Genomic DNA, 57,671 nt, shown 5'->3' with positions numbered 1-57,671 from the left:
CCGTAGCGCATCTGCGCGCGCACGGCCTGGTTGGCGCCGGACGGCAGCGTGTACGTGGCCGAGACGGTCTGCTGGCCCGGGCCCGGCGGCGTGACGGAGGTGATCAGCGTCCAGACGGGCGTCGTCGCGGTGGAGTTGGCCGTGTAGTACAGGTCCAGCCGGTCCGACGAGGGGGTGGCGTAGGCCCAGACAGTGGCCTCCACCTTCACCTGCTTGCCCGCGGCGAAATTGGAGCCGTCCACGGTGGACACCTTGAGGGCCTCCATGGACTCGTCGCTCTTGTAGGAGCCGCTGCTGGCGTCCTTGCACGTGCCGCGCAGCGTGTTGGGCGTGTTCAGCTCCGGGCCCAGGGAGCCGCGGCCGTTGAAGAGCGTGCCGCTGTCGCAGGTGACCGCCGCCGCGCTGCAACGCAGCGTCTTGTACGTGCTGTCGTAGGTGCCGGTCGTGGACACGTTGGCCACCGTCACCGTGCGCGCCGTCGTGGTGGCGGTGTTGCCCGAACCGTCATGTGCCTTCGCCGCCACCGTGTGGCTGCCGTTGGCCACCGTGCGGCTGTCCCACGCGTAGCTGTACGGAGAAGAGACGATGGTGCCCTTCACCACGCCGTCCACCAGGAACTCCACCTTGCTGACGCCCACGTTGTCGCTGGCCGTCGCGGTGATGTTGGTGGTGCCGTTCACCGTCGCGCCGCTGGCCGGCGCGGTGAGCGACACGGTGGGGGGCGTGGTGTCCGTGGGCAGGCCCGGGATGGTGCCCTTGCCCAGCTCCGCCAGGTATGCGGCGCCAATGCGCGCGAACTTCAGCGCGTTGTTGGCGTTGCCGTCCGTGCTGTTGGCCAGGGTGTCGTTGGCCGTGTGGATGTTGGGGTTGTCGTTGTTCATCTGCGCTTCGAACGGGAGGGACGCCGGGTAGCCCTGCGCGGTCCACGACGCGTGGTCCGAGCACCCGTAGCCGCACGTGATGTTGGTGCGCGTGTAGCCCGTGTACGTGTCGATGAGGTTGCCCAGGAACGCGTTCTGCGCCGCGTTGGTGTTGTCCGTGACGAGCGTCAGGTCCCACGAGGAGCCGCGGTAGTTGGTCATGTCCAGCTGGAGCACGCCCACCACGTTGGCGCCCGCGGACTTGTGCGCCTGCGCGATGGCCTGCGAGCCGTACAGGCCCACTTCCTCCGCTGCGTACGCCATGAACTTCACCGTGCGCGCCGGCTTGTAGCCCTTGGCCATCGCCACGCGGAAGACCTCCGACAGCGTGGCGACACCGGAGGCGTCGTCATCCGCGCCCGGCGCCGTCGCCGTGGGGCGGCTGGAGGAGCTCACGTTGATGTTGATGGAGTCCAGGTGGCCGCCAATCACCACCACCTCATCCGGGTAGACGGTGCCGGTGACGGTGGCGATGACGGACGGCTGCGTCCAGCCGGAGTGCGTGTACAGCTGCACGTTCACGTCGTCGCGTCCGGTGGCGTAGGACGTCCAGGTGTCGCGCAGCCAGCTGGCCGACTGCGTGCCGCCGGTGGAGTTGTTGTAGTAGCGGTTCGTGTAGCTGGCCAGCTGGATGATGGTGCTGCGCAGGCTGGCCTCCTGCAGGCCGGAGAACAGCGAGTTGACCACCGGCGCGTTGTCCAGCGTGTAGCTCACCAGCGACTGCACGGGCTGCGCGGGGCCGAGCGCCGCGAGTGCCGCCTCCTGCGTGTCGTGCGCCATGAAGCCCGCGCAGCGGTGATACTTGTCGTGCATGATGGCGGACACGTCGCCCAGCTGCGACTCGGTGAGCTTGAGCACGCTCACCCCGTTCGCCTCGCGCACCAGGGTGGGCGCGTTCCCGCCGCGGAACGACGAGCGCACCGTGCCCACCGTCTCCGAACCGATGCTGATGTAGACCTCCTTGTCACGCGGCTCTTCGGCGGAAGCGGTGGCGCAACACAGCGACACGACCACGGGGACCACTCTCTTCAAACGCATGTTCCGCTCCGATTCCAGGCGAGGGGCGCACTGACGGGAGGCACGACAAGGACCGCCCACGTTCAAGTCCGGGCCGTCTGGCCAGACCTCGGGGGTTGGGGGCGCATCCTGTGGAATTCAAGACACCGCCGTCAAGGCTGACAGCATCGTGAAACACGATGAGACAGCTTTCGCGGCCAACGGTAACGCACCCCGGCCACGCCGCGGACGCGCCGCGGAAGGGCTCACGCAGGCGTCACGGAAAAATGATTGGAAAATGGGAAACGCGCGGGGGAAGCCGCGGAGGACGGGCGGCTCTCAGGTCTGCAGGTTCATGCTCAGCGAGCGGCCGGCCGCGAAGCGGGGCTCTGCCTGGAGCTTCTCCAGGACGCGGTCCGAGGCGACGAGCGTCACCTGGGGCAGCAGGCCCGGCTCGCTCATCCACTTCACCGCGCCCAGGAGGTGCTGGGCCTTGATGAACTCCAGGACGGCGCCGTGGAAGGCCTTGCCCTCTTCACGCCACACCTGGGCCAGCTCCGCGCGGCCACGCTTCTCCAGCGGCTGGGGAGCCTTGGAGGCCTTTGCCGCGCGCCGGTTCGGGGACTGCTCTTCACGGGGCAGGACGATGATTTCGATGAACATCGCGGCACCCTCCTGAAGGCAAGAACTGCGAAGTGGCGCGGACTATCGCACGAAGCTGCGTCGTCCCGCCGCCGCGCGCCCGCGCTTTTGTGGAAGTCGCTGCCGCTTTCACGACTTCCCGGGCGGAGGCGCCTTGACATGCGTGAATTGCAGCTCTGATGGTCGCGCGAGCGCGCGGTGTTGAACGACACCCGACGCGCAAATCACGGGAGGCAGACCATGGAACTGCACCACGGCCGCATGTTCGACCACGTCCACCTTCAGGTCAGGGACCTGGAGGCGAGCAAGCGCTTCTACCGCGCGGTGCTGGAGGTGATGGGCATCCCGGTCTTCAACGAGAGCGAGCGGCACATCGCAGCGGACGAGCTCTTCATCAGCAACGACCGCGAGCCCACCGCGCGCGTGCACCTGGCCTTCCAGGCGAAGGACCGGGAGATGGTCCACCGCTTCCACCAGGCGGCGCTGGCCGCGGGCGGCCGTGACAACGGGGCTCCCGGGGAGCGCTCCTACCATCCGGGTTACTACGCGGCCTTCGTGTTGGATCCGGACGGCAACAACATCGAGATGGTCCACCACGGGCCCGCGAAGCGGTCCGCGCCGTCCGTCGTCTACACCTGGTAGGGCGTGAAAAGGCACGGGGGCCCCCGGTGTGGACCGGGAGCCCCCATGTCACTGAAGGACGGCTTCGCGCGTCTTGACTATCGCGCCGTCACGGCCCGGCCGCGCACCTGCTTCGCGGACGGGGCGGTGGGGTTGGCGGCCACCGCGGACGCGACGTTGAACACCAGGTCGTCGTGGTCGTTGTAGCTGCCCGTGACGCACGCGCTGGAGGCGGTGCCGCCGAAGCGGAACTGCGCGCGCACGGCGTGGTTGCCGGTGGTGCTGCCCACGGTGACGGGGATGGAGAACGTCCTCAGCCCCACCGCGGTGCAGGCCTGGGCGGTGGTGACGGCCGTCCACGCGGGCGTGGTGGTGTTCGTCGTGTAGTACAGGTCCAGCTGGTCCGTGGTGCCGTAGCACCACACCGTCACGTCCACGGTGAGCTGCTTGCCCGGGGTGATGGTGCCCTGGTCCACCGTCTTGAGCACGATGCGGTCGATGCTCTCATCCGAGTGGTAGACGCCGGAGGCTCCGTCCGTGCAGGTGGCGCCCAGGGTGTTGGGCTGATTGGGCTCGATGCCACCGGACATCGTTCCGCGCCCGTTGACGAGCGTGGTGCCGGTGTCGCAACCGCACACGGAGCCGCAGGCCGGGGTGCGCAGGGTGGAGTTGTACGTGGCCACGGTGGGCGTGCACACGTTGGTGGTGGTGAAGCTGAAGGCGGTGCTGTACGGGCTCGCGCCGCAGCTGTCGGAGGCCCGCGCGCGCCAGTAGTACGCCGTGAGGTTGGACAGGCCCGGCGTCACGTTCCACGCGCTGGTGGACAGTCCGGTAGCGCTGCGCACCACGTTGGTGAACGCGCTGTCGGTGGCCACCTGCACGTCATACGCGGACGCGTTCGTCACGTCGGACCAGTCCAGCGCCGGCGCCAGGGCGACGCCCGTGGCCGCGTTGGCGGGGGCCGTCAGGGTGGGGGCCGCCAGGGTGACGCAGCCGCGCGTGGTGAAGCTTTGCGCCGCGCTCCAGGAGCTGGTGCCACCGCACGAGTTGAGCGCCCGCACGCGCCAGTAGTAGGCGGTGGTCGCCGACAGGCCCGGGGACACCGTCCAGGTGCTGGCCACCAGCGAGTTGGCGCTGCGCACCACGTTGGTGAACGCGCTGTCGGTGGCCACCTGGACCTCGTAGCCGGACACGCCCGTCACGTCCGCCCAGTCCAGCACCGCGAGCAGCTCGACACCGGTGGCGCCGGAGGAGGGGGTGGACAGCGTGGGCGCGCCGGGCGCCGCGCAGGTGGGCGTGGTGCAGGTGCAGGCGGACGCCTGGCCGAAGCACGCGTTGCTGCTCGCGGGCACGACGGAGTAGCAGTACTGGCGGCCGTTGGCGACCTCCGGGTCCGTGTAGCTGGTGCCGGTGACGGTGGCCACGCGCGCCTTGCCGAAGTCACAGCCCGCGAAGCCCTCCGTCTTCATCACCCAGTACTGGCTGGCGCCCGCGGAAGCGGTCCACGACAGGCTCACCTGGCTGTCGCCCGGGGTGGCCGTGGTGGTGGGGGCCGCCGTGGGGCCCGCCGCGCAGCCGCCGTTGGTGGGCGCGGGCGTGGAGCAGGCGATGTTGTGGCGGTTGTACGCGGCGTAGATGGCCGTCATGTGCGGCGTGCCGTCCGCCAGGTTGCCGTTGTCGTCGTCCGCGGCCAGCCACTGCATGTAGCCGTTCGTCGCGCCGCAGCCGTCGGACGTGCCCGCGGTGCAGTTGCAGGCGTGCCACGTGCCGATGTTGCCGGAGCCCTGGTAGAAGAGCTTGTTGCCCAGGAGGAACGCGTCGTTGGAGTTGTAGTTGAAGGGCGCGGCCGTGAGGTCGCGCGTCACCAGATCCCACGCCGCCTGACGCACGGGGGACGCGGCGCAGTGCACCTGCTTGCTGCACGGGCCGGAGCCGGACGAGCACATCTTGCAGGTGAAGTTCTGCGGGGTGGCCGGGATGTTCGGCGCGCTCGCCGCCCAGTCCGCGTCACGCACGCCCGAGCAGCGCAGGTTGCACCAGGACTGGCCCGTCACCTGCGACTCCTGCTGGTTGTAGCCCGTGCCGTCCGGCGTGAGGCCGCAGCCCGTGTTCGTCGTCTGGAAGAAGCCGTAGCCCACGCAGGACGTCTGCAGGCGCAGGATGCCCGCGATGTCCGCGTAGCCCTCGCTGGAGTTGGACAGCGAGCCGTTGGCATCGAAGTTGTCCATGCCGTGGCCCCACTCGTGGTCGAACACCGCGCCAATCTCGCCGGTGTTCCGGCAGCCGCCACCGGACTTGTAGAAGTTCACGGTGCTGCCGTTCCAGAACGCGTTGCACGTGCTGGACAGGTTCACGTTGGACGTCAGCTGGCCCTGCAGCCAGGTGTTGCTGGGCAGCCAGCCGCGGGCCACCTCCTTGATCTTGTTCAGCTCGTAGAAGCTGGAGCGCGCCGCCGGCGTGTTGCCCGCGGACGTGCCCGCGGGCACCGTGCAGTCGTGGTCGTTGTTCACGCCGCCCAGGTCCAGGCTGCCCGTGGCGGAGCTCACGTTGACGGCCCCGCAGCTGTCGGCGATCCGCACGTACTTGCCGGCGAGCGTCGTGTTGAGGGTGCCGGTGCTGTAGTTGTAGATGCCCGCGCCGTCCGTGAAGTTGTTGGGAGACGCGAAGCCCGTGTTCGCCCAGGGCATGGGCGTGTTGGGCTGCATGGTGCCGCACGTCTCCTTCGACGTGCAGGTGCCGATGTTGGTGGACGGGTACACGCCGCCCTTCACCTGCGCGTCGAAGTAGTGGTTGTCATCCTCCACGGCGAGCACCTCGCCGGAGTTGGCGTCCACCGTCACCTTCCAGCGCTCGTGCTCACCGGGGTTGGAGAAGCCGTAGCTCCACACCAGCGCGTGGCCGTAGCCCTGGCCAAATGCCGCGCCCGTGCGCGCGAACGGAGTCACCTCCAGCGTGGGCTGCTGCCACAGGCTGGTGGGCGACAGCGTCTGGCCCAGGAACGTACTGCCCGCGGCAATGGCCTGGTTCGCGGTGAAGCGGGGCTTCGTGTCGATGCCCACGTTGGCCCACGCCTCCGTGCCCAGGAGGACGAGGTTGCCGTGGCTGATGGTGGCCGCCAGCCGGCCGTGCCGCACCGTGATGCCGTTCACCACCTGCGGGATGTGCACCTGCCACAGCGTTTCCGTCACCTGAGTCACGCGCGGCGAGCCCAACTGCAGGAGGTCCACGCCAATCGCGTCCTGATGGTCCGCGACGAACTTGAAGACGAGCTCTCCCACCACGGACTCGTCCACGCTGCCCACCGAGCGGCCCAGACCCTGGCGCACGGACTCGAGCGAGACGTTGTTGCGGAAGCCGTCACCCGGGATGAGCGGGAAGCTGCCCTGGATGCCCGTGGGCATGCCGGACAGCGGATCCAGGTACACCTGCACGTTGCCGCCAAAGCGGGTGACGAACCCCGCCCATTTGTCCGCGCCCGCGCGCGGCATCAGCGACCGCGCCTTCTCCAGCGGCACGTTCTGGATGGGCAGGTACAGGTCTGGCTTGAAGAAGGCCTTCTTCGCCGCCGCGCTCTGCTGCTCGGGCTGGGAGGGTTGGAATGCGTACGTCGTGGATGACACCAGGAGGGCAAGACAACACAACGCTGACCGCAGGGGGCGCATGACGTCTCCTCGGGTGATGCCGCCGGACGGGACCGGCGGGCTCCGGGGCGGAGCGCCTCCTGCTTAGGTCATGTGCTTTTTAAAAGTGTATTGCGGCTATTCCTGAGTAAGTTCGTATTGCTGAAAGTGGAATGGATTCAAAGGCTTGAAGTGTTCACTCGCCATTCTTTGCCCGCGAAGCGTTTTGTCCTGCCCGCAGTATTCCAACCAGACGCCTGCTCAGGGTTGGGGCCACAGCCGGACGCGGTCGTCCTGGATGAGCTTGCCATTGACCGCGTCGGTGGTGCCGCTGGCCATGAAGCGGCGGGGCGGCGCTCGCGTGGCGACGAACGCGGCCTCCACCCACAGGAGCAACAGCAGCGCCCCGGCGAGCGCGGGCAGCCTCCGGGCCACGGTCGCGTGGCGCTCTCCCAGGACCTTCAGCGGCAGCACCAGGAGCGGCAGGAGCGCGGGGAAGACGACGAGCAGGCCGCGCGCATAGCCGAAGAAGGCGAGCGTGATGAGCACCCGGTGCAGCACCACCAGCGACAGCAGCCGGAAGGGCGCGTGCGCGGGCTTGAGCGACAGCAGCATTCCGGCGAGGAGCAGCGCCGCCAGCGGCCACTTGAGCCACGCGGAGTCGGGGACGAACACATCCACCGGGGCGCGCTCGCCGGTGAGGCCTCCGGGCACGTCCGACACGCCGACGCCCAGGCGCAGGCCGTCCAGCCACAGGTCCAGCTTCGTCCAGAGCAGCCCGGCCGCGTCGCCGGGCGAGGCCACCATCCAGCGCAGCCCTTCCGCGTAGCCGTGCAAGAGCAGGCGCCGGTGCTCCGGGCGGGCGGGGTCCAACTGTCCGTTGTTGCCGCCCTGATTGATGAGGGCCGGCGTGAAGCCCCCGGTGGCGCCCGCGTGGTTGGCCATGGCGAAGTTGAGCGGCCCATACACCGTGACGGGCACCCACTCCGGCAGTGGCTCCAGGTGCGGCGCCCGCGCGTTCAATTCGCGCATCGTGTCCACGTTGCGCAGCGCGGAGGGCACGAGCAGGAGCAGGGACACGCCCATCGCCGCGCCCCAGCGCAGGGCCCACGGCTTCCAGGGCCCCCGCTCGCGCGCCGTCCACGCATACATCAGGAGGAAGGGCCACAGCCCCAGGTGCTCCGCGCGGGTGAGGGTGCCCCAGCCCATCACCGCGCCCAATCCCAACACCGCGGGCCAGGACGGCACCGCGCCGCCCATGCGCAATGCAATCGCACAGGTGAAACACAGCCACAGCGCGGACAGCGTTTCATTGCTGTACGTGGTGGACAGCACCAGCCACCCGAAGCTCGTGGCGTACAGGCCCGCCGCCACCAGACTCCACGGCGTTCCCAACAGGCGCCGCCAGAAGCCCTGGCAGAAGGCCACCGTGGCCGCCCCCAGACAGGCGAGCGCCAGCTTGTACGGCAGCGCGCTGCCCGCGGGCTCGCCCAGCACCCGGTACAGCAGTCCCAACAGCGCGGGGAACAGGGGCGGGTGGTAGGGCAGGGCGACCGGGCCTTCGCGGCCCCGCGCCAGGTCCACCGCGGCGGTGTGGAAGAAGCGCGCGTCGCCCGCGAAGAAGACGGAGAAGGGCCAGTCCCGGTCCGGAGAACCCGCCAGGTACAGCCCTCTCAGAAGCAGGCTGGCGGCGAACGTGGCCGCCATGCCCCAGGCCGCCGGGTGCCGCCGGACGGCGTCTGGCAGGGAAAGCGAGGCCACGGGCTCCTCCGGGGCAGAAAGGCGCCGCACTCTACATTGGTCCGCGCGCACGGGCCCGGGGCTGGGATATGGACGGGGTGCGTCAAAACGGGAGGACGTACATGAGCCGGGTGCTGGACGAGCTGTTGGGGCTCCTGAAGCTGGAGCCCATCGAGGAGAACCTGTTCCGTGGCGCCAGCCAGGACCTGGGCTTCCGGCAGCTCTTCGGAGGGCAGGTGCTGGGGCAGTCCGTGTCCGCCGCCAGCCAGACGGTGGCGGAGAAGCGCGCGGTGCACTCGCTGCACGGCTACTTCCTGCGCCCCGGCGACGCGAGCCTGCCCGTCGTCTACACCGTGGACCGCGTGCGTGACGGCGGCAGCTTCACCACCCGCCGCGTGGTGGCCATCCAGAAGGGGCAGCCCATCTTCACGCTGATGGCGTCCTTCCAGGGGGAAGAGCCGGGCTTCACGCATCAGGCCACCATGCCGGACGTGCCTCCGCCGGAGTCGCTGCCCACGGACCTGGAGCTCCTGGGGCGCCACGCGGGCCGGATGTCGGAGCGGGCCCGGGAGAAGTTCCTCTCCGCCAAGCCCATTGAGATGCGCCCGGTGACGTACGTGGACCCCTTCGAGCCCACCGCCGAGCCGCCCGTGAAGCACGTCTGGTTCCGCGCCGACGGCGCCATGCCCGACGAGCCCCAGGTGCACCGCTACGTGCTCGCGTACGCCAGCGACTTCAACCTGCTGGGCACCGCGCTCCAGCCGCACGCCCAGACGTTCCTCCAGCCGGGCTTCCAGATGGCCAGCCTGGACCACGCGCTGTGGTTCCACGGCGACCTGAAGGTCAACGACTGGCTGCTCTACACCATGGAAAGCCCCTGGGCCGGCAACGCCCGCGGCCTGGCGCGCGGGCACGTCTTCACCCGCGACGGGCGGCTCGTGGCCTCCGTGGCCCAGGAAGGGCTGCTGCGCCAGCGCACGGACGCGCGCTAGCGGGACGTCAGAACGTCAGCCGGGGCGTCGGGCCCAGGTCGATGACGCCTCCAGGGTGGTCGCCTTCCGAACCGGTGGTGGGCTTGAAGAGCTTGCTCACCATGACCAGCGACCCCATCAACGCAACGCCGATGGTGCCCGTCAGGAGCAGCGTCTTGCCCAGGCTGAACTCGCGCAGCCGGGCGTGGTCCACCTCCGACAGGGAAACGACGACCGGGGGCGCGGCGGCACTGGAGGTGGAGCCCTCCAGGGGCACGCCCCGGAAGTGGTCGCCGTCCACGCCCACCTCGATGAAGCGCTGGAACTCCGTGTCCGCCTGGGCGGAGACCAGCGCCAGCGGCGTGTCGGAGGTGAACTGGTGCGCCTGGCCCTCCACGTCCCGCACCGTGCGCTTGCGGTCCGTGACGCGGTTGAGCATCACGTCACCCAGTTCCCGCATCAGCGCCGCGTTCTCGTCCCGGAAGCCATCCAGCCGCGTGAGCTCCGGCTTGGGAATGGCGTAGGTCGTGGTGCAGGACGCCAGCAGGGACAGGGCGGTCAGCGCGGCGCACAGACGCATGAGACGACTCCTCGGGATGGACTCGTGAAAGCCTATCCCGGAGCGTGCCCCGGCGCCTACCCGGGGCACGCGGCCGGTGTCTCACTTCAACTTGTAGTTGGCATCCAGCACGTCCGCCTGCGTCCGGCCCATCACCCAACCGTCGTGGTAGACGACGCCCACCGGCGCGATGGTGTCGTTCCGGTACAGGCCGATCTTCAGGTAGTTGAGCTGCCCGGAGTACTGCGTCGCGATGTTGCGCTTGGGCAGCACCAGCTGGCCGTCGTAGTACAGCTCCACGAAGCCCACGCTCGCGTTGGGGGACCACTTCACGTGGAAGACGAAGTCGTGCCACGCGTTGCGCACCAGCGGCGTGCGCCAGACGATGGTGCCCGGGGACCCGCCGATGTTCAGCCGCATCTCCTCGCCGTAGACGTAGAACTCCACCGGCGGTGAGCCGCAGCACCCGTCATGGTGCCACTGGGTGAAGAGCTGCCAGGTGTTCACACTGGGGAAGTCCGCCGCGAAGCGCGTGCTCCAGCGGTACCAGTACTCGGAGCCCACCGCCTCCTTCGTCTGCTTGAAGATTTCGTTGCGGTTGCCGCTGGAGTTGATGGGGTCATCGCCCTGCTTCACCGTGGCCTTGAGGGCGTAGCCGCCCTCGCGCACCGGCGACGAGACGACCTGGAGCCGGTCCGCGGACATCATCTGCGTGCCGTCCCACTGGCTGCGGCTGCCGGACTCGAAGTCGCCCCGCCACACGATGCCACCCGGGGTGGCGGGAGGCGGCGTCGTCACGGTGCCGGAGCACGGGCGCGCCTCCGCGATGCTGGCCCAGTCGTTGAGGGAGTTGCCCTGCACCGTGACGCGCACCCGGCGCGCGCTCACCGACGTGAAGGCGTACGTCTCCGCCGCGGTGGTCGTGCCCAGGCTCTTGCCGCTGTACACCTGCGTATAGGTGTAGCCGTCCGGCGACACGGAGACGGTGAACGTGTTCGCGCGCTTGTTGCCCTCGTGCCAGGCCACCGACACCGCGCTCACGGCCTTGGTGGCGCCCAGGTCGAAGTCGAGCCACTGGCCCTTGCCCAGGCTGCTCCAGCGCGTGGTGAGCTGATCATCCATCGCGTTCGCCGCGACGCTGCCGGCGCCGTCGTCGCCGCTGGCCTTCACGCTGGCGGGGGTGAGCTGCGTGCAGCCGGTGGTGGTGAGGTCCTCGGCGGACGTCTCGAGCGCGGGCTGGCGGTCTTCCGCCGGAAGGGAACCATCCGGAGCGCCACAGCCAACGGCGCCCAGGACGAACAACGTTTCAACCAGGAGGAGGGTTTTCTTCAAGGAATGGGCCCAGGGGGAAAGGACAGGCAGTGAAAAGCCATGCTCCAACGACAGGAGACAGGGGCACGGCTGGGGGATGTCTGGCTTTACGGTGGGGCAATCCCCTCTCGTGCTCCCGGACCTGTTCGACAGGGCCGCGGCGACGGGAGGAGAAAGAAAGCGTGATGGGTGTTCGGTGCTCCATCCGGCAGCGGGGGAAAAGCCTGCCGTGTTCCAAGGTGATAAACCGAATACCGAAGTTCTATTTCGAACACAAGCGACACTGAGCCCGCTTGCATGCTGGGCAGGTTCAAACCCGAAAGACAGACATCAATTTCAGACGGCCCGGTTGAAATCCTTCAACACACCGGAAGGAGCGAGACAGCCCGTCGCGTGGGATGCGCACCGCCGGAGCACGGACGTTTCGCGCCGTGGGTTGTGGTGCGGTGTGGGGGGGGTTCGCCGTGTTCCGGGCAGGGCGCTTTGGACCCGTGTCCACTTGCGGCGTGCTGAGAGGACACCCCCTTTGCCGCCGACTTGCGATGCCGGGAGAATCAGGCAGAAACCCCCTCCGCAATGCCCGTATTTTTCCAGCAAGCCCGCCGTGCGGCGGCCATGAGGCCGGTCGAGTGACGCACCCCATGTCGCGCCCCGACTCCGAGCAGGTGCCCCGGAGCGAGCGCAAGCCGCTGTACGTGAAGGTGGTGACCCAGCCGGCGTTGCATGGCTGCTGGTCCGTGAACATCAGCGAGACGGGCATCGGGCTCATCGCCACGCCGCGCAGCCCCTCCGAGGGCCCGCGCGAGAACGAGCCGGTGGAGATGGCCTTCTCGCTGCCGGACACGGGCGCCCACGTGCGGGTGCACGGCACGGTGCGTTGGCGCCACGACACGGCGGGCGGCGGGGGCACCGTCGCGGCGCTGGGCATCAGCTTCGGCGCCTTCGACGCGGCGGACGGCGTGAAGCTGGCGCGCTACCTGGCCACGTCCCACCTGCAGGTGGTGGCGGCCTTCGCCTCGGACGACGAGTCGCGCGCGGTGCGCCAGGCCCTGGACGGCGTGGCCACGCCGCACTTCGCCGCCACCGCGGAGGACGTGCACGCGCTGCTCACGCGCGGGGACATGGCGGTGCTGTTGGTGTGCGGCCAGGACGAGTCGCGGGCGCTCGCGCTGGTGGAGTCCCTGGCGGAGCTGCGCGCGGAGGTGGACCCCACGGGGGCGGGGCCGCCCAGCGACCTGGCCTCGCGCATCGTCTACTGCGCCCCGGCGGCCCCCGAGCGGCTGGTGGCGCTCTTCAACTCCGGCCGCATCTACCGGGCGCCGGGGGCCTGGCCGGACCCGGAAGCCATGCGCGAGGCGGTGCTCCAGGCGGGGCGCGAGCACGGCTTCCGCACGGAGCAGTGGCGCATGGCGCTGGAGCTGGAGCGCAACCTCATGCGCGAGCGCGCGCTGGCCCAGACGCCGGTGGTGGGCGTGGGCCGCCACGGGGAGGACCTGGGCTTTCGCAGCCCGCCCATGCAGCGGGTGATGGAGATGGTGCGCCTGGTGGCCCCCCACCGGGTGGCGGTGCTGCTGCAGGGCGAGACGGGCACCGGCAAGGAGGTGCTGGCGCGCATCCTCCACCGGCTCTCCGGCCGGGGGGACCTGCCGCTCGTCGTCCAGGACTGCGGCGCGCTCACGGAGACGCTGCTGGAGAGCGAGCTGTTCGGCCACGTGAAGGGGGCCTTCACCGGCGCGGTGTCGGACCACCCGGGCCTCTTCGTGCTGGCCAACGGCGGCACCATCTTCCTGGATGAGATTGAGAACACCACGCCCAACCTCCAGGCGAAGCTGTTGCGCGTGCTGGAGACGGGCGACATCCGCCCGGTGGGCGGCACCCAGGTGCGCCACGTGGACGTGCGCGTGGTGGCCGCGAGCAACCGGGACCTGGGCGAGGAGGTGCGCGCCGGCCGCTTCCGCGCGGACCTCTTCTACCGGCTCAACAGCTTCACCATCGACATCCCGCCCCTGCGCGAGCGCCCGGAGGACATCCCGGAGCTGGCCCGCGCCTTCGTGGAGCAGTTCAACCGCACCCTCAAGCGCTCCGCCACGGGCGTGGCCCCGGACGCGGACGAGGTGCTGCACGGCTACGGCTGGCCGGGCAACGTGCGCGAGCTGCGCAACGTGGTGGAGCGAGCGGTGCTCCTGTCCCGGCCCGGGGAGATGCTCACCCGGCGCCTGTTGCCGCCCGCGCTCCTCAACAACACGCTGCCCCGGGCGGACCCCACCGGGGATGGTTCGCTGAGGGCCCGGCTCCAGCAGGTGGAGCGCGACCTCATCCGCGAGGCCCTGGAGCGCCATGGCGGCGTCCTGCGCCGCGCCGCCGTGGCCCTGGGCATGGACCCCGTGACGTTGGGCCGCCGGGCCCGGCGTCACGGGTTGTGGAAGGCGGAGTAGCCCTCCGCGCTCAGTGTGCCTCCATCCACTGGAGCATGGGCTTCCACACGCGCACGCGCGCGTCCCGGGCGAGGAACAGGTCCGCGTGGCCCACGTCCAGCGCGCGCTGCCCCTCCGGCCGGCTGCGCACGATGAGGCGGGTGACGTCCGTGCTGCCCAACAGGCGCGTGGAGTACTCCCCGTAGGTGCCCACGCCACCCGCCGCGCCCACGTACAGCACCGGCACCTTCACGTCCTTCAGGTGGTCGTCGTAGGGCACGTCCAGGCCGCACAGCTGCTTCTCCGTCTCCACCACCTCGTTGAGGCTCTGGTAGGGCGCCGCCTGCTGGAAGTAGTCGAACAGGGTGGGCTCCGGCGTGAAGGCCGTCTTCTCCGGCATGCCCACGGCGTCCGGGATGCTGCCCGCCAGGTGGTAGCCCGGCGTCAACGGCTTGAGCGGCTCCAGGAGGGACGCGGTGTTCCCGGCGGCGATGACGGCGAGCTTCCGGTTGGTGAGCGCCGGCACCAACGAGAGCCCCGGCGGCAGGAGGTAGGGGGAGCCATTGGGGTTCTGGGCGGCCTGCTGGCCCATCAGCCGCACAGGAAGCCCCGCCCCGGGCCCCAGCAGGCCTCCTTCCGTGCGGCCCTCGTCGCGGGCCGTCTGGAGGATCTCGTACCGCTTGCACGCCCACTCGCGCTGCGGGGCCGCGTCCGGCGCGAAGCGCAGCACCATGTCCATGGGCACGAAGCCGTCCACCCGGCGCTGGGCGCGCGGACGCTGCGACTCCCCATTCAGGTACGCGTAGCCGATGGTCGCCCCCCGGCTCCAGCCCAGGAGGAACATCCGGTCGTTGTTGCCGCCGTTGCCGCCCAGCCGCCGCACCACGTCCGCCAGCGCCAGGCCGGTGCCCACGTCCTTCACGTGCGTCCCCAGGGTCCAGTCCGCCATGAACGCGAAGTCCGTCTCCGCCTCCGGCACGCCCACCCAGCGCAGGTCCAGGCCCCAGACGTCCACGTCCTCGCTCGCCAGGAACGACGCCAGCGAGCGGTTCTCCGGCATCGTCTTCACGCAGGTGTTGGTGAGGAACGCGGGCACGAAGCCCCACAAGTCCCCGTGCACCATGAACGCCGCCCGGCGGGTCCGCGCCGGAACCCACGGGTAGGCCTCACGCACCACGCGGTGCACGGTGATGGCGTCGTACTTCCCCGTGCCCACCCGCACCTTCCAGCTGTAGTGCGCCAGGCCACCGCCCACCACCTCTCGCTTCGTGCTGGAGGCCACCAGGCCCGCCGCCACCAGTGGCCGCGTCCACGGATCCGCCTGAAGAGTCACTTCGTGCGCGTCCCCCGGATTCGCGCGCAGCGCCACGAACAACACCAGCATCGCCCACAGGCTCAACGTCCCACGCATACCGACCTCGGATCGCATTGAGGGTCCCCCACGCAGACAAGCGCCAGGCTCTGACACCCGGTGCCTCCCGATGCAGGCCTTCCCAGAGCACCTTCCGCGCCAGGGCCCAAGTAGTTGATTTCATTGATGCTGCCCCGCAGGGCAAGCTTCACCGGTGAAGGCCGCTGGACGCCGCTGCCAGCACCCTCCGAGTGAATAAACGCAAGACTCCGCGTACTTCAATGCTGAGACATGCGGACCACGAATGGAGCGGGCTCCCTGGGATTGAACGGACACCCCCTCCGGCCCCCCAGGGTGTGTTTGTTCATTCAATCCAACACATACATCTGAAACAGGCAAGTCCTGGATGTTAGGGGACGACGCCGGGGCAATCGCTTGGGGGCGGTGGGACGGGAGACAACAGCGGGTCTCACCCTGACTCCCCTCGGAGGGGGAGGACCCATGCCCGAGACCGTCTTCGTCGACAACATCTGGAACGACTTCGCGCACAGCTACGATCAGATGATCCCCGAGCTGCCGTGCTACCAGCGGCAGCGGGAGAAGATCCTCCGCGACACCCGGGAGCGCTCCTACGTCATCGACGCGGGGTGTGGCACGGGGCTCGTGAGCGAGCCCCTGGTCAGGCGCGGGCAGCGCGTCGTCGGCTTCGACAACAACCAGGCCATGCTGGCCCTGGCGGTGCGCCGCCGCGCGAAGGAGCCGGAGGCGGTGCGCGCCCGCTGGACGCTGTTGCCCGGGGACGTGACGACCTTTCCCCTGGAGGTGGAGGGGGCCGCGGACGCGGTGGTGATGAACAACGTCCTCTTCTACGTGAAGGACCCGGAGTCCGTGCTGCGCGAGGCCTGGACGCACCTGAAGCCCGGCGGCGTCCTGTGCATGACGAGCAACAAGCGGCCCCGGCCCGACCTGGAGCTGGTGCTGAAGAACTCCATCCGGGAATGGGAGTCCCAGGGACGCTGGACGGAGAGCCTCCAGCGCGCGGTGAACCACCACCGCACCTGCGCCCAGCGGCTCACCACGGACCCCAACGAGATGGTCACCTTCCTGGACACGGACCAGGCGGTGAAGCTGCTGGAGAAGGTGGGCTTCAGCGAGGCGCTGGTGGCCGACGGCGACGACTACTACGGCGAGAACTTCTACGTCTGCATGCGCAAGTAGGGAGCCCCTCCATGAGCAACGTGAACCCCCGTTTCCAGCGCAACCTGGGCGTCCTCCACCCGCAGACCATGGAAAAGCTCGCCAGCACCCACGTGCTCGTCGCCGGCGTGGGCGGCGCCGGAGGCCAGTGCGCGGTGGACCTGACGCGCCTGGGCTTCGGCTGCCTGACGCTCGCGGACTTCGACGTCTACGAGCGCCACAACATCAACCGGCAGATTGGCTGCTTTGAAAGCACCCTGGGCCAGCACAAGGTGGACGTGGTGGAGCGCATGTGCCGGGACATCCACCCGGACCTGCGCGTGCACAAGGCGAAGGAGGGCATCACCGACGCCAACGTGGCGCACGTGCTCCAGGGCCTGGGTGGCCTGCCGCCGGTGGACTACGTGGTGGAGGTCATCGACATCGCGGGGGCCCGCGCCAAGGAGTCGCTCCACCAGACGTGCAGGGAGATGGGCATCCCCATCATGACCGGGCTGATGCTGGGCTTTGGCGCCGCGCTCCACGTCTTCCAGCCGGACGCGCCGCTCTACGAGGAGCTCTTCATCCTCCCGGACGGCCGCATCGACCTGCCGAAAATCATCCCGCACCTGGGCAGCTACATGCTCCAGGAGTACATGGATGCCTGCTACCAGGGAAAGGGCCACGCGCCCACGTGCGTGATTGGCGCCACCACCGCCGCGGGGCTGATGGTGAGTGAAATCATGCGAGGCGTGATGCTGGGGGCTCGCGCGATGGTGTCCTGGCCCGAGTACCTCTACGTGGACCTCTTCGACCACCGCTACGTGCGCGGCACCGTCAGCGCCACCCGTCCGGCCCGCCCGGTGGGGCAGGGCGCGAGGGGCTGAAAAGGTCGCCCGCGCGAAGCTTCTCTCTCCGGGGCCGGGGGCCCTTCTGAAGGGCCCCCGAATCCCCCCGGGGACTACATCACCACGCCGCGCGACCGCGCTTCGTTCACCAGCTGCGTTCCATCCACGCCCAGCCGCCGGGCGATGAAGCCCGCCGCCCCGTCCGCGTTCTTGTGCACGCGGATGAACTGGTCGTCATACGTGCGCGTGACGATGAGCATCCCCGACACGATGACGCGCTGGAGGTTGTGCTGCAGCTCGTTGCCTTCGATGATGACGTGGATTTCAGAGAACAGCGCCCGCGCGTCCGACAGCATGTTGGACAGGTGCCGCCGCTGTTCGCTGTTGGGGACCGCGGACTTCGCTCCCGCGATTGTCACCAGCACCAGCGGCTGCTGCTGATGATGTTGGTAGGCGGCCTGCATCTTCTGGAACACCGCCTGAATCTCTTCCGGCGTCGGTGGAGCGTCCCAGCGCAGGAAGAACACCTTATCGATGACGTCTGTCTTGTAGACCGGAAGTGCCATGGCGTTCGCGACTCCTTCGTGTCGGACCCAGCGGCCGTCCCGGTCGGTACGCGTCCGGGCTTTCTCCCTGGGCCTGAGGGACATCCTGCTCTTCAGCCGCGGTCAAGAAACTAGCCCTGGAGGCTGACATTGTTGAGACGACACATCGGCTCAGCCCTGACGACGTCACGGACTGTGTGTTCGCCTCGAAGGCCCCCTTGGATGTCAGCTGTTGAATGTTGAACCCAGACGCCGGGGCCGCCCGCCCTGTCTGCCTATTCCGTTCCATGTAACAAGTTTCAACGGCGATTCCCCATGAAAACAAGAAGGCCCTGGGAGCGCGGTGGCTCCCAGGGCCTTCAAGAGACTTCAGGTCTTCAAGCGGAAGCGGTTACCCGCCGGAGACGGTGGTCTCCACCAGGTTCGCGTCGCCGTTGATCTGCGCGTCCGTGAAGAGGATGGGGCGCCACTGCTTCTGGGAGTACAGCTGGGTCTGGTCCGCGTGGTGCGGGGACTTGGGGTCGCCGGACTGGCTGTAGGTCAGCACGGCGTTGGCGCTGGGGCCCGCGTCGGTGAACTGGAGCGCCATGATGAAGGAGCTGCCGTTGTTGATGGGGTAGCCCTCCTTCGCCAGCAGGGTGTTGGCGTTGAACGTGGCCGTGTGGGGCTGGGCGAAGTCGAACACCGTGGTGCGGGCGGCGCCGTAGGACATCACGTTGGTGATGCCCTCGCGGTGCATGCCGCCGTGCAGGGGGATGGGGGTGCCCGAGCGGGTGGTGAACTGCACCTGGCCCAGCGTCTTGTCCAGCGCGTTGCCGGAGCGGGCGATGGTGGCGACGGCCTGCGCCAGCTTCACCAGCACCGGGTCGTCACCCGTGGCCGGGGCGGCCGTCAGGGTGTTGGGCGTGGCGATGGGGTCGGCCGGGTTGAAGCCGACGGAGAACAGCGGGCCCGCGTTCTGGAGGTTGCCGGAGGTGTACGCGCCCAGGAACTCGCGGAAGATGAACGCGCCCTTCTGGTCCACGTCGTAGCGGCCGTTCCAGGCGGTGAGCAGCGCGCAGGCCTGGCTGATGTCCACGGCGGTGCCGTTGTAGGGCACCGTCGTCTTGCCCGCGCAACGCTCCACGACGGACGCGCGGACCAGCTCCTCGATGCTGCTGCGGTTGCTGAACACGGCCGTCTTCAGCTCCTCGTGGCTGAACTTGCCGTCCGCGCCGGAGGCGCCGGTGGCGCTGACCTCCGTGAGGACCTTGGCGTTCATGCGCGTGCGAGGCGACTGGGGGAAGTTCTCCAGGCCGTGCAGCGGGGAGAAGCCGGTGAGCGGCGCGGCGGGGTTGGCCAGCCAGTAGCTGTCGTTCGCGTTGAAGACGAAGTCCTTGCGGTCCAGCTGCGGCACCTTGGCGAAGGGCACGAGGCCGGGGCTGCGCGAGCCCGGCTCCACCTGCCACTCATTGGCCGGGTCGCTGCCGTTGAGCAGCACGAAGCCCAGGCCCTGGAAGATGCCGGCGGTGATGGGGTTGGAGCCCGTGGTCGCCTCGGTGAGCCACTTGGTGTACGCGTCCTTGGACAGGTTGGGCGTGGGCGTGGCGTCCGTGTACCAGGCGTTGCCGTCCTTGTCGGCGAACATGGTGTTCACCCAGGGCAGGCCCTGCTGGGTGGAGTAGACGTCCTTGAACTCGGCCAGGGACTTCGCCTTGTTCATGCCGTGGAACTGGTCCAGGAACTTGGTGTTTTCGATGTTGGCGTCACGCAGCGTGAGCGCCGTCTTGGTGTTCCAGCCCAGCGTGCCGGCGGGGAAGCCCGGCGCGGCCGAGTCCGGGAAGGCGATGATCGGGCCGTAGTGGCTGAACCAGACGGTCTGCGAGTAGTTCGTCAGAGAGCCTTCCGACAGCTTCACCAGGATGGTGAACGTCTTGGAGGTCATCTGGCGCTCTTCGTTGCCGTACTTGTAGACGGTCGGCTTCCCGTCCACGAGCTGCAGCTGGTACATCGTCGCGCGCTGGCCGGAGGAGAACGTGTGCGTCCAGCCCACGTTCTCGTTGAAGCCGATGAGCACCGCCGGCACGCCCATGAGGCCCACGCCGTAGACGTTCATCTGGCCCGGCACGGTCAGCTGGCTCTCCCAGAGGCGCAGCTCGCCTTCCCAGGGGAAGTGCGGGTTGGCCATCACCATGCCCTTGCCGTTGTCGGTGCGATCACCGCCAATGGCCCAGCCGTTGCTGCCGAAGTCCGCCAGCTTCAGCCGCTGGAGCTCCTCCAGCGACGGCATCTGCGGGCGCAGCGCGGCCTGCTTCGGGTCCACGGACTGCGCGCCCACGGTGGGGGGCGTGGCGTTCGGGATGGTGAGCGCCAGCGCGTTGATGCCGGCCAGCAGCGTCAGGTCCGTGTTGTACGCCAGCAGGTCCACGGTGCTGATGGGCTTGACCCAGGCCGCGTTGGCGCACTCGGTGGGACGGGCCTCCGGGGGCGTGTCCTGCAGGTACTTGTTGTAGCCGGCCACGTAGCCGGTGACCATGTCCTGCACTTCCTGCGACAGGGTGGGGAAGGCCGCTTCCGCGCGCCCCATCAGGTCCATGGCCAGGTACGCCAGGTCGCTGGCCACGTGCTTGTTGCCCGCGCCCTGACCCAGGTAGCGCGCGCGCTCGCCGCGCACCTTGAGGATCTGATCCGCGAGGGTACAGACATGGTCCTGCGCGAAGGCATAGCCCTGGCCGAAGCCCAGGTTGGCGTAGGAGTCCGCGGTGATGTGCGGAATGCCGTACGACGTGCGCTTGATCTTCGCCGTGTACTTCGGAGTGGTCGGCGTCGGATTCGGGTCGACCGGATCCTTGTCGTCGTCACATCCGCTGCTGAACGCGGCGAGCGCCAGGGACGCGATGAGGGAGAAAGAAAGACGGCGGGTCCGGACAGAACGGAACCCACCGCGAGGAGGAAGATTATCGGGGATGTGCTCGGGCATGGCGGCCCGGAGACTAGGAAGGTGGCGATTCGCCGGTCAATGTTTCTGGGATTTGACTTTTCCACGGAGATGAAACGGACGGATGCGTTGCGTCGTGGGTTTGGGAAAGCCGGAAAGACGGTGTGTGTTACATGTGAGCCATGACGTCCGAGCCCTCGTCGCCGCCCGCAGCCCGCCGCCAGCGCCGCCACTTCTCCATGATTCGCACCTTCGTGCTGGCGGACTTCGTCACGCTCGGCAACGGCTTCGCAGGCGCGGGGGCCATCCTGGCGGCCATGCAGTCGCTGGCCACCAACAACCCACGCTGGTTGTGGGTGGCGTTCTGCCTGATGCCGGTGGCGCTGGCGATGGACGTGGCGGACGGCCGCATCGCGCGGTGGCGCTTCCGCAAGTCGCCGCTGGGCGCGGACCTGGACTCGCTGGCGGACGTCATCTCCTTTGGCATGGCGCCCGCGGCGCTGGCGTTCGCGGTGGGCCTGCGCGGCAACCTGGACGTGGCGGCGCTGCTCTACTTCGTCGCGTGTGGCATCAGCCGCCTGGCGCGCTTCAATGTCACGTCCGCGGAGCTGTCCGACGGAACCGGCAAGGTGAAGTACTTCGAGGGCACCCCCATCCCTACCAGCCTGGTCCTGGTGATGGTGCTGGCGGTGGCGACCTGGCAGGGCCGCATTGGAGACGCGTTGTGGGGCGGGGTGTGGAACCTGGGCCCGCTCCAGCTGCACCCGCTGGCGCTGCTCTACGTGGTCAGCGGCAGCGCGATGATCAGCAAGACGTTGCGGATTCCGAAATTCTGAAGTCTTCCGCCGGGGTGGGCGGGGGTGGTGCCATCCAGTGGACGTTCTGGAGGGCAGTTCCCCTGTTTTTCCCACGGTGAGGCGGTTGGCAGTCCCGGGGTGGGTGCCTAGCTTCGCCACCTGATCCGCGAGGGCCACACCCGGAAGGTGTGGCCGCGTTCGCGGCTTCAAGGCTTTTGGGCGAGGCGGGGAGGGAAGGGTGGGTGCCATGACGGGGCGCTGGGGCCTGCTGGGTTTGGTGATGGTGGGACTGCTGTCGGGCTGCGCGGACCGGGAGCGCTCGTCGCTCGCGGATGGCCGGCTGACGGCGACGCCAGGTGGCGTCGATTTCGCGCGGGTGGCTGTCTTCGACGCTCGCGAATCCACGGTGACGCTGCGCAACGTAGGCCGCGCGCGCATCACGGTGGACGAGGCCTGGGTGGAGGGGCCGGAAGGCGCCTACAAAGCGGAGTTCACCCACGAAGGCCCGCACAGCCTGGTGCCGGGCAGCGAGTGCACGCTGAAGGTGCGCTTCGCGCCGCTGGCGCAGGGCGGTCTGCCCGCGGTGCTGGTGATCCGCTCGGACACGCGCATCGAGCCGCTGATGCGGATTCCCCTCAACGGCGCGGGCGTGGACGCGTGGGCGCGGGTGACGCCGCGCGCGCTGGACTTCGGCCGCATCGAGGCGGACTCCACCAAGACGCTGGGCGTGACGCTGGACAACCCCACGGAACTGCCGGTGATGGTGACGCCCAAGCTGGTGGGCGCGGACAAGGATGAATTCATCGCGGCGCCGGTGACGGTGAACCCGGGCGAGCGCGTGGAGTTGCCCCTCACCTTCAACCCGGTGAAGGTCGGCAAGAAGCAGGTTGCGCTGGCCATTTCGCCCTGCCACGGGTGCGCGGATGTGCCGGTGCAGGTGACGGCGGAGTCGCTGGAGCGCGCGGTGGTGGCGGAGCCGGAGGTGGTGGACTTTGGCGCGGTGCCGGTGGACCGCGACGCCATCAAGGCCTCCAGCCTGCGCAACATCAGCACGGAGCCGGTGACGGTGACGTCGCTCATGCTGGATGGCACGGACGCGTCCTTCAGCCAGAACAACACGGGCCTGCCGCTGGTGCTCCAGCCGGGAGAGGTGCGCGCCTTTGAAATCCGCTACAGCCCCGGCCACATGGGCGCCGCCACGGACCGCGCCGTCTACACCGTGGTGAGCAAGCGCCACCCCACGCTGCCCGTGCCGCTGCGCGGCTTTGGCGGCGCGTCCGAGTTGTGCGTGTCGCCGATGATGTACGACTTCGGCGAGCAGCCGCTGGGCTCCAAGGTGCGCGTGGTGGTGAACGTGAAGAACTGCGGCACGGACAACGCGGGGCCGCTCACCATCAACACGCTGGATTGGACGCCGGACGCGACGGGCGCCCAGCTCCAGTTCAACAACAAGCCGGTGACGCTGCCGTTCACCCTGCCGGCCAACGGCGAGCTGAACCTGGAGGTCTTCTACGAGCCCATGCGCGAGGGCAGCGCGTCCGGCGCGCTGGTGATGACCACGAGCGCGTTCTCCGCGGCCACCGTGCAGCTGGACTTCTTCGGCAGCGCGAAGGCGCACGCGCCCTGTGAGTTGACCGTCACGCCGGAGCTGGTGGACTTCGGCACCATCCCGCCGGGCCGCGGCGCGGTGCTGGGCGTGAAGCTGGAGAACAAGGGCGCGGACCTGTGCCCCGTGAAGAACATCCGCGTCGCCAACGACGGCGGTGGCGTGTTCAAGATGCCCGGCGGCGAGCTCTTCGGCGGCATCATCTACCCGGGGGATTGGTTCAGCTTCCAGGTGGCGTTCCAGGCGCCCTTCACCGGCGGCAACTTCATCGGTGAGTTGCAGGTGGAGCAGTACAACCCGGTGACGCCGGTGCGGCAGGTGCCGCTGATGGCGAACTCGCAGGAGACGTGCCTGGTGGCGTCGCCCTGGTACCTGGACTTCGGCCTGGGCCGCAAGGACTGCCGCCCGGCGCCGCGCGAGGTGAACTACCTCAACGCGTGCACCACGCCCATCACGGTGTCCAACGTCTTCATCGGGCCGGGCACGACGGACACGGAGTTCGAACTGTTGGACCACCCGGCGCCGCCCGCGTTCCAGCTGCAGCCGGGCGAGTCCTTCACGGTGGGCGTGGACTACCTGGCGCAGGTGACGGGCATGAACCTGTCGCCGCTATTCGTGGACTCCAGCGACCTGCCCATCCCGCTGATGGTGCCGCTCATCGGTGAGTCGTCGAAGAAGACGGACAAGACGGACACCTTCGTGCAGCAGGACGTGAGCAAGGTGGACGTGCTGTTCGTCGTGGACAACACGGCGTCCATGGTGGAGGAGCACCCGAAGCTCGTGTCCGCCATCCCCGCGTTCGTGGACGCCGCGCGCAACAAGGCGGTGGACGTGAACATGGCCGTGACGACGACGGGCATCTCCGCGGTGTCCGGCGCGTGCCCGGGCGGCGCGCTGGGTGGCGAGGCCGGCCGCTTCTTCCCGGCGGACAACAGCCGCCAGCGCATCCTCACCCTGGGCACGGCCAACGTGACGCAGGTGCTCCAGCAGAACGTGCAGGTGGGCCAGTGCGCCCAGGTGGAGCAGGGCTTTGAAGCGATGCGCCGCGCGCTCACGTCTCCGCTGGTGAACAACGTGGATGATCCGCGCACGCCGCTGGCCAACGACGGCAACGCGGGCTTCCTGCGCGACTCCGCGGCGCTGGTGGTGGTGTTCGTGGGCGACGAGGACGACCACTCGCCGGACGCGGTCTCCACGTACGTGCAGTGGGCGCAGCAGCGCAAGGGTGAGAACCAGCCGCAGCGGGCCACGTTCTTCGCCATCGCGCCCACCAAGACGTCCTGCGCCACGGCGGGCGGTACCGGCACCCGGTACGCGGACGCGGCGGCGCAGACGGGCGGCGAGGTGCTCAACGTCTGCGCGGCGGACTACGCGCCGCTGCTCCGCCAGGTGGCCAGCAAGGCGTTCAGCGCGCAGGACCGCTTCCCGCTGAGCGAGGAGCCCGACGCGGGCACGGTGGTGGTGACTGTCAACGGCGCCGCCACCACCAGCGGGTGGACCTATGACGCCGCGTCCAACAGCGTGGTGTTCAGCGTGGTGCCGCCGCCGGGCTCCAAGGTGGCCATCACCTACCGCCGCGCCTGCGCCAACGACTGAACGGTGAAGAAGCTGTGGGTGTGGACCCCGTGACGGGCCGGCCATCCGGCCCCGAACGGGGTTGTCAGACCCCGGTGCTACAGCACTGCATCTGCCTGTGCGGATGACCAGAAAATTGGAGGCGCTCCCTCGGTGTGTACCCTGCGGAGCGTCTGCACGCTGTTGCCCTGGAGGCGCTGTGAGCACCTGGATGCCCGATGAGCCCCTGAAGTCCTCTCCGCGCGCCGGTGCGCCGGGACTGCGGGTCATCCGTGGAGAGGGGCAGCGCAAGCAGGAGCCGCTGGCGGACCGGAACGCGGTGGCCCGGGTGCTGATGGAGGCCGGCGCGGACATGCTCCTGCGGCGCATCAGCCCCGTGAGGGCGCAGGAGATCGAGCGCAAGGTGGACCGGGTGCTGGACCTGTTCGACCGGGTAGATGCGGCCCCAGTGCTGATGCCGGTGCTCAAGCGGCACCTGGACGAACTGGAAGCCCTGATGCGGGAGACCCGCGAGGTCCGGGCCGCCCGGCGCTAGGCGCACGGCGGGTGGAACCGGGAAAAGCCCAGGGGGATTCGATGTTTGATTCCCCTGGCCCGGCCGCTTACGCTTGGGGTTCGCCACCTCGCGTCCGGCCGTGTCCATCGAAACCTACGGCAGCTACCAGCTCCTGAAGCGCCTCGCCACGGGCGGCATGGCGCAGATCTACCTCGCACGCCGGCCAGGTTCGGATGCTCCGGACAAGCTGCTGGTGTTGAAGCGGATCCTCCCGCACCTGTCGGAGAACGACGAGTTCGTCCGGATGTTCCTGGACGAGGCGCGGATCGCGGCCCGGCTCGCTCACCCCAACGTCGTGCAGATCTACGACCTGGGCGCGGAGGCGGACACCTTCTTCATCGCCATGGAGTACATCCATGGCGTGGACGCGCGCCGGCTCTGGAAGCGCTCGGAGACGGCGGGGCGTCCGCTGCCGGTGCCCCTGGTGTGCCGCATCCTGCTGGAGGCGTGCGCCGGCCTGGACTACGCGCACAAGAAGACGGACGCGGCGGGGCGCCCGCTGGGCATCGTCCACCGGGACGTGTCACCGCAGAACATCCTGGTGACGTTCGACGGTGGCGTGAAGGTGGTGGACTTCGGCATCGCGAAGGCGGCGGATCAGGCCACCGTCACGCGCTCCGGGGTGCTCAAGGGCAAGTATTCGTACATGTCGCCGGAGCAGGCCGCCGGGCAGCGCGTGGACCGCCGCTCGGACGTGTTCGCGCTGGGCGTGGTGCTGCATGAGCTGCTGACCGGGGGGCGCCTCTTCAAGCGCCACAGCGACATGCTGACCCTGTCGGCGGTGGCGGAGTGCAACGTCCCGGCGCCTTCGCAGGTGGCGCCCCGGGTGCCGGCGGAGCTGGACGTCATCGTGCTCAAGGCGCTCGCGAAGGAGCCGGACGCGCGCTTCCAGCACGCGCAGGAGCTGCAGCGGGCGCTGGAGGGGTGGCTCGCGTCGCAGCCGCAGCCGTGTGGCACGACGGCGGACCTGGCCGGGTACATGGGGGAGTTGTACTCGGACCGCCTGACGGAGGAGGCGCGCTCCGGCGAGGTGCAGGTGACGGACGAGGAGGCGGGAGTGGCTCCGGCGCCCGCGCCGCGCCGGTCGGTGATGCGGCCCGCGACGGCGCCGGGGCGCACGGAGAACGAGCCCACCACCACGCTGCGTCCGAACCGGCCGAGCCGTCCCAGTGGGAAGGTGGAGGCGCGCCGCGAGGACGCGGAGGCGGGTGGGGTTCGCTCGGAGGTCCGGGGCCCGGAGACCCGTCCGGAAGGCCGCAACGCGGAGGCGCGGGCGGAAGCACGCAACGCAGAGGCCCGCTCCGTCGACGCTCGCCCGGAGCCCCGCTCCGAGGTTCGCAACGCGGACCCGCGAGTGGATTCCCGTGCGGTCGATGCCCGGCCGGAGCCTCGCTCGGAAGTCCGTAACGCGGACCCGCGAGTGGATGCCCGGTCCGTCGATGCCCGGCCGGAGCCCCGCTCCGAGGTCCGCAACGCCGAGGCCCCTCGGGGCATGACGGGCTCGCGGCGGGCGCTGGAGTCACCGCCCTCGCGAAGCACCCGGCCGGTGCGCCTGGAGGAGCCGTCCCTCCCGACGGTGACGCAGGACGAGGACGGTCCCACGCTCGCGATGGTGGACACGCAGAGGAAGCTCTCCGGCGGGTTCCAAATCGAGGAGGACGGTCCCACGCTCGCGATGGTGGACACGCAGGGGAAGATCTCCGGCGCGTTCCAGATTGAAGAGGACGGTCCCACGCTCGCGATGGTGGACACGCAGGGGAAGATCTCCGGCGCGTTCCAGATCGAGGAGGACGGTCCCACGCTGGATCATCGCTCCCTGACGGCGACGCTGACCCGGGATGACGAGGACGACTCGACCCAGGACATGCGCTCTATCTCCCGCGCGGACGTGGACGAGGGCCCCACGCAGGACCTGCGCGCCGTGCCGCGCTCCGAGATTCCAGCCCCCCGTCCGGGCGGGCCCACGCCGTCCGGTGAACACCGCGGCCACCGGCTCCCGGTGCCCGCGCCCCACGCGACCATCGAGGAGATGACCGCGTCCACCGCGCCGCGCTCCGCGTCGCGTGCGCCCATGCCTGGCGCGTGGGTGCCGCCGGCCCGCACCGGCACGCTCACCGAGCAGTCCGCCGTGGAGCCGCCCAAGCGCCGGGGGCTCCTGTACGCCGCCATCGTGCTCGTCGCGATCCTGGTGGGCGTCGCCCTCGTGTGGAGCCTGGGCCCTGGCGCCAGCGGTGTGCACGTGGAGTCCGAGCCCGCGGGCGCGCGCGTCGTCTTCGAGGACCGGGTGCTCCCGGAGCGCACGCCGCTGACGCTGCCGACGGTGAAGCCCGGCCGCTACTGGGTCGTGCTGATCAAGGAAGGCTACCGCGAGCTGCGTACGCAGGTCGTCATCCCGCCGTCCGGCCGGCTCGACGTGGGGCCGCTGAAGCTCGTGCCGATGCCGTCGTCCGGAAAGCCCGGCGCGGAGCCGCCCGCGTCGGCGCCGCCAGCTCCGACGACACCGGAGCCCGGCGTAGGACCTTCCGGCGCGGCCGCTCCCCGTGAGCCGGACGCCGCGGCCCCCGAGGTGAAGCAGGCCCAGGAGTCCCCTGGCGCGCAGGCTCCTTCTCCGGTGGTGAAGACGCCCGTCGCCACGGCGGCGCCCGCGGCGGAGGTGCGTGAAGCCGCGCGCGCCGCGGAGCGGGCCGCGTCGGTGAGCTTCGTGGTGACGCCCTGGGCGGAGGTGTCATGCAACGGCCGCAAGCTGGGGGAGACGCCGTTCCAGCCGGTGAAGCTGGGCGTGGGTTCGTATGACTGCAAGTTCACCAACCCCGAACTGAAGCGCACTGTCAGCCGCCGCATCGAGGTGCGTCCCATCGACCTCAACGTGGTGACGGTCAAGTTCGAGTAGGCGTGGCCTTGGACCCTTCCGTGACGCTCGAGGCAGGCACCCACGTCGGCAAGTACGTCGTGCGCCGCAAGCTCGCCGAAGGAGGCATGGCGGAGATCTTCCTGTGCACCGCGCGCGGGCCGGAGGGCTTCGAGAAAGAGGTCGTCATCAAGCGCGTGCGGGCGTTCCTCGCGAGCGACCCGGACTTCGTGCAGATGTTCATCGCGGAGGCGCGGCTGGCCTCGCGGCTCAACCACGCCAACGTGGTGCAGATCTTCGACTTCGACAAGCACGAGGACACCTACTACCTGGCGATGGAGTACGTGCGCGGCTGCTCGCTGTGGGAGCTGCGCAAGCGGAGCAAGGAGGCGATGACGCCGATGCCGCCCGTGCTGGTGGCGCACATCGGCGCGGAAGTCGCGCGCGGCCTGCACTACGCCCACCGCCTGCGGGTGAACGGCGAGCTGTTGAACCTGGTGCACCGGGACGTCACGCCGCACAACGTGCTCGTGTCCTACGACGGCGCGGTGAAGCTCACCGACTTCGGCATCGCGAAGGCGGGCAACAAGCTGACGAACCCCGGCGTGCTCAAGGGCAAGTTCGCGTACATGTCCCCCGAGCAGGCCCGGGGCGAGAGCGTGGACGTGCGCACCGACGTCTTCGCGCTGGGCGTGGTGTTGTGGGAGTTGCTCACCGGCGGGCGCCTGTTCCAGGGGGACTCGGAGATCGCCGTCCTGCGCGCGGTGCAGGAGAGCACCATCGTGCCGCCCGCGCGCCTCAATCCGGACGTGCCGCCGGACCTGGACGCCGTCATCTGCCGCGCGCTGGAGCGAGACCTGTCCAAGCGCTTCCAGACGGCGGGCGAATTGGAGCGCGCGCTGGCGCAGTGCGTGTTGAACCACGCCCGCTCCGTGGACGACACCGACGTAGGCGCGTTCGTCCGGCCGCTGTTCCCCATCGCGGCGAGCAACCAGGCGTTGCCCGCGCTCCCGGAGCGAACCGCGCTGGAGGATGGCGCACTGCCCGCCGCCGGAGCGCCGCCCCGCGAACCCACGGCGGTGATGCCGTCGCGCGAGCACGCCTCGGGAGCGAAGCGGGGCGCTTCGCCGGACGAGGACCGCCATGGGACGACGCTGGTGTTGTCGCGAGACGACCAGGCTCCGAACGGCCGGCCTCCGCAGCCCACGCCGCAGATGCCGTTGCAGTCCATGGGAAGGGAAGCGCCGCTCGCCCGGCGCAGTGAATCCCGCGAGGTCCCCGTCGCCAGGGATGCGTCCACGAGCGACGAGAACTCCATGGCCTGGGCGGGCTCCGCTGATGACGACGCCGGTGCGTCCGCGAGCCGTTCCGTGGACGGAGGCTCGCGGTCATCCGCCTCCGCGCGCCGGGTGGAGTCCTCGAGCCGCAAGCCCGACACCGCCTCCGCGCGCCGGGTCGCGCTCGCCGCGGACGAACGCTCTGGCGCTGACGACCGTGAGCTCGACACGGTCTCCGCCACCGAGCCGGGGCCTCCCGTCGCGCCGAGCCGCAAGCGCGCCCTGTGGGCTGGCGCCGCCGCGCTGGGGCTCGCGGGCCTGGTGGGCGTCCTCGCCGTGGCCCGCTCGAACACCGGTGCCCGGGACGCGGGGCAGGGGAGTCCGCCCGCGCAGGCCACGACCCCCATGGCCAATCCGCCTCCGGCCACCGCCACGGTGCCCCCGGCCGAACCCCCCCGCGCGCCGGCCACCGAGGCCATCGACTCGGAGCTGGAAGGGCAGCGGCGCGAAGCCACCCTGACGCCGCCTCCGTCCACGGAACCGGCCGCCCCCGCCGCGACGCCCACGGCGGACCCCGCCACGGCGCCTGCCGCCGCGGACACGGCGAAGGCCATGGGCACGCTCCAGGTGCGGGCCAACCCCTACGCCACCGTCTTCCTGGGCGCGAAGCGGCTCGGGGACGTGCAAGGCCGTGCGAGCTACAAGGTGCCGGCCGGCACCTACAGCCTGACCTTCGCGCACCCGACCAGCACGAAGACGTTCACCGTCATCGTCCCCGCCAACGGCTCCGTGATTCAGGAGTTCCGCGCGTCTCGCGGACGCTGAGCCGAGCCGAACTGGGCTGAGCTGAAGCCCGCCTCCCGTCCCTCCATCCCCTGAAGCCCCTGGTAGCCGGCGCGCAGCGTCGGCCGGACGACGTCCGCCCGCACGCCTGCTCGTCCTTCTTGACGAATGACGAGCGAATCTGGCACCTATGGCGTCCATTCAGTAGCCTCTATTCAATGGAATCGATGGACCTGCTCGCGCCCGATGAACTCGAGCGCATCGAGCGCGAAAACGCGGGAGGCTTGCCCGCGAACGCGATCCTGGAAATCTTCCGGCCCCGGGGCGTGAGGCTCTCGGAGGCGACGTTCCGGAAGTACGTCCAGGCCGGTCTGCTCCCCCGCAGCCGCCGTGTGGGCCGCAAGGGGAAGCACCAGGGAAGCCTGGGCCTCTACCCGGTGGAAGCGGTGCGGCGCATCAACGTCATCAAGAAGATGATGGCCGAAGGACACACCCTGGAGGACATCCGTCGCTCCTTCGTGTTCCACCGAAACCACATCGACCAGCTCCAGCGGGACTTGTCGGAAGTGCTGGACGGGTTCCAGGAGGAGCTGGGAGGACGGCCTCTGGGAGGAGAACGCAGGAGGTCACTCGAAGCCCAGTTGGCAACGCTCAGGCAACGGGCGCAGGATCTGGTCCGGGATGTCGCCCGGTTGGGCAGCGCCGTCACGGCGCGCGAAGACGAAACGCTCCGGCCGCAATAGGATGCCCCCCCGGGTCCTGTTGAACCGGATAGACTCCACACATCTGGAGGACGAAACATGTCGGAAGTGAAGCAGCTGCAGGAGGGCGAGGGGGGGAATGAGGAGGAGCAGCCCGCGGAACGCCGGCGCTCCAAGACGATGTCGCGCAAGGAGATGGCGCGCGACCTGCGCCGGCGCAGGCTCGCCGGTCAGCTGGACCCGGAAGAGGCGGAGACCCTCAAGCTCGTGGACGAGCAGCGGCCGCGCACCCGTGCGGACTGCATCAACGGCCCGCGCCCGTGCCTCTTCGTGTCCTGCAAGCACAACCTCTACCTGGACGTGAACCCGGAGACGGGCTCCATCAAGCTCAACTTCCCGGACAAGGAAATCACGGAGTTGGAGCACACCTGCGCCCTGGACGTGGCGGAGAAGGGCGGCATCACGCTGGAGGAGGTGGGGGAAATCATGAACCTCACCCGCGAGCGCATCCGTCAGGTGGAGACGCGCGGCCTGATGAAGCTGCGTGAGGCCACGGAGGCCGAGCCTCCCGTGTCCGCTCGCAAGCCTTGAGGGCAGGGCACTGTTTCGCTTAGGGCCTGGGGTGACGTGTTGCGTTGACACCCCAGGGGGTGGTTGCTAGGACCCGCGCCACCCCCACCCATTGCGAGGCGCACGCGTGCTGGCTCTCCTGAGCGTTTCCGACAAGCGCGGTCTGGTCCCCTTTGCCCAGGGCCTGGTGCGGCTGGGTTACCGGCTGCTCTCCACGGGCGGCACCCTGGAGGCCCTGAAGGCCGCCAGCATCCCCGCCACCCAGGTGTCCGAGCACACGAAGAGCCCCGAAATCCTCGGCGGCCGCGTGAAGACGCTCCACCCCCGCATCCACGGCGGCATCCTCGGCCGGCCCGACCTGGACAGCGACAAGGCGGAGATGGCGGCGAACAACATCGAGCCCATCTCGCTGGTGGTGGTGAACCTCTACCCGTTCCGCCAGACGGTGGCGTCCGGCGCGGGTGAGGACGACGTCATCGAGAACATCGACATTGGCGGGCCGGCGATGGTCCGCGCGTCCGCGAAGAACTTCCAGCACGTGGCCATCGTGGTGGACCCGGACGACTACGCGCCGGTGCTCGCGGAGATTGAAGGCCAGAAGTCCGTGGGCCTGGAGACGCGGCGCCGGCTGATGCGCAAGGCGTTCGCGCACACGGCGGCCTACGACGCGTCCATCGCCGGGTGGCTGTCCGGCGAGGCCCAGGAGCCCTTCCCTGAAGAGCTGTCGCTCGCGTTCCGCAAGGTGCAGGGCCTGCGCTACGGGGAGAACCCGCACCAGCGCGGCGCCTTCTACAAGGAATACGCCGCGCCGAAGGAGCCGTCCGTCGCCTTCGCGAAGGTGCTCCAGGGCAAGGAACTCTCGTACAACAACATCCTGGACCTGGACGCGGCCCTGGGGCTCGTCCTGGAGTTCCCGGAGAAGCCCTGCGCGGTGGTCATCAAGCACAACACCCCGTGCGGCGTGGCGGTGGACGACGCGCTGGAGAAGGCCTACCGCACCGCCCGCGCGGTGGACGAGGTGAGCGCCTTCGGCGGCATCGTCGCCTTCAACCGGGAGGTGGACGAGGCCACGGCGAAGGCCATGGCGGAGACGTTCCTGGAGGCGGTCATCGCGCCGTCGTACTCGGCGGTGGCGCTCCAGGTGCTGGCGGGGAAGAAGAACCTGCGCCTCCTGGAGGCGGGCCCCGCGCTGGCGTCCGTCACGGCGGCGCCCCGGCCCCAGGTGGACGCGCGCAGCGTGTCCGGGGGAATGCTGTTGATGGACCGGGACGCGGTGGAGCCCCCCCTGGAGTGGAAGGTGGTGTCCAAGCGCGCCCCCACGCCGGAGGAGGAGCGGGCCCTTCGCTTCGCCTGGAAGGTGTGCAAGCACGTGAAGAGCAACGCCATCGTCTTCGCGGCGCCGGCGCAGCTCCTGGCCCAGGGTGGCGGGCAGACGAACCGGGTGGACTCCGTGCGTATCGCCATGACGCGGGGTGGCGAGGCCCTCAAGGGCAGCGCCGTGGCCTCGGATGCCTTCTTCCCCTTCCGGGACGGGCTGGACGAGGCGGCCCGGGCGGGGGCGACGGCGGTCATCCAACCGGGCGGGTCTGTCCGGGACGCGGAGGTGATTGCCGCCGCGGACGAACATGGGATGGCCATGGTGGTGACGGGAGTGCGACACTTCCGCCACTAACTTCATGCGCATCGTCTGCCAGAAATGCGCGGCGGCCTACGCGATCGACGATCGGTTGATCACGACCAAGGGCGTCCGCGCGCAGTGTCCCCGCTGCCGTCACCTCCAGCTCGTGAAGCGGGAGGCCTCGGCCGCGTCCGTGACGGCTCCCCCTGAAGGGGCCGTGCCTCCCGCCGCCGAGCCGAATCCGCCCGCGGCCGCACCGGCGCCTCCAGTCGCCCGCGAGCCCCGGAGCAATCCGGCCGCCGCGCCCGTCGCCGCGAAGCCACGGGAAGCACCGAAGGCGGCTCCGAAGTCGGACCTCTTCGGGGACTTCGGCGAGATGCCGGAGCTGGGGCCACCAGGGAGCGTGGACCCATTCGCGGACCTGGGGCCGCCCGCTTCGCAGGTCTCCAGGGGCCTTCCCGCGGATCCGTTCGCGAGCCTGGGCCCGTCGTCGCCCAGGCCGGCGCCCGCCGCGAAGCCCGGCCCGCCGGTGCCCGACGCGCCCGGGGTGGCGGCTCCCTCGGCTCCCGTGGCTCACTCGAAGCCAGCGGCGCCATCCGCTCCTCCGGAAGACCCGCTGCTCGACTTCCTCGGCCCGGCGCCCGGAGGCCTGGAGCCGGAAGCCCCGCCGGCGCCCACGCCCGGTCGGGCTTCCTCGCCTCCCGCCGGGGCGGTGTCCCTGGGCCGCATGTCCGCTCGCGCGCCCGCGCCGGTGGTCCCGAAGCAGGAGCTGCACACGAATTGCCGCTCGTGCGGCAAGGACCTGACGGACCCCTTCGATCAGGCCCTGGGCACCTGCGAGGCCTGCAAGCAGCGGGAGTCCGCGTTCCCCCGGGAGTCCTCCGTGGTGGTGGCGCCCGAGGTGGCGCCGCTTCCGTCCGACGGCGGCGGCCTGGTGGAGCTGCCCATGATGAGCGGCCTGGACGGCACCGCGTCCGAGGACGAACCCCGGTTCGAGGGCGCCACGGCGCTGGCGCCGGACTCGCGCGTGAGCTCGGTGAAGCCCGCGCGCACGTCGCACATCACGGCCGCGCCGGTCCGCAGCGCGCAGCGTGACGGGAGCGGTGGCGGCAGCCGTGCGGGAGTCTTCGGCCTGTTGGCGCTGGCGGTCCTGGGGGCCGGAGGCGCGGGCTACTACTTCCTCGTGCACAAGCCCCATCAGGAGCAGCTGGCCCTGGCCGCGCAGCCTCCTGCTCCGGCCGCGGTGCCTTCGGAGGTGCTGGCCGCGGTGGGCCGGTGGAAGCTCCAGTTCCTGGAGTTGGAGGGCACCAGCGCGGAGCACCTGGCCGCCGGCCAGAAGCAGCTCGCGCTGGACCAGCGCATCGCCTACACGGAAGCCGAGGAGTCCTTCCAGCAGGCGTTGCTGCTCGACCCTCGCAGCACGGACGCCATCGCCGGCTACGTGCAGGCGCTGGCGCTCGGGCGTGGTCCGGGCATGGACGACAACTCCTTCCAGGAGGCGCGCGAGCTCATCCAGGCCGCGACGGGCATGGCTGGAGAGACGCCCGCGCTGCTCGTCGCGCACGCGAACCTGCTGCTGGCGCGCTCGCGTCAGTCCGGCAACCTGGAGGAGGCAGCGCGGCTGGCGACGGAGGTGCTGTCCCAGCCGAAGGCCGCTGACGCCTACAAGGCCGAGGCGCACCTGGTGCTGGGCCGCTCGCAGGTGGCCACGTCGCGTGAGCTGGCGAACCAGGAGTTCGACGCCGCGCGGAAGCTGGCGCCGAACCTCCAGCGCGTGGACTACTACAGCGCTCTCGCGCACGAGCAGGCCGGCCAGTACGGGCTGGCGCTCAAGCAGCTGCGGCAGCGGATGGAGCTGGATCCTCAGGACTGGAACAGCCTGGAGGCCACCGCCCGCATCTACGTGGAGGTCGGGGAGACCGCCCGCGCGCGCAAGCTGTACGAGGACCGGCTGAAGGCGAAGGCGGGCGACGTGCGCGCCACCCTGGCGCTGGCGGTGCTGCGCTACCAGGCGGAGGGCAACGCGCGCGAAGCCGTACGCGTCCTGAAGGAGCTGACGAAGAACGCGTCCCGCTACGGCCCGCGCGACGCCTCCGAAATCTTCACCCACCTGGCCGCGGCGGAGCGCACCGCGGGCAATGACGGCGCTGCCGGGATCGCGGCCGAGTCGGCCCTGAAGGTGGTGCCGGCGATGCCGGAGGCCCACCTGCAGTTGTTCCTGGTGGCGCTGGCGAAGAAGGACGCGGCCCTGGCCCGCGAGCACCTGAAGGGCTTCCAGGGCCGGTTGCAGGACGCCGCGCTGGAGAAGGTGCTGGAAGGGCGCGTGCACCTGCTGGAAGGCGACGTGGCCGGAGCCCAGGAGCGCTTCCAGCAGGCGGTGCGGCTGGATGACCGCCGCATGGACGCGAAGCTGCTGGAAGGCGTGGCGGCGGCGAGCGTGAAGAAGCGCGACGAGGTCTTCCGCCTGTTCTACCCGGTGCTGGAGGCGCGCGAGTGGGATCCGCTGCGGCTGGCGCCCCGGCCCGCGCTGTCGCGCTTCTGGCTGCGGCCGGGCGACACGCTGGTGGGCGTGGAGAACGTGGTGAAGTCCCTGAGCGACCGTCCGGAGGACGTGCAGCCCCTGCTCTACGAGGCCCTGGTGCGCTTCCATCAGGGGGACCGTCAGACCGCGGAGCGGCTGCTGCACACCGTGGTGGAAGTGAACGAGAACAGCGGCGGTGCGCAGGCGTACCGGGCGCTCATCGCGCTGGACACGAAGGGGCCGCAGGCCCGGAACCTGGCGGAGCGCGCGGTGCGGGTCGAGCGCGGGCTGCCGGTGGCGCGCCTGTCGCTGGGGCTCGCGCAGGCCGCGGACAGGGACGTGGCGGGGGCGATGCGCTCGTTGCAGTCCGCCCTGGACGTCGCGCCGAAGATGCTGTCCGCGCAGACGAAGCTGGCGGAGCTGCTGATGACGTCGAAGCCGCAGGAGGCGCGCGCGGTGCTGGAGAAGGTGGTGGGGTTGGATCCTTCCTACTTCCCGGCGAAGACGCTGCTCTTCAAACTGGACGAGCGAGGTTGACGTGAAGGTCCTGTTGCTGGGGTCGGGCGGCCGCGAGCACGCGCTCGCATGGAAGCTGGCCCAGAGTCCTCGTCTCTCGCGGCTCCTCGTCGCCCCCGGCAATCCGGGCACGGCGCGGTGGGGCACCAACGTGCCGTTGCAGGCGGACTCGCCGGAGGCGGTGGTGTCGCTGGCGCGCCGCGAGCGCGTGGACCTGGTGGTGGTGGGCCCGGAGGCGCCGCTCGTCGCGGGCGTCGCGGACGCGCTGGCGCAGGTGGACATCCCGTGCTTCGGCCCCGTCGCGGCGGCCGCGCGCATCGAGGGCTCCAAGGCCTTCGCCAAGGAAGTGATGGCGGAGGCGGGCGTGCCCACCGCGGCCTTCCGCGTCTTCACGGACGCGGCGGAGGCCGAGGCATACGCCGTGGCGCAGGGCCGCATCGTGGTGAAGGCGGACGGCCTGGCAGCGGGCAAGGGCGTCATCGTCGCGCCGGACGCGAAGGCCGCGCGTGAAGCGGTGCGCGCCGTGGCCCAGATGGGGCAGGCGGGCCAGCGGATGGTGCTGGAGGAGCTGCTGGAGGGCGAGGAGGTCTCGCTCATGGCCCTGTGCGACGGCGAGCGCTACGTGCTCCTGCCGCTGTCTCAGGACCACAAGCGCGTGGGCGAGGGCGACACGGGCCCCAACACCGGCGGCATGGGCGCATACTGCCCGGCGCCGTTCCTCACGCCGGCGCAGCTGGCCCAGGTGGGCGAGCAGGTCATCGCGCCCACGCTGGCGGTGCTCAAGAAGCGCGGCACGCCGCTGCGCGGGGTGCTGTACGCGGGGCTGATGCTCACGGCGTCCGGCCCGAAGGTGCTGGAGTTCAACGCGCGCTTCGGCGACCCGGAGACGCAGGTCCTGATGATGCAGGTGGACGAGGACCTGCTGCCGCTGATGGAGGCGTGCGCGAAGGGGACGCTGGAGCCCCGGCCGCTGAAGCAGTTCCCGGGCGCGTCCGTGGGCGTGGTGCTGGCGGCGGAGGGCTATCCGGAGGCGCCGAAGAAGGGTCAGCGGATTGAAGGGCTGGACGAGGTGGCGTCGAACGCGCCCGTGTTCCTGGCGGGCGTGGCGAAGCAGGACGGCGCGCTGGTGACAGCGGGTGGCCGGGTGCTGACGGTGTGCGCTCGGGGTGACAGCCTGGCGACGGCGCGAGAGCGGGCCCTGGAGTCGGCGGACGCCGTGCGCTTCGAGGGCAAGCACTTCCGCCGGGACATCGGCGCGCGGGGGCTGCGGGCGCGGTCGTGAAGCTGCTGGCGCGCTACCTGCTCAAGGAGCTGCTCGTCCCCCTGGGTGTGTGGGTGGCGTTCATGTTCCTGCTGCTGTTCGTGATGCAGTTCCTGCGCGGCACGGACGTGCTGTTGGGCTCGGCGGTGACGCTGGTCGACCTGGGCCGGCTCATCGCGTACCTGGCGCCGCACTTCCTGGTGATGGCGCTGCCCATCGCGTTCCTGCTGGCCATCTTGTTGGGCCTGGGGCGGCTGGGAGAGGACCGGGAGCTCACGTCGCTGCAGGCCCTGGGCATCAGCCCGCTTCAACTGCTGGCGGCGCCGCTGGGCGTGGGCATCGCGCTGAGCGCGTTCATGGTGCTGCTCACGTCCACGGTGGAGCCCTGGGGCCTCACGGGCGTGAAGGACCTGGTGGGCGAGGTCATCCAGAAGAACGTCGCGGGCGACGTGAAGTCCGGCGTCTTCTACGAGGACCTGAGCGACCTGACGTTGTACGCGCAGAAGGTGGCGCCCAAGGGCGGCGGGTGGACGAACGTGCTGTTGCACGACGACCGCGACCCCAGCTCGCCGTTGCTGGTGCTGGCGCACAAGGGCAGCGTGGGCACGTCCGAGCGGGGCGAGGCGCTGCGGATTGAATTGAGGGAAGGCGAGGTGCACCGCGCCAACCGCTCCTCGGTGGACGCGAGCGTCGTCGCGTTCGAGAAGGCGGAGATCAACGTGGGGCTGGGCGGGTCGCTGTCGCGGCGCAACCGGTTCCGCTCGCCGAAGGAGGAGCTGACGCCGGTGGAACTGCTGGCGGCGGCGAAGGACGCGGAGGAGCGGCGCGAGGATGCGCGACCCTTCCTGATGGCGCTTCACAGCCGGATGGGCAATGCGGTGGCTCCGATGGCGTTCGCGCTCTTGGGCACGCCGCTGGCGATTGGCCGCAGGCAGTCGGGCCGCGCGTGGGGCTACCTGCTGACGCTGGGGGGCTACGTCCTCTACTACCTCCTGAGCCGCGCCTTCGAGCAGATGGGGCAGAAGGGCCAGATGCCGGTGTTCGTCGCGGGGCAGCTGGCGAACGTGCTCTTCATGGTGGTGGGGGCGTTCGCGCTGTACCGCGTGACGCGTTCGGGGACGGTGCGATGAAGGGCACCCTCTTCCGGTACGTGGTGGGCGCGTACGTGCGCTACACGCTGGGCATCCTGGCGGGCGTGGTGGCGGTGTTCCTGGTGGTGGACTTCGTGGACCGCGCGAAGGCCTACGGCGGCGAGGGCTGGGTGCTGGATGTGCTCAAGCTCTATGGCTACAAGGCGCTGGTGACGGTGCAGCAGCTGGGGCCGGCGGCACTGCTGCTCGCGGCGGGCACCACGGTGTCGGCGCTGCGCAAGAAGGGCGAAGTGACGGCGCTGCGCGCGCTCACCTTCGGGCCGGCGGCGCTGTACCTGCCGGTGGCCGTGTGCGCGCTGGTGGCGTGCGTGGGGCTGGTGGTGTTCGACGAGACGGTGGCCGCGAGGGCAGGCCGGCGCGTGGATGAAATCACCACGCAGCGCTTCAACCGCTGGGGCGACTGGCGGATGTATTACACGCCGAAGCAGTGGTTCCGGCGGGGGGACGCCATCTTCTTCCTGCGAGGCGGCAATCCGCAGGAGGGCTTCGAGAACGTCTCCATCTTCACGCTGACGCCGGAGTTCAAGCTGCGCCGCCGAGTGGACGCGGGACGGATGCGCCCGGTGGAGGGCACGCGCTGGGAGTTGACGGACGTGGTGGAGCGCACGTTCACGGAGGACGGGCGCACGTCCGTGACGCAGCAGCCCACCGCGGAGTACGAGCTGGGCGTGGGCGCGACGACGTTCCGCATCCGGCCGGGCCGTCCGGAGCAGATGCGCCTGGGTGAGCTGGGCGAACAGATTGTCGCGCGAGCGGAGGTGGGGCTCGCGACGAAGGCCTTCCAGCTCGCGTGGCACAACCGCTTCGCGTATCCGCTGGCGGGGCTGCCCGCGGCGCTGCTCGCGGTGGGACTGGCGCTGCGGACGAACCGGCGCGGACACCTGACGGCGGCGGTGGTGGAGGGGCTGCTCATCGCCGTGGCGATGTGGGGCCTGATGGTGGTGTCCCGCACGCTGGTGCTCACCGAGCGTCTGGCGCCCGCCGTGGCGGCCTGGATGCCCACGACACTGCTGACCATCGTCGCGGCAGCCCTGTGGCTGCGCCGCGAAGGCCTGTTGAACTTCCCGCGCCGAAGTGTGACGCGGCAGGCCTGAGCCGGGGGGCACCCGCTCGGGCCCGGCCCGGTCAAAACCTGTCCGACAGTCGGACAGCTTTCCGCGAACTGGCTGCCGCGGGCCCAGCGGGGTTCTCACTTCCTCGAAGGGTGGGCGGGATTCGGGCCCGGAGGGCAGGGGGCTTCAACCGCGGAGGAGTCGGCGCGTGTGCCGGGCGAGCTGAATCTCCTCATCGCTTGGCAGCACGCGCACCGGACACGATGACGAATCGGCCGTGATGACCTCCGCGCCCGCCTCGTTCCGCCGCGCGTCCAACTGGATACCCAGGTGGCCCAGCTTCGCGCATACGTCCTCGCGGACCCGCGCACTGTTCTCCCCGATGCCGCCCGTGAACACGAGCAGGTCCAGGCCGCCGAGCACCGTCGCGTAGGCCCCCACCGTCTTCGCGATGCTTCGCGTGAAGACGTCCACCGCCAGCGCAGCCGCCGCGTTGCCCGCTGCCGCGTCACGTGTGAGGGCCTGCATGTCGCTGGTCCCCTCCGACAAGCCTCGGAGCCCGGCGTCGTGGTTCACCAGCTTCTCCAGCGCGTCCGCGTCCATTCGGCCTGTGCGCATCAGGAACAGCAGCACGCCTGGATCCAGGTCTCCGGTGCGCGTTCCACTGGGGATGCCACCGGTGGGCGTGAAGCCCATGGAGGTATCCACGGAGCGTCCGCGCTCCAGCGCCGCGAGGCTCGCGCCGTTGCCCAGGTGGGCCACCACGGTGCGCGCGGGCACCTGGGGTTCGAGCCTCGCCACGATGGACTCATACGACAGGCCGTGGAAGCCGTACCGCTGCACGCCCTGGTCCCTCACGGAGCGGGGCAGGGGGAACGTCGAGGCGACCTCCGGCATCGTGGCGTGGAAGGCCGTGTCGAAGCAGACGAACTGCGGCACGCCCGGGTACTGCCGCTGCGTGGCTCGGATGAGCCGCAGCGCCGGAGGGATGTGCAGCGGCGCGAAGTGCGTCGCCTTCTCCAGCGCCTTCATCACCTCCGGTGTCAGGGCCTGATGCTCGCGCAGGTGGGGACCTCCATGCACCACGCGATGCCCGATGGCCCGGGGCCGCTCACCGCCCAGTTCCTCCAGGTGTCGCACGGCCTCGTGGAACGCGTCCTCCTGTGATGGATGCCGCACATCCACCGCGCGCACCTGCTTCCCCGCGCCGTCCTTCACGACCAGCCGGCCCTGCTCCGCGCCGATGTGGGTCGCGCTGCCCTTGAACCGCACCGCCTCCTGGCCGCCCTCTTCGGCGTAGAGGCCGAACTTCAGCGACGACGAGCCGCTGTTGATGACCAGCACCGCACCCGAATCGCTCATCGCGCGCTCCACTTCCAGTCGGCCACCTCGGGCATGTCCTCGCCGTGCTCCGACACGTAGAGCTTGTGGCGCTGGCGCACCTCGGAGAAGCGCTGCTCCGCGTCGTCCAGCCGGTGCCGAGCGGCCTTCGAATGCCGGATGGCATCCAGCGCCAGGGTGAAGCGGTCCATGTCGTTGAGCACCGTCATGTCGAACGGCGTCGTCGTGGTGCCCTCTTCCTTGTACCCGTGCACGTGGATGTTGCCGTGGTTGGCCCGGTTGTATGTGAGCTTGTGCACGAGCGTGGGGTAGCCGTGGAACGCGAACACCACGGGCTTGTCCGTGGTGAACAGGCGGTTGAAGTCCTCCTCGTTGAGCCCGTGCGGATGGATGTGCACGGGTGCGAGCGTGAAGACATCCACCACGTTGACCACGCGCACCTTGAGCTCCGGAGCCCACTCGCGCAGCAGCGTCACGGCGGCCAGCGTCTCCATGGTGGGCACGTCGCCCGCGCAGGCCATCACCACGTCCGGGTCGCCGTCGTCATTGCCGGCCCAATCCCACGCGCCAATGCCCGCCGAGCAGTGGCGCACCGCGCTCTCCATGTCCAACCACACCGGCGAGAGCTGCTTCCCCGCGATGATGAGGTTCACGTAATTCTTCGAACGCAGGCAGTGGTCCGCCACCGACAAGAGCGTGTTCGCGTCCGGCGGCAGGTAGATGCGCACCGTGTCCGCTTTCTTGTTGGCCACATGGTCGATGAAGCCCGGGTCCTGATGGGAGAACCCGTTGTGGTCCTGCCGCCACACGTGCGAGCTGAGCAGGTAGTTCAGTGACGCGATGGGCTTGCGCCACGGCAGTTCCTTGGCGCTCTTTATCCACTTGGCGTGCTGGTTGAACATCGAATCGATGATGTGGATGAACGCCTCGTAGCAGGAGAAGAAGCCGTGGCGTCCGGTGAGCAGGTACCCCTCCAGCCAGCCCTGGCAGAGGTGCTCGCTCAGGACCTCCATCACGCGGCCGTCCACGGAGAGGTGCTCGTCCGTGGACTCCTGCTTCGCGTCCCAGCTCTTGCCGCTGACGGCGTAGACGTCCTGGAGCCGGTTGGACGCGTTCTCGTCCGGGGCGAACATGCGGAAGTTCTTCGCCGTCAGGTTGTGGCGCATCACATCCCGCAGGTAGCCGCCCAGCACCTTGGTGGCGCTGACCTGCTTGGAACCCGGGACGCCCGGGTCGACCGCGTAGTCGCGAAAGGCCGGCAGCACCAACGGCACCAGCAGCTGGCCGCCGTTCGAGTGCACGTTCACGCCCATGCGCAGTCGGCCCTTGGGAGCGATGTCCGCCAGCTCCTCGCGGAAGGTGCCATTTGCGTCGAACAGCTCGCGGGGCCGGTAGCCGTGGAGCCACGCTTCCAGGATCTTCAGGTGCTCGGGGTTGTCGCGCACTTCCTCCAGCGGGACCTGGTGGGCGCGCCAGGTGCCCTCCACGGGCTTGCCATCCACGACCTTCGGGCCGGTCCACCCCTTGGGGGTGCGCAGCACGAGCATGGGCCAGCGCGGGCGGGTAGGGTCGTTCTTCTCGCGGGCGTGGCGCTGGATGCGTGTGATTTCGGCGTAGAGGGTGTCCAGCACCTGCGCCATCCGCTGGTGCATGTCCTTGGGGTCGTCGCCCTCCAGGACGTAGGGCGTGTAGCCGTAGCCCTTGAAGAGGGCCTCCAGCTCGTCGGCGTCGATGCGGGCGAGCACCGTGGGGTTGGCGATCTTGTACCCGTTGAGGTGCAGGATGGGCAGGACCGCGCCGTCGGTGATGGGGTTGATGAACTTGTTGGAGTGCCAGCTCGCGGCGAGCGCGCCCGTCTCCGCCTCGCCGTCGCCGACGACGCACGGGACGATGAGGTCCGGGTTGTCCAGCACGGCGCCGTACGCGTGGAGCAGTGAGTAGCCCAGCTCGCCGCCTTCACTGATGGAACCGGGGACCTCGGGCGCATCGTGGCTGGGGACGCCGTAGGGCCAGGAGAACTGGCGGAACAAGCGCTTCATGCCGTCGCGGTTGCGCTCGATGTTGGGATACAGCTCCGTGTAGGAGCCTTCGAGGAACGTGTTGGCGATGATGCCCGGGGCGCCGTGGCCGGGGCCAATGAGATACATCATGTTGGCCCGGTGGTTCCGGATGATGCGGTTCAGGTGCACGTAGATGAAGTTGAGGCCCGGCGTGGTGCCGAAGTGCCCGAGCAGCCGGGGCTTGATGTCCTCGCGGGTGAGGGGCCGCTCCAGGAGCGGGTTGTCCTTGAGGTAGATCTGCCCGACGGACAGGTAGTTCGCCGCGCGCCAGTAGGCGTCAATCTTTCCAAGCTCCTCGTCGCTCAGCGGACCCGCCATCTTGCATCTCCCGAGGTGTAGGCCGTGCATCCCCCGGGGAGGGATGGGACTCCATCTGGCCCACGACATGCAATGTCTGTGATGGGAAAAGTCGGGCGCGTCGGTTTCCCGACAGCGGAGGGGCCTTCGCGTGCGCGTCATGTTTACCGCAAGCCCTGACACCGCTGGACCACATTGGCAGCCATCTCCAGGTGTCCCACCGTCCCTTGCTTCGGTCTGACAAGGAGTTGGGCAATGCGTATGCGATTCGGGTGGATCCTTGCAGGTTTGTCGTTCGTGGGCTGTGGTGGATCGCGGGACATGGAGCCGCCCGTGGCCCAGGAGCAGCAGGTTCAGGCGCAGGCGTGCATACCCGCCATGGCGGCCTTCAAGGTGAAGGACCTCCTCCCGCCGGGTGCGCCGTTGCCTTCGCCATCCCGGCCCATTCCCGATTGGCTGACGAACGTGGCGGGCACGCTGTACTTCACCGTGGATCCCTACCAGGGGACGGCTGGGCTGTGGCGCAGTGACGGCACCGGGGTGGGCACCGTTCCGGTGAAGGAGTTCCCCTTCGCGGGCTTGAACTTCCGGGACTTCTCGTCGCTCACGGCCGTGGGCTCACGGGTCTTCTTCAAGATGAGTGACCCGGCCACGGGCTTCGAGTTGTGGGTGAGCGACGGGACGGCGGCGGGAACGAGGCTCGTGAAGGACATCGTACCGGGCAGCGCGAACTCCATTCTCTCGAACCTCACCGACCTGGGGGGCGTGCTGACCTTCTTCCGCAGGGAGGAGAGCGCGGTGGAGCTGTGGCGGTCGGACGGGACGGAGGCGGGGACGTACCGGGTGGTGGACTTCGGCTCGGGGGCGTCCCTGTCCAGCTCCACGGTACGGACGAATGACGCGCTGTTGTTCTTCCTCCAGGACGCGACCCACGGCACGCGCCTGTGGCGGACGGACGGCACGGCGGCGGGCACCCGGCTCGTCAAGCGCGTGGACGCGGGGGCCCCCTTCGTGACGGCGACGCGCCGGCTCGCGAACGGCAACGGGGTGTTCACGCTGGACGACTCCTCCGGGACGGAGGTGTGGCGGACGGATGGCACGGCGGCGGGCACGGTGCGCCTGGACACCTTCGGCAAGCAGGCGCGGCTGCTGGGGGCGCTGAGCTCCTACGTCTACCTGTCCACGCTCGCCGACGATGGCGAGCGGTTGAAGCTGAACCGCCTGTCGCTCTCCGGAGGCGGGAAGACCCTGGTGACGACGCTGCCCAATCCCTATCCTGGCCAGCAGGACAACACGCCCTACGTGCAGGACTCGCGGGAGGCCGGGGGCAAGCTCTACCTGTCCGTGGCGATCAGCTCGCCGGGCCCCGCGCCTCGCCAGGTCGGGCTGTGGGTGACGGACGGCACTGCGGGAGGGACGCGGCAGGTCAGCCAGGGGCTCACCACGTCCGACGAGAGCAGTTCGCCCCTCTTCGACACGGGCTCTGGCACGCTGCTCTTCAGCTCGTGGGACGGCGGCCTGGGACTCATGCCGCAGGTCACGAATGGCACGGCGGCGGGCACGGGTCGCGTCACCACCTCAAGCCCCGGGGCCGAGGGGCCCGAGGAGTTCACGCGTGTGGGCAACAGGATCTACTTCCGGGGGTTCTCCGGCGTCTGGGGTGACGCGTTGTGGGCCGTGTCCGCCAACGTGACCTGCACGCCGCTGAGCGCCAGCGCGGAGTGACAAGGCCGGTGAGCGTCAGCGCAAGGCCAGACGCATGACGTGCCGCCGGGTTCCAGCGAGCCCCAGCTCCTGGAATCCGGCGGCCTCGAAGAACACCGGTGTCAGTGGGAAGCGGTGACGTCGGACACGTTCACCGGCGTGGTGACGCGCTTCACCTTGGGGAAGAACAGGCCCGCGGTGAACGCGGCAATCATCGCCGCGCACATGATCCAGAAGTTGATGGACAGGCCCGTGTTCAGCGCGTCGCCGAGCGTCTCCAGGATGGCGGGAGCCAGGCCGCGTCCATGCTCGGGGCCGAGCAGCTCCGTGGCCGCGCTGACGGGGACGTTGGGGTCCTTCATCAGCTGATTCACCAGCACGCCGCCCATCACGCCCACGCCCAGCGATCCTCCGATGGTTCGGAAGAACATGCTGCTCGCGGTGGCCACACCGCGCAGCTCCCAGCCCACGGTGGTCTGGACAGCGACCATCGTGGACATCGCCGCGAAGCCCAGGCCAATGCCAAACAACCCCATTGCGATCTGCGGCACAAGCATCGAAGCCCCGGGCTTGAGCAGCAGCGCCATCAGCACGGTGCCAATGGAGGCCAGCCCCAGCCCGCCGACGATGAGCGGCCGGAATCCAGTGCGGACCATGAGCCTGCCGCCGATGAGGCTCGCCAGCGGCCAGCCGACGATCATGGGGGTGATCATCCCGCCCGCCATCGTGGCGGAGCCACCGAGCACGCCCTGCACGTACAGGGGCACGTAGGTGGTCGCGCCGAACTGGGCGGCGGAGAAGAGGGCGCCCGCAACGTTGGAGATGGCGATGGTGGGAATCTTGAAGATGCTCATCGGGATGATGGGCTCGGCGGCGCGAAGCTCCACGAACACGAACGCGGTGAGGAGCACGGCGGCGAGGGGCAGGGCGAGCAGTGTCCGCCCGGAGCCCTGCACGCCGAACAGCAGCGCCACGACGCCCGAGGACAGCAGCGCCGCGCCCGCGTAGTCGAGCCGGGCACGCACCTTGGGCTTGAGTTGCTCGTGGAAGAACGCAACGAGCAGCACCATGGACGCGATGCCGATGGGGATGTTGATGAAGAAGATCCAGTGCCACGTGAGGTACTTCACGATGAGGCCGCCGGTGAGAGGGCCGGCGAGGCCCGCGATGCCCCACACGGCGCTGAACGCGCCCTGGACCTTCCCGCGCTGCTCCAGCGTGTAGATGTCCCCGATGATGGTGAGCGCGATGGGCTGCATGGCGCCGGCGCCCAGGCCCTGGAGGACGCGGAACGCGATGAGCATGTTCATCGACGTGGAGAACCCGCAGGCCAGGGACGCCAGCAGGAACAGGGTGGAGCCGAAGAGGACGATGGGCTTGCGGCCGTAGAGGTCGGCGAGCTTCCCGTAGATGGGGACGGTGATGGTGGACGACAGCATGTACGCGGTGAAGACCCAAGCGTAGTGCTGGATGCCGCCCAGGTCGCTGACCACCGTGGGCATGGCGGTGGAGACGACGGTCATCTCCAGCGCGGCCACGAAGAGGGACAGTGCCAGAGCCAAAGTGGTGAACGGTCGATGGGTGGTGCGCATGTCGGAAGGGGGGACCCGGGAAAGGACCCTGGGTAACGCGTGCCCGTCCGGAGCGCCAACGTCAAGCGCGTGAAAAGGAGTGACGGCGTCCATCGCCGGGGATTCCGGGTCCACTCCGGAAGGGCAGGGGCGCACGAGGTGGGATAGGGTCCACCGGCCTCGCGAGTTCGAGGCGCACGGCATGGGCACGGATACGAAGACGGTCGAGTCAGGGCGCTGGAAGACGGCGGTCGCCGCGGTGTTGGGGCTCTACGCGGTAGGGCTGGTGCTGGCGGAGGCGGTGCTCCAGGCCGGAGCCATCCTGGCCACGGCGCTGGCCCTGGCGCTGGCGGCAACGAAGCGGCTGCGCCTGGAGAAAGACGTAAGGGCGTTCGTGCTGGCGAGCGTCGCCCTGAGCGTCTGGCAGCTTTTGTCCCCGGCGGTGGCGCTGTTGACGGGAGCCGCGACGAAGTGGCCCCGGGGCGCAAGGTACGGCCAGGCGCTGGACACGGTGGCGGGAGCCGCGGTCGCGTGCATCGGGACGATGGGAGTGCCGTGGCTGCTGCTGGGGAGCCTCGTCGCGGGAGGCTGGTTGTTGGCGGCGGCGCTGGGCTTCTTCCAGCACCGGGTGCCGTGGCCCTGGGAGCCGCCGAAGTTCCTGAAGCTGAACCTGTCGCGCCTGCACGAGAACTTCGGAACGGAGGAGAACCCGAGGTACGCGGCGGGAGGCTTCTTCTTCCACCGGCTGCGGTTCGCGCACGGAGCCATCGCGGTGCTGGGCCCGGCGCTGGCGGTGATTGGCCGGTCGAAGGTGACGCGGAGGCGGGTGCTGGCCGGCGTGATGGTGCTGGGCCTGCTGCTGTCCATCTACGGCGCGTTCGCGAGAGCGGCGCTGGGAGCGGCGCTGGGCGTGTGCGTGTTGGCGCTGTTGCTGTTGCTGCGAGGGACGGCAAGGAAGGCAGGGCTCGGCGTGGCGGCGGCGTTGGTGATCATGGTGCTGCTGACGCCCGCGTGGCGGGAGCGCTTCGGCAAGGCGGTGGACAACCTCTTCGGCAGCGGCGAGCGGTCGTTGGCGATGTCCGTGGGTTGGCGCCTGGTGCGGGAGCACCCCTGGGTGGGCGTGGGGTTCGGCAATCACAAACCCGCGGCCCTGGCGACGCAGACGGAGACGGGCATCACGGACCTGCTGGCCACGGACTCACACAACCTCTGGCTGACGGCCTGGGCGGAGACGGGGCTCGTGGGCCTGGTGCTGCTGGCGACGATGCACTTCCTGCTGGCGAGGGCATTGGTGCGAAGGCACCGGGCGGGTTCGATTCCGGCCACGGGAGCCCTGCTGTCCTTCGTGGGCTTCCACGTCCTGGCCCTGGTGCACTACCTGCCGTTCCACCCCAGCGTGCACCTGTCATTCATGCTCATCTGGGGCCTGGGGCTGTGCGAGTTCAGTACGCCGCTCCGCCATGAACCTGATTGAGTTTTCAAGCTGAGTGGGGGCGTGTGATGGAAGCCGTTGCGGTCAGCGAAATCAGGCAGGTCGATACCGGATTGCAGGAGCTGTTCTGTGACTACGTGCCCCAGGTGTTCCGCCGCGCGGACTTCCGCCGTTGGCGTGCATGGGGAGAGTGGAACGACGACTATCGTGCGTTCGCGCTGATTGAGGACGGCCGCGTGGTGGCCAACACCTCCGTGATGCGGATGCGCCTGCTGTTGGAAGGGCGCGAGGTGCTGGCCCATCAGCTGGGAGCCGTGGGGTGTTTGCCGTCGCATCGTGGCCGGGGACTTGCGCGCGTGGTCATGAACGCCGCGCTGGACGCGTGTGGGGATGCGCCCGTGCTGCTCTTCGCCAATCCCAAGGTGCGCCAGTTCTACCCGCGATTCGGGTTCCAGCCTCAAATGCAGACGTTGTTCGCCACCCAGTACGATGCCATGCCGGCTGGTCCACCCGCGCCCACGCTCTCACTGGAGGACGCGGCCGTGCGCGCTGGACTCGCCACGCTCTCCAGTGAAGGGCGTCCCTCAACGGACCGCTTCGGCGCGCGAGGCTACGCGACGGTGGCGAGCTGGCCCGTGGCCAATGGCTTCGCGAGGCCCCTGCGCCAGTTGGGAACGGATGCCTGGGCGTTCGCGGGAGTCGAAGGCGAGACGCTGTACCTCGACGACGTCTTCGCCCGCGAGCCCTTCGACCTGCGAGCCTGGATCCCCCGATTGATTGACCGGCCCATCCGGTCCATCCGCTTCGGGTTCACTCCAGAGCGCTACTGGCCGGAGGCCGTGACGGCCGGTGAGGACATGGAAGCCGACCTGTTCGTGCGCAACTTCCATCCCTCACAAGAGGCCCACCGGTTCCCGGTCATGGCCCACACATGACCCTGTCCCCATTCACATGAATGGGGACAGAGAAGAGCCTCACTGGCAGAGCCGCTCGACCGACTTGATCCGCACCACGCCGTCGACGTTCGGATCGTTGGTCTGGTCTCCGATGGCGATGGTGCCGTTCGTCGTGAAGTTGTTCCGCGTGAGCTTCGCGACACCGTCGACGCTCACCGTCGCGACCTTGGCGGCATCCACCGCGAGCTCGTAGACGTGATACGCGCCATCGGTCACGGCGAACGCCGAGGACTGCGTGTCATCCGCCCAGCCAATCGCCGCGCTGTCCAGGTAGATCATCTGCGAGCGATCCGTCCCATTGCCGACCGAGCCGGTGAGACTCCCCAGGATGGCCGCGCCGCTGTCGAGCTGGTTGTGCCTGCTCACCGACTCGACCTGCATCGTCACGCGGAGCGTGAACGGCTGCGTCGGGGCGACCGCGTTCGTCTTCGCAAGGAGCAACTGCCCGCTCGTTCGACCGCCGCTGTCCGTTGACGTCGCGAGGCGGACATAGTCCTCGCCATACGTGAGCGTGTTCGGCGCTTGCGTGTACGTCGTCCAGCCCTGCGCCACGATGTCGGTGCCGCCGACCAGCAGCGGAATGGCCTCGCGCGGAGACCACGCCGTCGTCGACGTTGCTGGCGTGCAGACCTCGCAGGCGTTCGTCGGGTTGGGTGTGCCCTCGTCGTAGATCGTGCCGTTGATGAAGCACTTCGGACTGCAGGCGCCGGTCGAGCAGACCTGTCCCGTGCCGCACGCCGTCCCGTCCGCGAATGACGTCCACGAGGTCGCGGACGTCGCGGGCACGCACTGCTCGCATGCGTTCGCCGGGTTCACCGCTCCGGCCGCGACCTGCTGGCCGTCGATCCGACAGACCGCGACGCAGACACCGGCCTCACAGGCCTCGGTGGTCATGCAGGCCTGGTCACACCCTCCGCAGTGGGCGGAGTCACTGTCGGTGTTGACGCACGTGTCACCGCACTGCGTGGTGCCGGCGTCAGTGCACATCTCCACGGACGCGTCCGGCACGGACGCATCGGGAACGGACGCGCCGGGCGTCCCGCCGGGGGGATTGGAGGGATCGTCACTACAGGCAGCGAAGAAGCCGAGCACGACCACACAGGAGAGCGCGATGGAACGAATGGAGATCATGACTGTCAGTGACTTTCCGCCTGCACCACGGATCTCGGGCGAAGGCCCGTCCTGGTTTTTCACGGTGCGGGAAGAGGGAGCAGAAGCCCCTCCTTGCGACTCACTGCAATACGTCGGCCAGGTAGTCGACGAACACCCTGACTCGCGCCGGCAGGTTGGCGCCACCGACAAAGACGGCGTGGATGTTCTCCGTGTCGCCCGGATTGTAGCGCTCCAGCAGAGGAACCAGTTGGCCGGAGCGGAGCTCTTCCTCGACGCTGAATGCGCCGACGCGCGTCACTCCCACGCCGGCAGCAGCCAGCTGGCCCAGGGTCTCTCCGTTATTGGCTTCGATACAGCCCTTCAATGACAGACTGTATTCATGCCCGTCGCGCACGAAGGGCCAGACCGCTTCGGCCCGACGAAAATTGAAGTTCAGGCAGTTATGGTGGTGCAGGTCCTCTGGAACCATCGGCGTCCCGCGCCGGTTCAGGTAGTCGGGTGAAGCCACGATCACGCGCCCTTTCTCGCCGAGCTTGCGCGCGGTCAAACCGCTGTCCGCGAGTGGGCCGAAGCGAATGGCGACGTCCGCCTGACCTGCTGCGATGTCGACCACGCTGTCCGTCAGGTTGATGTCCACCAGGATGTGGGGGTATCGCGCCGTGAAGTCGCCCAACAGGGGGACCACGCACAGGCGCCCATGCGAGAGGGCGGCGCTCACCCTCAGCCGCCCGCGCGGCGCGCCCAGATCCGCGATGGCCTGCTCCGCGTCGTCCAGCTCCGCCAGGATGCGCCGTGCCGCGCCCAGATAGGCTTGCCCCTCGGGCGTCAGGGTCAGGGCCCGGGTCGTGCGGATCATCAGGCGTACCCCCAGACGCGCCTCGATGCGGTCGAGGGTCCGGCTGACGGCCGACGGGGACAGGCCCAGCTCACGCCCGGCCGCCGAGAAGCTGCCGGTCGCCGCCACGGCCGAAAAGACGGCCATCTCACGCGCCCGATCCTCGCCGCCCAGCTGCACCTTTGCGTTCATCTCAAGAATCCTTGGCTTCGAAGAGCTCTAACGCGCGCGCGACCGCCCGGCCATCTTTGCGCGCTCAGAACAACGCACCCCGTCGCGCACAGTCGCCGCGGGGGCAGAGAAAGGTTCCCGCGGATGAAGCCCAACCCTCCTCTTCTCGCTCTGGCGGTCGGCGCCTTCGGCATTGGGGTCACGGAGTTCGCGCCGATGGGCATGCTGCCTGTGATCGCAGGAGACCTCGGCGTCTCCATCCCGGCGGCGGGCCTGCTGGTCAGCGCCTACGCCTTCGGGGTGCTGCTCGGCGCGCCGGTGATGACCTTGACGACCGGCCGCGTGCCGCGCCGGACCCTGCTGGTGGGCCTGATGGGCATCTTCACCCTGGGCAATCTGCTGTCGGCGCTCGCGCCGGAGTACTGGACCTTGATGGCGGCGCGAGTGGTGACGTCGTTCAACCACGGTGCCTTCTTTGGTGTGGGCGCCATCGTCGCGGCCAGCGTGGTCGCGACGAACAGGCGGGCGGGCGCTGTCGCGGCCATGTTCATGGGCCTGACCGTCGCCAACATCACCGGCGTTCCCCTGGCCGCCTGGGCGGGCGAGACCCTGGGCTGGCGCGCGTCCTTCTGGGGCATCGCGGGTCTGGGCGCCCTGGCGATGATCGCGCTTCGCTTGACCCTGCCGCACGGCCGGGTCGAGCCTTCTGCCGACGACAGCGGCGCCATGAAGGCCGAACTGGCGGTGCTCCGACGCGGACCTGTGCTGGCCGCCCTGGCTCTGACCGTTATCGGCTCCAGCTCCATGTTCACCGTCTTCACCTACATCGCTCCGATTCTGAAGGAGCGGACCCTGGCCTCGACCGGCTTCGTCACCGCCATGTTGGTGACCTATGGACTGGGGCTGACGCTCGGCAACTGGCTGGGGGGCCGCTTCGCCGACAGGTCGGTGGACCGGACCTTGATTGTCACCCTGGCGGGCCTCGCCGCGCTGTTGGTTGTATTCGCTGGGGTCATGCCGTGGCAGGCGCCCGCCGCCGTGGTGATCTTCCTCTGGGGCGTGGCGAGCTTCGCCCTGGTGCCGCCGCTGCAGATGCGGGTGATGACCGCCGCCAGCGATGCGCCGAACCTGGCTTCGGCCATGAACATCGGGGCCTTCAACCTGGGCAACGCCATCGGCGCGGCTCTCGGTGGGGCGGTCATTGGCCTCAACCTCGGCTATCCGGCCGTGGCCCTGGCCGGGGCGGCGATGGCTGGAGCAGGTCTCATCCTGGTCTTGCTGCTGGTTCGCCGCGAGACACGCGTGGTCGAGCCGCTCCCGGCGCGCTGCTGAAACCACAATCTTTAGAGCCCCAGCTCCAGACCGATGCCTGGAGCCACGGACCAGAGTGTCTTCCGGCCTGCTGTGCCCGGGTACCACTCGCCGACCAGCTGGGCGCGGAGGAACTGTAACCGTCCGGCCAGTGACGTGCCGGGACGCTTGAAGACAGGCCCCGACCGTGCTCGGCGAGCGCCGCGAGGAGTGAGCTGTTCAGGGACTGGGCTGGAGGGGTGACTCGGGCGGGTCGGCGGTGCGTCGCAGCCTCCACTCGTGGGGCAGCAGCTCCCCGATGCGCGAGTGCGGGTGCGTCTGGACGCGAAGCAGCACGTCGGCCAGGTACTCCTCGGGATTGACCTGGTTGGCCTCGCAGGTGGCGACCAGGGCGTAGAGGCCGGCGAGATTCTCCCCCGCGGCCTCGTGGCCGACGAAGAGGAAGTTCTTCCGGCCCAGGGCCGCCTTGCGCAGCGCCGCCTCGGAGCGGTTGTTGTCCAGGGGCAGGCGCGCGTCGGAGACGAAGCGCGTCAGGGCGTCCCACTGCTTCAGGGCGTAGGAGAGGGCCTGGCCCATGGGGCCCTTGGGCAGGTGGCGCGGGGCCTGCGAGTCCATCCACGCGCGCAGCGCCGTGAGGACGGGGAGGCTCTGCTGCTGGCGCAGCTCGCGGTGCGCGTCGGTGCGCACGACGGCCGCGTCGCGAGCCAGGGCTTCCACGCGGTAGAGGGCGAGGATGAAGTCCAGGGCCTGGCGGGCTTCGGGCGCGGTGGGGAGCGCCTCGAAGAATCGCCGTCGCACGTGGGCCCAGCAGCCCACCCGCACGCGGCCCTCGGGCAGTGTCACCGCGTTGTAGCCCGTATAGGCATCCACCACGAGGGCGCCCCGGGTGCCGCCCAGGACTTCCTTCGGCGTCGTGCTGGCCCGGCCCAGGCTGAAGCGGTAGCCCAGCAGCCACTCCCCCGCGGGCGTCTGGGTGAGGAAAGTCCAGAGGTAGCCCTGGCGCGTCTTCTTCACGTCCAGCACGCGCACGGGCGTCTCGTCGGCCCACACCACCTCGGCGGCGGCAATGACTTGCAAGAGGTGCTGGGACAGAGGCAGCAGCACCGAGGCGGCCTGGTGGAAGAGGTCCGTCAGGGTGCTGCGACTCATGGGCACGCCGCCGCGTTCCACGCGCTGGGCCAGCCGGTGCAGGGGCATCGCGTCGGCGCACTTGGAAACCACAACGTGCGCAAGGAAGCCCGGGCCGTACTCGCCCTTGTCCACCACCTTCGGCGGCGCGGGGGCCGTCACCACGCCCTGGCCGCACGCGCACGAGAGGACTTGCTGCACGTGCACCTGCCGCTCGAAGAAGGCGGGCACGTACTCGTACACCACCGTCCTTCGCCCCTCGCCCAGCGGCTTCAACTCCTCACTGCCGCACGCCGGGCAGTGCCTCGACTCGGGCGGCACCGCGTGCCGCACTTCGCGCGTCGGGGCCTCCTCGGCCTTCCGTGCGGCCCGCGCCCGGCGCTTCTCCGGGGCGGCCTTGGCCCGCGCCGCTTCGTCCTGGGGACTCGGGGCCGTCTGCCTCAATTCCTCGGCGACGGGCGGCAGCTTCTCGGCTTTGCGACCGAAGACACGCCGCTCCAGCGCGGCCATCTTCGACTCCAGCGACGTCATCCGCTCGCGGAGCTCCTCGGCTTCCTCCCGCCAGGGGCAGAAATGGTCCAGTGGAAGCTCGCGCGGCACCTGGAGCCCATACCGCGCTGCCCGCCCCCGCGCTCGCGCCGGGCCCTCAGGAGGCCGCGCGCCCGGGCGGTGACCAGGCCGGCGGGCGTCGCACGTCCGCCACGTCGATGCCGTCCAGCAGCATCGCCAACTGCGTGGCGTCCAGCGTCACCGCCTTCGCCTCCGCCTCCACGCGCGGCAGCCGGAAGCGGCCCGTCTCCAGCCGCTTGTACAGCAGCACGAAGCCGCCCCGGCTCCACGTCAGCACCTTGACTCTGTCGCCCTTGCGCGAGACGAAGGCGAAGAGGTGCCCCGAGTAGACGTCCTCGCCCCACTCGGCGCGCACCAAGGCCATGAGGCCATCAATCGACTTGCGCATGTCCACCGGCTCCACGGCCAGCACCACGCGCACCGAAGCCGGAAGCGCGAACACCCTCTCACCGTCCCAGCGCGGCGACGAGCCGGGCCACGTACGCCACGTCGGTGCCCACCGCGAATCGCACCCGCGCCCCGCTCGCGGCGACCACCTCCATCCCCGACTCCATCGCCGCGGGCGTCGTCGCCACCTGCACCGGCAAGAGTCTCACGGCTTCCGCTCGCGACGGCGCGGCCCGTCGTGCCCGGTACACCCACGACTGCAACGTGCTCAGCCGCACGCCCCGCGCCAACGCGAACTCCCTCTGCGTCTGCCCGCTGGCCTCGAAGGCTTCCGCGATGCGCGCCCACTCCGGCTTCTCCACCTGCTTCGCCATGCCCGGAAGCGTCCGCCGCGAACCGCTCCCCCGGCAATCCCTCACGGCACATCGTTGGCCGGACGGTTAGTGCGCCGGGATAAACCGGCATGGAGTCGCGAATGAAAGAGTCGTACATCGAAGGGCTAACCACCCGCGATGACCCCAAGTCATGCGACGGCACCCGCAAGGGGGCTGGGCGAAGCGTTGACCGGGGTAGGTGCAGGCTGGGTATTGAGCTGCGAAATCAGGCCTCCAGGACGCCGACGCTGTTAACCGAAGCGGAAGGCCCCACGGACGCGAGCGCCAGGGTGAGTTCGCGAACGGTCCTGCGCAGTCGGAGACCCCATGCATGTACTGAAACTCCATGCACGAGAACCGGGAGGTCCTCTGCTTGCCCACCGCAGTTGGCGAGGTGGGACGCATCGGGAAGGTCGGAGACCGTCATCCGATGACGCACGGGCAGAGGAAGTCGGACAGGCTCGTAGTACCGGTGAAGCCGTCGAACAACGCTCGCAGTCGAGCTGCGGAGACGGTGGAGGGAAGGAGCCTGGCCAAGAGGAACGCGGGGGAGCAAAACAGGCCCCGGACACAGAGCCGGACAGGTCTGCCCAGTGAGCTCCTTCGCGTACGCCAAGCTGCAAGGAAGGACAGGAAGGCGAAGTTCACCGCGCTGCTACACCACGTCACACTCGAAAGCCTTCGGACGTCGTTCGCGGCACTGCGCCGCAACGCCGCGCCGGGAGTAGACGGCGTGACGTGGGAGACGTACGGCGCAAGGCTCGAAGAGAACCTTCGGGACCTGCACGCACGCCTCCACCGAGGAGCGTACCGGGCGAAGCCCTCACGCAGAACGTACATCCCCAAGGCGGACGGGCGGCAGCGACCGCTCGGCATCGCGGCACTGGAGGACAAACTCGTCCAGCGCAGCATCGTCGAGGTGATGAACGCCATCTATGAGGAGGACTTCCTTGGCTTCTCGTATGGGTTCCGGCCAGGGCGCAGCCAGCACCAGTCGCTGGATGCGCTCGCGACCGGACTCAAACGAAGGAGGGTGAACTGGGTGCTCGACGCGGACATTCGTGGGTTCTTCGCCATCGACCACGAGTGGCTGATGAAATTCCTCGAGCACCGGATTGCAGACAAGCGAGTCCTGCGCCTCATCCAGAAGTGGCTGAGCGCAGGTGTGATGGAGAAGGGGACGTGGCGGGCGAGCGAAGAAGGCACGCCCCAGGGAGCGACGGTGTCGCCGCTGCTGGCGAACATCTACCTCCACTACGTCCTCGACCTCTGGTTCCAGCGGTGGAGAAGAAAGCAGGCGCGAGGTGATGTCATCATCACGCGCTACGCGGACGATTTCATCGTGGGTTTTGAGGACCGCTCTGATGCCGAGCAGTTCCTGGCGCTCCTCCGCGAGAGACTGCGGATGTTCGCTCTGGAACTGCACCCGGAGAAGACACGCCTCATTCAGTTCGGGAGGCTCGCCTCCAAGAGCAGAGAGAGGAGTGGGCTTGGGAAGCCAGAAACCTTCAACTACCTCGGGTTTACTCACATCTGCGGCAAGTCGAAGGCAGGCTTCTATCTGGTGAAACGGCACACGATGCGGGTGCGGATGAACGCGAAGCTGAAGGACGTGAAAGCGGAACTTCAGCGACGTCGCCATCTGCCCATCCCGGAGCAGGGGAACTGGCTTGCATCCGTGGTGCGCGGCTATTTCGCGTACCATGCAGTTCCCACCAACATCGCCGCCATGGGGCGATTCCGAACGCAGGTCGGCCAGCACTGGTACCGGGCGCTCCGGCGTCGGAGCCAGCGTGACCGTAACCGTCCGGTGGACGTCGTGCCGGGACGCTTGAAGACAGGCCCCGGCCGTGCTCGGCGGGCGCCGCGAGGAGCGAGTTGTTCAGGGACTGAGCTGGAGGGGCGACTCGGGCGGGTCGGCGGTGCGTCGCCGCTTCCACTCGTGAGGTAGCAGCTCACCAATGCACGAGTGGGGATGCGTCTGCACACGCAGCAGCACGTCGGCCAGGTAGTCTTCGGGGTTGACGCCGTTGGCCTCGCAGGTGGCGACGAGGGCGTAGAGGCCGGCGAGATTCTCCCCCGCGGCCTCGTGGCCGACGAAGAGGAAGTTCTTCCTTCCCAGAGCGGCCTTGCGAAGAGCGGCCTCGGAGCGGTTGTTGTCCAGGGGCAGGCGCGCATCGGAGACAAAGCGCGAGAGGGCATCCCACTGCTTCAGCGCGTAGGAAAGGGCCTGGCCCATGGGGCCCTTGGGCAGGTGGCGAGGGAGCTGCGATTCGAGCCACGCGCGCAGCGCTGTGAGGACGGGGAGACTCTGCTGCTGGCGCAGCTCGCGGTGCGCGTCCGTGCGCACGACGCCCGCGTCGCGAGCCAGGGCTTCCACCCGGTAGAGAGCGAGGATGAAGTCCAGGGCCTCGCGGGCCTCGGGCGCGGTGGCGAGCGCCTCGAAGAAGCGGCGGCGCACGTGGGCCCAGCAGCCGACACGCACGCGCCCTTCCGGCAGCGTCACCGCGTTGTAGCCGGTATAGGCGTCCACCACGAGGGCACCCCGGGTGCCGCCCAGCACGTCCTTGGGCGTCTTGCCCGCTCGGCCCAGGCTGAAGCGATAGCCCAGCAGCCACTCGCCCTGCTGCGTCTGGGTGAGGAAGGTCCAGAGGTAGCCTTGCTTCGTCTTCTTCACGTCCAGCACGCGCACGGGCGTCTCGTCGGCCCACACCACCTCGGCGGCCGCAATGACTTGCAAGAGGTGCGTGGAGAGCGGCAGCAGTACCGAAGCGGCCTGGTGGAAGAGGTCCGTCAGCGTGCTGCGACTCATGGGCACCCCACCGCGCTCAATCCGCTGGGCCAGCCGGTGCAGTGGCATCGCGTCGGCGCACTTGGAAACCACGACGTGGGCCAGGAAGCCGGGGCCGTACTCGCCCCGGTCCACCACCCGGGCCGGAGGCGGGGCGGTGACGACGC

The 57,671-nt window shown here is 69.4% G+C and carries 40 protein-coding genes (1 of these 40 running past the window's edge); 22 read left to right on the top strand and 18 right to left on the bottom strand.

Features of this window, described 5'->3' with window-relative positions; genetic code table 11:
- Together D7Y04_RS41510 and D7Y04_RS41505 are read right to left on the bottom strand one after the other, a co-directional pair.
- A protein-coding gene (locus tag D7Y04_RS41510; protein ID WP_121762932.1) for a M20/M25/M40 family metallo-hydrolase crosses the window boundary here: on the bottom strand, positions 1–1,958 show its 5' portion. It extends 76 nt beyond the left edge of the window; 1,958 of the gene's 2,034 nt are visible here — the first part of the coding sequence; its start codon is at positions 1,956–1,958; its stop codon lies beyond the left edge, outside the window.
- Between the two features lie 297 nt (positions 1,959–2,255).
- Positions 2,256–2,579 carry a hypothetical protein gene (locus tag D7Y04_RS41505; protein WP_120577969.1) on the bottom strand — a complete coding sequence of 108 codons (324 nt, stop codon included), beginning with the start codon at positions 2,577–2,579 and terminating at the stop codon, positions 2,256–2,258.
- A 219-nt stretch (positions 2,580–2,798) separates the two neighbouring features.
- Here D7Y04_RS41505 and D7Y04_RS41500 point away from each other — a divergent pair, with 219 nt between their 5' ends.
- Positions 2,799–3,200 carry a VOC family protein gene (locus tag D7Y04_RS41500; RefSeq protein WP_120595490.1) on the top strand — a complete coding sequence of 134 codons (402 nt, stop codon included), beginning with the start codon at positions 2,799–2,801 and terminating at the stop codon, positions 3,198–3,200.
- Between the two features lie 77 nt (positions 3,201–3,277).
- Here the strand turns inward: D7Y04_RS41500 and D7Y04_RS41495 are convergent, their stop codons facing one another.
- Both D7Y04_RS41495 and D7Y04_RS41490 read right to left on the bottom strand, forming a co-directional pair.
- Positions 3,278–6,841 carry an endopeptidase gene (locus D7Y04_RS41495; protein WP_121762931.1) on the bottom strand — a complete coding sequence of 1,188 codons (3,564 nt, stop codon included), beginning with the start codon at positions 6,839–6,841 and terminating at the stop codon, positions 3,278–3,280.
- Positions 6,842–7,060: 219 nt separating this feature from the next.
- The gene (locus D7Y04_RS41490; protein WP_121762950.1) at positions 7,061–8,506 is read right to left on the bottom strand and encodes a glycosyltransferase family 39 protein; all 1,446 of its coding nucleotides are present in this window, start codon (positions 8,504–8,506) and stop codon (positions 7,061–7,063) included.
- A 155-nt stretch (positions 8,507–8,661) separates the two neighbouring features.
- On the opposite strand from D7Y04_RS41490, the gene tesB reads away from it, so the two are divergent.
- Positions 8,662–9,531 (top strand): acyl-CoA thioesterase II, encoded by an 870-nt coding sequence (gene tesB / locus D7Y04_RS41485; RefSeq protein WP_120595488.1) that lies wholly within the window; start codon positions 8,662–8,664, stop codon positions 9,529–9,531.
- 7 nt (positions 9,532–9,538) lie between these two features.
- On the opposite strand, the gene D7Y04_RS41480 is transcribed toward tesB, so the two are convergent.
- Both D7Y04_RS41480 and D7Y04_RS41475 read right to left on the bottom strand, forming a co-directional pair.
- Positions 9,539–10,090: a hypothetical protein gene (locus D7Y04_RS41480; protein WP_121762930.1), complete on the bottom strand. Its 552-nt coding sequence runs from the start codon at positions 10,088–10,090 to the stop codon at positions 9,539–9,541.
- A gap of 81 nt (positions 10,091–10,171) precedes the next feature.
- Positions 10,172–11,401 carry a heparin lyase I family protein gene (locus tag D7Y04_RS41475; protein ID WP_121762929.1) on the bottom strand — a complete coding sequence of 410 codons (1,230 nt, stop codon included), beginning with the start codon at positions 11,399–11,401 and terminating at the stop codon, positions 10,172–10,174.
- Positions 11,402–12,021: 620 nt separating this feature from the next.
- Between D7Y04_RS41475 and D7Y04_RS41470 the strand changes: the two genes are divergently transcribed.
- On the top strand, positions 12,022–13,815 hold the full coding sequence (locus tag D7Y04_RS41470; protein ID WP_120577978.1) for a sigma 54-interacting transcriptional regulator: 1,794 nt from the start codon (positions 12,022–12,024) through the stop codon (positions 13,813–13,815).
- Positions 13,816–13,825: 10 nt separating this feature from the next.
- On the opposite strand, the gene D7Y04_RS41465 is transcribed toward D7Y04_RS41470, so the two are convergent.
- Positions 13,826–15,205: a hypothetical protein gene (locus D7Y04_RS41465; RefSeq protein WP_121762928.1), complete on the bottom strand. Its 1,380-nt coding sequence runs from the start codon at positions 15,203–15,205 to the stop codon at positions 13,826–13,828.
- A gap of 441 nt (positions 15,206–15,646) precedes the next feature.
- Between D7Y04_RS41465 and D7Y04_RS41460 the strand changes: the two genes are divergently transcribed.
- Complete coding sequence (locus D7Y04_RS41460) at positions 15,647–16,363, top strand: class I SAM-dependent methyltransferase (protein ID WP_120595484.1); 717 nt, start codon at positions 15,647–15,649, stop codon at positions 16,361–16,363.
- Between the two features lie 11 nt (positions 16,364–16,374).
- On the top strand, positions 16,375–17,208 hold the full coding sequence (locus D7Y04_RS41455) for a ThiF family adenylyltransferase (protein WP_121762927.1): 834 nt from the start codon (positions 16,375–16,377) through the stop codon (positions 17,206–17,208).
- Positions 17,209–17,282: 74 nt separating this feature from the next.
- Here D7Y04_RS41455 and D7Y04_RS41450 read toward each other — a convergent pair whose 3' ends face one another.
- Together D7Y04_RS41450 and D7Y04_RS41445 are read right to left on the bottom strand one after the other, a co-directional pair.
- Positions 17,283–17,735: a DofA protein gene (locus D7Y04_RS41450; RefSeq protein WP_120595482.1), complete on the bottom strand. Its 453-nt coding sequence runs from the start codon at positions 17,733–17,735 to the stop codon at positions 17,283–17,285.
- A gap of 370 nt (positions 17,736–18,105) precedes the next feature.
- On the bottom strand, positions 18,106–20,673 hold the full coding sequence (locus D7Y04_RS41445; RefSeq protein WP_121762926.1) for an acylase: 2,568 nt from the start codon (positions 20,671–20,673) through the stop codon (positions 18,106–18,108).
- A 140-nt stretch (positions 20,674–20,813) separates the two neighbouring features.
- Here D7Y04_RS41445 and D7Y04_RS41440 point away from each other — a divergent pair, with 140 nt between their 5' ends.
- The 12 genes from D7Y04_RS41440 to D7Y04_RS41385 all read left to right on the top strand — a co-directional run bounded on the left by D7Y04_RS41440 (position 20,814) and on the right by D7Y04_RS41385 (position 39,505).
- On the top strand, positions 20,814–21,467 hold the full coding sequence (locus tag D7Y04_RS41440) for a phosphatidylcholine/phosphatidylserine synthase (protein ID WP_120595480.1): 654 nt from the start codon (positions 20,814–20,816) through the stop codon (positions 21,465–21,467).
- Positions 21,468–21,675: 208 nt separating this feature from the next.
- A complete protein-coding gene (locus tag D7Y04_RS41435) occupies positions 21,676–24,630 on the top strand; it encodes a choice-of-anchor D domain-containing protein (protein WP_121762925.1) in 2,955 nt (984 codons plus the stop codon).
- Between the two features lie 190 nt (positions 24,631–24,820).
- Entirely contained in the window at positions 24,821–25,144 is a 324-nt protein-coding gene (locus D7Y04_RS41430) for a hypothetical protein (protein ID WP_120578020.1), read from the top strand.
- A 100-nt stretch (positions 25,145–25,244) separates the two neighbouring features.
- Positions 25,245–28,055, top strand: a complete 2,811-nt coding sequence (locus tag D7Y04_RS41425; protein ID WP_147477311.1) for a serine/threonine-protein kinase — start codon at positions 25,245–25,247, stop codon at positions 28,053–28,055.
- 20 nt (positions 28,056–28,075) lie between these two features.
- Positions 28,076–30,115, top strand: a complete 2,040-nt coding sequence (locus D7Y04_RS41420) for a serine/threonine-protein kinase (protein WP_121762949.1) — start codon at positions 28,076–28,078, stop codon at positions 30,113–30,115.
- Positions 30,116–30,291: 176 nt separating this feature from the next.
- Positions 30,292–30,816 carry a MerR family transcriptional regulator gene (locus D7Y04_RS41415; RefSeq protein WP_120525521.1) on the top strand — a complete coding sequence of 175 codons (525 nt, stop codon included), beginning with the start codon at positions 30,292–30,294 and terminating at the stop codon, positions 30,814–30,816.
- A gap of 57 nt (positions 30,817–30,873) precedes the next feature.
- Positions 30,874–31,365, top strand: coding sequence for a sigma factor-like helix-turn-helix DNA-binding protein (locus tag D7Y04_RS41410; RefSeq protein ID WP_014397952.1), 492 nt, complete (start codon positions 30,874–30,876; stop codon positions 31,363–31,365).
- A 106-nt stretch (positions 31,366–31,471) separates the two neighbouring features.
- On the top strand, positions 31,472–33,016 hold the full coding sequence (purH, locus tag D7Y04_RS41405) for a bifunctional phosphoribosylaminoimidazolecarboxamide formyltransferase/IMP cyclohydrolase (protein WP_120598053.1): 1,545 nt from the start codon (positions 31,472–31,474) through the stop codon (positions 33,014–33,016).
- A 4-nt stretch (positions 33,017–33,020) separates the two neighbouring features.
- A complete protein-coding gene (locus D7Y04_RS41400) occupies positions 33,021–36,020 on the top strand; it encodes a zinc-ribbon domain-containing protein (protein ID WP_121762923.1) in 3,000 nt (999 codons plus the stop codon).
- A 1-nt stretch (position 36,021) separates the two neighbouring features.
- Complete coding sequence (purD, locus tag D7Y04_RS41395) at positions 36,022–37,281, top strand: phosphoribosylamine--glycine ligase (RefSeq protein WP_120598055.1); 1,260 nt, start codon at positions 36,022–36,024, stop codon at positions 37,279–37,281.
- Complete coding sequence (locus tag D7Y04_RS41390; RefSeq protein ID WP_121762922.1) at positions 37,278–38,390, top strand: LptF/LptG family permease; 1,113 nt, start codon at positions 37,278–37,280, stop codon at positions 38,388–38,390. Before purD ends, D7Y04_RS41390 begins: the two co-directional genes overlap by 4 nt.
- Positions 38,387–39,505, top strand: a complete 1,119-nt coding sequence (locus D7Y04_RS41385) for an LptF/LptG family permease (protein WP_121762921.1) — start codon at positions 38,387–38,389, stop codon at positions 39,503–39,505. The genes D7Y04_RS41390 and D7Y04_RS41385 overlap by 4 nt, the downstream gene beginning before the upstream one ends.
- A gap of 144 nt (positions 39,506–39,649) precedes the next feature.
- On the opposite strand, the gene D7Y04_RS41380 is transcribed toward D7Y04_RS41385, so the two are convergent.
- Both D7Y04_RS41380 and D7Y04_RS41375 read right to left on the bottom strand, forming a co-directional pair.
- Entirely contained in the window at positions 39,650–40,825 is a 1,176-nt protein-coding gene (locus D7Y04_RS41380; protein WP_121762920.1) for an acetate/propionate family kinase, read from the bottom strand.
- Positions 40,822–43,182, bottom strand: a complete 2,361-nt coding sequence (locus D7Y04_RS41375; protein ID WP_121762919.1) for a phosphoketolase — start codon at positions 43,180–43,182, stop codon at positions 40,822–40,824. The genes D7Y04_RS41380 and D7Y04_RS41375 overlap by 4 nt, the downstream gene beginning before the upstream one ends.
- Before the next feature lie 300 nt (positions 43,183–43,482).
- Between D7Y04_RS41375 and D7Y04_RS41370 the strand changes: the two genes are divergently transcribed.
- On the top strand, positions 43,483–44,886 hold the full coding sequence (locus tag D7Y04_RS41370; protein ID WP_233601824.1) for an ELWxxDGT repeat protein: 1,404 nt from the start codon (positions 43,483–43,485) through the stop codon (positions 44,884–44,886).
- 101 nt (positions 44,887–44,987) lie between these two features.
- Here the strand turns inward: D7Y04_RS41370 and D7Y04_RS41365 are convergent, their stop codons facing one another.
- Positions 44,988–46,457, bottom strand: coding sequence for an MDR family MFS transporter (locus D7Y04_RS41365; protein WP_120599912.1), 1,470 nt, complete (start codon positions 46,455–46,457; stop codon positions 44,988–44,990).
- Between the two features lie 181 nt (positions 46,458–46,638).
- On the opposite strand from D7Y04_RS41365, the gene D7Y04_RS41360 reads away from it, so the two are divergent.
- Together D7Y04_RS41360 and D7Y04_RS41355 are read left to right on the top strand one after the other, a co-directional pair.
- A complete protein-coding gene (locus D7Y04_RS41360; protein WP_121762917.1) occupies positions 46,639–47,910 on the top strand; it encodes an O-antigen ligase in 1,272 nt (423 codons plus the stop codon).
- 26 nt (positions 47,911–47,936) lie between these two features.
- Positions 47,937–48,803 (top strand): GNAT family N-acetyltransferase, encoded by an 867-nt coding sequence (locus tag D7Y04_RS41355; RefSeq protein ID WP_121762916.1) that lies wholly within the window; start codon positions 47,937–47,939, stop codon positions 48,801–48,803.
- 39 nt (positions 48,804–48,842) lie between these two features.
- On the opposite strand, the gene D7Y04_RS41350 is transcribed toward D7Y04_RS41355, so the two are convergent.
- Together D7Y04_RS41350 and D7Y04_RS41345 are read right to left on the bottom strand one after the other, a co-directional pair.
- Positions 48,843–49,955: a hypothetical protein gene (locus D7Y04_RS41350; protein WP_121762915.1), complete on the bottom strand. Its 1,113-nt coding sequence runs from the start codon at positions 49,953–49,955 to the stop codon at positions 48,843–48,845.
- Positions 49,956–50,055: 100 nt separating this feature from the next.
- Positions 50,056–50,964 (bottom strand): LysR family transcriptional regulator, encoded by a 909-nt coding sequence (locus D7Y04_RS41345; RefSeq protein ID WP_121762914.1) that lies wholly within the window; start codon positions 50,962–50,964, stop codon positions 50,056–50,058.
- A 123-nt stretch (positions 50,965–51,087) separates the two neighbouring features.
- On the opposite strand from D7Y04_RS41345, the gene D7Y04_RS41340 reads away from it, so the two are divergent.
- Positions 51,088–52,275 carry an MFS transporter gene (locus D7Y04_RS41340; protein ID WP_121762913.1) on the top strand — a complete coding sequence of 396 codons (1,188 nt, stop codon included), beginning with the start codon at positions 51,088–51,090 and terminating at the stop codon, positions 52,273–52,275.
- A gap of 198 nt (positions 52,276–52,473) precedes the next feature.
- Here the strand turns inward: D7Y04_RS41340 and D7Y04_RS41335 are convergent, their stop codons facing one another.
- The 3 genes from D7Y04_RS41335 to D7Y04_RS41325 all read right to left on the bottom strand — a co-directional run bounded on the left by D7Y04_RS41335 (position 52,474) and on the right by D7Y04_RS41325 (position 54,713).
- A complete protein-coding gene (locus D7Y04_RS41335) occupies positions 52,474–53,913 on the bottom strand; it encodes an IS66 family transposase (RefSeq protein ID WP_121762912.1) in 1,440 nt (479 codons plus the stop codon).
- A gap of 115 nt (positions 53,914–54,028) precedes the next feature.
- Complete coding sequence (gene tnpB / locus D7Y04_RS41330; protein WP_120581677.1) at positions 54,029–54,394, bottom strand: IS66 family insertion sequence element accessory protein TnpB; 366 nt, start codon at positions 54,392–54,394, stop codon at positions 54,029–54,031.
- Between the two features lie 4 nt (positions 54,395–54,398).
- Positions 54,399–54,713, bottom strand: coding sequence for a hypothetical protein (locus D7Y04_RS41325; protein WP_120581678.1), 315 nt, complete (start codon positions 54,711–54,713; stop codon positions 54,399–54,401).
- Between the two features lie 346 nt (positions 54,714–55,059).
- Here D7Y04_RS41325 and ltrA point away from each other — a divergent pair, with 346 nt between their 5' ends.
- On the top strand, positions 55,060–56,664 hold the full coding sequence (gene ltrA / locus D7Y04_RS41320; RefSeq protein WP_233601823.1) for a group II intron reverse transcriptase/maturase: 1,605 nt from the start codon (positions 55,060–55,062) through the stop codon (positions 56,662–56,664).
- Here ltrA and D7Y04_RS41315 read toward each other — a convergent pair.
- A partial coding sequence (locus D7Y04_RS41315; RefSeq protein WP_121762911.1) for an IS66 family transposase occupies positions 56,596–57,671 on the bottom strand: 1,076 nt, incomplete at its 5' end. The genes ltrA and D7Y04_RS41315 overlap by 69 nt on opposite strands.

The organism is Corallococcus sp. AB038B (assembly GCF_003668955.1).
In the GTDB taxonomy this organism is placed as follows: Bacteria; Myxococcota; Myxococcia; order Myxococcales; family Myxococcaceae; genus Corallococcus; species Corallococcus exiguus.
This window is presented reverse-complemented; position numbering and strand designations above follow the sequence as displayed.

Bases quoted from the DNA above. Each gene is read 5' to 3' on its own strand.
- D7Y04_RS41335 (WP_121762912.1), bottom strand. From the start codon at position 53,913: ATGACGTCGCTGGAGTCGAAGATGGCCGCGCTGGAGCGGCGTGTCTTC.
- D7Y04_RS41445 (WP_121762926.1), bottom strand. From the start codon at position 20,673: ATGCCCGAGCACATCCCCGATAATCTTCCTCCTCGCGGTGGGTTCCGT.
- D7Y04_RS41350 (WP_121762915.1), bottom strand. From the start codon at position 49,955: ATGATCTCCATTCGTTCCATCGCGCTCTCCTGTGTGGTCGTGCTCGGC.
- D7Y04_RS41365 (WP_120599912.1), bottom strand. From the start codon at position 46,457: ATGCGCACCACCCATCGACCGTTCACCACTTTGGCTCTGGCACTGTCC.
- D7Y04_RS41340 (WP_121762913.1), top strand. From the start codon at position 51,088: ATGAAGCCCAACCCTCCTCTTCTCGCTCTGGCGGTCGGCGCCTTCGGC.
- D7Y04_RS41470 (WP_120577978.1), top strand. From the start codon at position 12,022: ATGTCGCGCCCCGACTCCGAGCAGGTGCCCCGGAGCGAGCGCAAGCCG.
- D7Y04_RS41500 (WP_120595490.1), top strand. From the start codon at position 2,799: ATGGAACTGCACCACGGCCGCATGTTCGACCACGTCCACCTTCAGGTC.
- D7Y04_RS41440 (WP_120595480.1), top strand. From the start codon at position 20,814: ATGACGTCCGAGCCCTCGTCGCCGCCCGCAGCCCGCCGCCAGCGCCGC.
- D7Y04_RS41415 (WP_120525521.1), top strand. From the start codon at position 30,292: ATGGAATCGATGGACCTGCTCGCGCCCGATGAACTCGAGCGCATCGAG.
- D7Y04_RS41490 (WP_121762950.1), bottom strand. From the start codon at position 8,506: ATGGCGGCCACGTTCGCCGCCAGCCTGCTTCTGAGAGGGCTGTACCTG.
- D7Y04_RS41465 (WP_121762928.1), bottom strand. From the start codon at position 15,205: ATGCGTGGGACGTTGAGCCTGTGGGCGATGCTGGTGTTGTTCGTGGCG.
- D7Y04_RS41455 (WP_121762927.1), top strand. From the start codon at position 16,375: ATGAGCAACGTGAACCCCCGTTTCCAGCGCAACCTGGGCGTCCTCCAC.
- D7Y04_RS41370 (WP_233601824.1), top strand. From the start codon at position 43,483: ATGGAGCCGCCCGTGGCCCAGGAGCAGCAGGTTCAGGCGCAGGCGTGC.
- D7Y04_RS41480 (WP_121762930.1), bottom strand. From the start codon at position 10,090: ATGCGTCTGTGCGCCGCGCTGACCGCCCTGTCCCTGCTGGCGTCCTGC.
- D7Y04_RS41345 (WP_121762914.1), bottom strand. From the start codon at position 50,964: ATGAACGCAAAGGTGCAGCTGGGCGGCGAGGATCGGGCGCGTGAGATG.
- D7Y04_RS41505 (WP_120577969.1), bottom strand. From the start codon at position 2,579: ATGTTCATCGAAATCATCGTCCTGCCCCGTGAAGAGCAGTCCCCGAAC.
- D7Y04_RS41495 (WP_121762931.1), bottom strand. From the start codon at position 6,841: ATGCGCCCCCTGCGGTCAGCGTTGTGTTGTCTTGCCCTCCTGGTGTCA.
- D7Y04_RS41375 (WP_121762919.1), bottom strand. From the start codon at position 43,182: ATGGCGGGTCCGCTGAGCGACGAGGAGCTTGGAAAGATTGACGCCTAC.
- D7Y04_RS41435 (WP_121762925.1), top strand. From the start codon at position 21,676: ATGACGGGGCGCTGGGGCCTGCTGGGTTTGGTGATGGTGGGACTGCTG.
- D7Y04_RS41450 (WP_120595482.1), bottom strand. From the start codon at position 17,735: ATGGCACTTCCGGTCTACAAGACAGACGTCATCGATAAGGTGTTCTTC.
- D7Y04_RS41355 (WP_121762916.1), top strand. From the start codon at position 47,937: ATGGAAGCCGTTGCGGTCAGCGAAATCAGGCAGGTCGATACCGGATTG.
- tesB (WP_120595488.1), top strand. From the start codon at position 8,662: ATGAGCCGGGTGCTGGACGAGCTGTTGGGGCTCCTGAAGCTGGAGCCC.
- D7Y04_RS41385 (WP_121762921.1), top strand. From the start codon at position 38,387: ATGAAGGGCACCCTCTTCCGGTACGTGGTGGGCGCGTACGTGCGCTAC.
- D7Y04_RS41380 (WP_121762920.1), bottom strand. From the start codon at position 40,825: ATGAGCGATTCGGGTGCGGTGCTGGTCATCAACAGCGGCTCGTCGTCG.
- ltrA (WP_233601823.1), top strand. From the start codon at position 55,060: ATGCACGAGAACCGGGAGGTCCTCTGCTTGCCCACCGCAGTTGGCGAG.
- D7Y04_RS41400 (WP_121762923.1), top strand. From the start codon at position 33,021: ATGCGCATCGTCTGCCAGAAATGCGCGGCGGCCTACGCGATCGACGAT.
- D7Y04_RS41360 (WP_121762917.1), top strand. From the start codon at position 46,639: ATGGGCACGGATACGAAGACGGTCGAGTCAGGGCGCTGGAAGACGGCG.
- D7Y04_RS41460 (WP_120595484.1), top strand. From the start codon at position 15,647: ATGCCCGAGACCGTCTTCGTCGACAACATCTGGAACGACTTCGCGCAC.
- D7Y04_RS41325 (WP_120581678.1), bottom strand. From the start codon at position 54,713: ATGGCGAAGCAGGTGGAGAAGCCGGAGTGGGCGCGCATCGCGGAAGCC.
- D7Y04_RS41410 (WP_014397952.1), top strand. From the start codon at position 30,874: ATGTCGGAAGTGAAGCAGCTGCAGGAGGGCGAGGGGGGGAATGAGGAG.
- D7Y04_RS41430 (WP_120578020.1), top strand. From the start codon at position 24,821: ATGCCCGATGAGCCCCTGAAGTCCTCTCCGCGCGCCGGTGCGCCGGGA.